Raw genomic sequence first — 57,082 nt, forward strand, 5'->3', positions numbered from 1 at the left:
GCTGGGGCTTGGCCTGGACCGGGGGGGGGGGGTGGGGGGGGGGGGGGGGCGGGGGGGGGGGGGGGGGGGGGGGGGGGGGGGGGGGGGGCGGCGTGGTGGTGGGCGGGGTGCCGCCACCGCAGGCCGCGCCGTTGAGCTGGCATCCGCTCGGCGAGCCGGAGCCGCTGGCTAGGAAGCCGAAGGAGACCGAGGCGCCCGGGGCGATGGTGCCGTTCCAGGACCGGTTGGTGAAGGTGTGCCGCTGGCCAGCGGAGGTGAGCAACGCGTCCCAGTAGCTGCCGAGGGTGGTGCCGGACGGCAGGTCGAAGGCGAGGCTCCAGCCGTTGATGGTCGAGCTGCCGCCGTTGGTGATGGTGTACTTCCCCTCCCAGCCGGAGCCCCAGTCGGCGGTCTTGACGAAGCTGGCGGTCGGTCCGGCGGCGAACGCCGGCAGCGCCACCCCGGCTGCGCCGAGCGTCGCGGCGAGCGCGGTGACCAGGGACAGGATTAGGGATCTGGCAGGCTTCATGCGACCCTCCGCGCCCGGGAACGGGCATCCATGGACGTCAACGTCACCGCTAATTATTAAGACAGTTAACTGTTTCTGTCCAGGGCCTGCGACGGTGGGACCGCCTGGGGTCGGCGCAGCACCGCCTGCTCGGCCGCCGACCACACACTCGTGGTGACCAGGTAGATCACCGCGGCGAGCGGCAGCACCAGCGCCACCAGCACCGTCGTGAACGGCAGCAGGGGCAGCAGCCGCCCGAGCACGGCCGCCCCCGGCCCCTCGGTGGGCGTACCGGCCACCGTCCCGACCGCCGCCGACGCCCGACGGGCCCGCCGCGACGACCACCACGCGACCGCCAGCAGCACCGCCAGCAGGACGGCGAAGAGCGGGCCGGCCGCCCCGCCCAACCCGTCGCTGAGATGGTGACCCAGCGGCACCCCGGCGAGCCGCTCGTCGAGCAGCCCGGTGCCACCCTCGCTCGTGGTGAACAGCCGGTACAGGACCAGCAGGAAGGGAGCCTGGAGCAGCAACGGCAGGCAGCCGGCGATCGGGTTCGCCCCAGCCTCCCGGTACAACGCGAACACCTCGCGCTGAAGGGCCGCCGGGTCGTCCGCGTACCGCTGTTGTAGATCACGCACCTGTGGGGCGAGCGCCGCGCGGCGCCGCTCGCCGCGGACCTGCGCGACGGTGAGCGGCGAGATCAGCAGTCGGACGGCGACGGTGAAGAGCACGATGGCGGCGGCGGTCGCCATCCCGCCGGCCAGTGGTTCGAGCAGGTCGGTGAGCCAGGACAGTGCCGTGCCGGCAGCGCCGACGACGTCGTGCAGTGGTGCGAAGGCAAGCATGGAAAACCCCTCGGTCCGATTCCGGTGGGGCCCTCCCCCGGGCGGTGTCCGCTCGACAGGGGGGACCGGTGACGCGGGATCGGCCGCGCGGCGGCGTGGCGCTACGCGGCCGAGGGGTGCCCGGGAGCGCGGGGACGAGGTCGGCCGGCGGCGTCCGGGTCGATCTGCCGGGGCACCCGTCGACCACGGGAACGGGCCCGCAACCCGGCCCACCGGGGGCCGGCGCCAGGCGTACCCGCGCGGTCGTGCACCCGAGCCGCCAGCACCACGGCGAGCAGCACCAGGGCGGTCAGCGCGGCGCCTGCGAGCAGGTCGGCCGGCCGGCCCGCGAGCAGGGTGAGCTGGGCGAACGCGTACAGCCACGCGAACCCGACGAAACCCAGCGGCACCGGCACGGGCTCAGCATAGGACCCGGTGTCACGCCGTCCGGGCAAATCGCGACCCCCGGGTGCCGGCACGCCGAGGACGACGCGCCACCGCCACGTTTCCGGGCATCGCCACGTTGGGTAACCAGACGACGGACCGACGCGGATGGGCCGCGCTTCGGCAGAAACGGGCGGTGGTGTCGATGACCGGTCAGGTGGCGGAGGCGCTCAGCGAAGAGGCTGCGGCGACCGGATTGCTCACCGTGGGTGTCGAGGAGGAGTTCCTGCTCGTCGACCCGCACACCGGAGCTGCGGTCCCGGCCGTCGATCTGGTCATGGAACAGGTGCCGGCCGAGCTGCGCGGGCAGGTGGAACGGGAGTTCCAGACCAGTCAGATCGAGATCGGCAGCCCGCCCGGCCTGGAGCTCTCGTCGATCCGGCACTCCCTCGGCGTACTGCGTCGGGCGCTCGCCGAAGCCGCCGAGCGGGCCGGCGTGACAGTGCTCGCCATCGGCACCGGCCCGGTGGACGGCCCGGTGCCGCCGGTGGTGGACAAGCCCCGCTTCGACCGGATGATCGAGCGGTTCCGACTGCTCGTCCCCGGCCCCGGCAACAACGGCATGCACGTGCACGTGGGCGTGCCCGACCCGGACACCGGCGTGCAGGTGCTCAACCACGTACGACCGTGGCTGCCGATGCTGCACGCGATCACCACCAACTCCCCGTTCGCCCGCGGCGAGGACACCGGCTACGCCAGCTGGCGATCCGTGGAGTGGGAGCGCTGGCCGTCGGTCGCGCCGACGCCGTTTCTGGAGTCGCACGAGCACTACCAGCGGCTGATCCGCCAGTTGATCTCCAGTGGGGTGATGCTCGACGAGGGGATGCTCTACTGGTATGCCCGGCTGTCGGCGAAGTACCCGACGGTGGAGCTGCGGATCGGCGACGTCTGCCCGTCGGTGGACGACGCGGTGCTGGTCGCCGCGCTGGTCCGGGCCCTGGTGGCCACCGCCATGGCGGATGTCGAGGCCGGCCGCCCGGCGTTGCAGACCGACCACCACCTGCTGGTCGGTGCCCACTGGCGAGCGGCCCACGACGGCCTGGAAGGCGAGGCCGTCGACGTCACCACCGGTGAGCTGCGCCCGGCCTGGGAGCTGTTGGACCGGTTCGTCGAGCGGATGCGACCGGCGCTGGAGCAGCATGGCGACTGGGCCGAGGTGACCGATCTGCTGGGTGGGCTGCGCCGGCACGGCACCGGGGCCGCACGGCAACGCGCGGTGTACGAGCGCACCGGACGACTCACCGACGTGGTGCAGGACGTCGCACGGCAGACCCGTGGCTGAACACCGTCGTGACAGGATGAGCCTGTGGCGCAACGCCTGATTGTCATCGGCGGGGACGCCGCCGGAATGTCGGCGGCGTCCCAGGCCCGACGCCGCCGCGACCGCGGCGACCTGGAGATCGTGGTCTTCGAGCGGGGCCATTTCACCTCCTACTCGGCGTGCGGCATCCCGTACTGGATCAGTGGTCTGGTGCCGGGCCCGGACGCGTTGATCGCCCGGGATCCGCAGACGTTCCGCACCGAGTACGCGATGGACGTCCGGATGCGCCACGAGGTCACGAGCATCGACGTGGAACGCCGCGAGGTGGTGGCCCGGGATCTGGAGGGCGGCGGAGAGGTCCGCGAGCGCTTCGACGACCTGATGTACGCCACCGGCGCGGTGCCGGTCAAGCCGCCGTGGGCGGCCACCGACGCGGGTGGCGTGTTCGGCATGCAGACCCTCGACGACGGGGCGGCACTGCGCGAGTGGTTGGACGCCGAGCCGAAGCCGCGCCGAGCCGTGGTGGTCGGCGGCGGCTACATCGGCGTCGAGATCGCCGAGGCGCTGATCCAGCGCGGCCTCTCGGTGACCCTTGTCGAGGCGGGCGACCAGCCGATGGCGACGGTGGACGCCGACATGGGCGAGTTGGTGGCCGAGGCCATGCGCGGCCTCGGCATCACAATCCGGACCGGCCTGCCGGTGACCGGCCTGGAGCAGCGGGACGGCCGGGTGTCCGCGGTGGTCACGGCCGAGGGGCCGATGCCGACCGACGTCGTGGTCCTGGGCCTCGGCGTACGCCCCAACGCCGCGCTCGCCGAGGCTGCCGGTCTGCCGATCGGGCCGACCGGTGGGGTCCGGGTGGACCGCCGGATGCGCGTGCCGGGGCTGCCTGGGATCTGGGCTGCCGGTGACTGCGTGGAGACCCTGCACCGGGTCAGCGGAATGCCGGTGCACGTGCCGCTGGGCACGCACGCCAACAAGCAGGGCCGGGTGGCGGGGATCAACATCGGCGGCGGGTACGCCACGTTCGCCGGCGTGATCGGCACGGCGGTGACCAAGGTCTGTGACCTGGAGGTGGGTCGGACGGGTCTGCGCGAGGGCGAGGCCAGGACGGCCGGCTTCGACTTCGTCTCGGTGATCGCCGAGTCGACCAACCGGGCCGGCTACTACCCCGGTTCCCGGCCGATGACGGTGAAGCTGCTCGCCGAGCGTCCCAGCGGCCGGTTGCTCGGCGCGCAGATCGTCGGCTGGTCCGAGGCGGCCAAACGGATCGACACGCTGGCCGTGGCACTCTGGAACGGCATGACGGTGGACGATATGACGTCACTGGACCTGGGCTACGCTCCGCCGTACGCGCCGGTGTGGGACCCGGTGCTCATCGCCGCCCGAAAAGCGGTCGATGCGCTCGCCGCGCTCGCCCGCTGACCCGCGTCCGCCGTGGAGGACCACCCCGTGACCCAGACCCCGACCCGGCCGACAGCGCGTCGACGCCCCACGATGGTCGACGTGGCCCGGCGCGCCGACGTCAGCCTGAAGACGGTCTCCCGGGTGGTCAACGACGAGCCGGTGGGGCAGGAACTGGTCAACCGGGTGCTGGCCGCCATCGCCGAGCTGGGCTTCCGGCGCAACGACATCGCCCGCAACCTGCGCTCCCGGCAGCTCAACGCCACCGTCGGGTTGCTCATCGAGGAGATCGCCAACCCGTTCTACGCGACCATCGCCAGCGTCGCCGCCGAGATCGCCGCTGCCCACGGCACCATGCTGATCACCGCCTCGTCGGAGGAGGACCCGGAGCGGGAACGCGCCCTGCTCCAGGACTTCACCCAGCGCCGGGTCGACGGGCTGCTGGTGGTGCCGGCGGGCCTCGACCACTCATTCCTGCGTCGTGAGGTCGAGCTGGGGATGCCGGTGGTGTTCCTGGACCGGCCGCCGCAGGGGCTGCACGCCGACGCCGTGCTGTTGGACAACCGGGGCGGCAGCCATGCCGGGGTGGGCGCGCTGCTCGACGCGGGGCATCGCCGGGTGGGCCTCCTGCTGGGCGCGCCGAGCGTGCCCACGATGCGCGAGCGGCTGGTCGGGGCGCGCGCGGCGCTGGAGGCGGCCGGGGTCGAGCCGGACGAGTCGCTGGTCCGCGAGAGGCTCATCGCTCCCGAGGAGGCCGGCCGGGCGGTCGCCGCGCTGCTCGACCTGGCGGACCCGCCCACCGCGTTCTTCTGCGCCAACAACCGGCTCACCGTCGGCGCGCTCCAGGAGCTGCACCGCCGCGGCAGTGACGCCGCGCTGGTCGGTTTCGACGACTTCGAACTGGCGCACCTGATGCCCCGGCCGCTGACCGTCGTCGGGTACGACACCCGGGAGCTGGCGAGGGTAGCCACCGAGCGACTGTTCCAGCGCATCGCCGGCGACGACTCCGCACCGACGACCACAGTGCTCCCCACGAGGCTCCTACCCCGCGGCCTGACCCGCCCCTGACCCCTCCCCTCCCCCTCCTCGGGGTCGATCATGGAGTTGTGGTGCCGGACGTATGCCGCGAAGTGCGCTCAAACGCCCACCACAAGCCCATGATCGACCGGCAGAGAGGGTTTAGGTCGCGGCCGTCAGGAGGGCGTTGACCTCGGTGCGGCTGGGTGGGTCTGCGCCTCGGCGTCCGCAGGTCAGCGCGGCGACCGTGGCGGCCTGCCGGAGCACCGCAGCCCACTGCGGCGCGGTCACCGCGGTGAGCCGGTCGGCCGGCCGGTCGCCGAGTGCGTCGAGGTCGGCCAGCGCGGCGAGCAGACCGCCGGTGAACGAGTCGCCGGCGCCTACCGTGTCGACCACTGTGGTGCGTACCGCCGGTTGTTCGTGCAGCGTGCCGTCCGGGGCGAGCAGCCAGGCGCCCTCACCGCCCCGGGTCACGACCCCACAGCACACCCCGGCCGCATGCCACTCCGCCATCACGTCGGCCACCGACCGGTCCGGGTAGAGCCAGGCCAGGTCCTCGTCGCTGGCCTTGACCAGGTGCGCGAGGGGCACCTGCCGGCGTACCCGCTCCTGCTCGGCGGCCCGGTCCGTGACGATGCTCGGACGCAGGTTGAGGTCGATCGAGAGGGTGAGCGCGTCCCGGTGACGTTCGGAGGCGAGCAGGTCCTCCAGCACCTGCGCCCCGGGGGCCAGCGCGAGCGCGAGCGACCCGGTGTGCAGGGCGGTCGCCGGGGAACCGGCCAGCTCGGGCAGCTCCTGCGGCGTCCACTGCCAGTCCGCCGCGCCGGCCAGCCGGAACTCGTAACTGGCCTGCCCGCCGGCGTCCAATGTGGCCACCGCCACCGACGTGGGCTCCTCGGCGCGGACCGCCCACCCCAGGTCCACCCGGTTGGCCCGCAGGTGCGCGGCGACCTGCCGGCCGTACTCGTCGGTGCCGAGCCGGGCCAGCAGTCGTACCGGCTGGTCGAGGCGAGCCAGGGTGACCGCCACGTTCGCTGGGGAGCCCCCTGGCACGGCCCGCTGGCCGTCGGCGGTGACCACCAGGTCGATCAGTGCCTCACCCGCGACCACGATCACGCGCCCACCTCGCCCGGTGCGAGCGGGCCGGCGCCGCCGAGCCCGTCGGCCGCGCGGGACAGCAGCACCGCCTGGTACGCGTGGTAGACGTCCGGCCGGCCGTGCCAGACCGTGTCGGAGGGCAGGTTCTGTGCATCCAGCTCGTGCCGCCACCCGGTGCCGTCGATCAGGGTGCGCCGGGCGTACGCCCAGAAGACCCGGTACCAGTCGGCGTAGACCGCGTCCCCGGTGCGCCGGTGCAGGGTGATGGCCGCGCCGACCGCCTCGGCGAGGACCCAGTGCATCCGGGAGCGGACCACCGGTTGGTCGTCCCAGTCGATCGTGTAGACGAAGCCGTCGGCGCCGTCGACCGCCCAGCCCCGCCGCACGGAGGCGGCGAACAGGGCACGGGCGTCGGCGAGCAGCCACCGAGGAGGCTGCGGAAGGACAGCCTCCAGCTCGAGCAGCAGCCGGGCCCATTCCAGCCAGTGGCCGATGGTGGAGCCGTACGGGCGGAACTGGTCCGCAGGCTGGTCCCGGTTGTAGTCGGGCAGCGGCGTCCAGTCGGCGGTGAAGTGCTCGGGCAGCCGCCAGTCGTGCCGGGCGGCCTCGCCGTGCACCAGGTGGGAGGCGATCCGCAGGGCCCGCTCGGCCCAGCTCGCGTCGCCGGTGGCGGCGGTGGCGGCGAGGAACGCCTCGACCATGTGCATGCTGCTGTTGGCGCCGCGGTAGTCCTCGGTGACCGTCCAGTCCCGGTTCCACGATTCGCGGACCGCGCCGGCGTCATCGTCCCAGAACCGGTCCCGCACCACGCTCAGCACGTCGGTGAGCAACCGCTCCGCGCCCGGCCGGCCGGCCCGCGCGGCGCTGGACGCGGCGAGCAGCACGAACGCGTGGTCGTAGCCGGCCTTCCGATCGTCTACGGGTGCCCCCTGCTGGTCCACCGCGCTGAACCAACCGCCGTACCGATCGTCGCGCAGCAGGGTGCTGAGCGCGGCGATCCCGTGGTCGACGAGGGCGGCGGCGTCCGGGTCGCCGTGGCGGTGGGCGAGGGCGGCCACGTGGGTCATCCGGCAGGTGATCCAGGTGAACACCGGCTCTCCGCGGTCCGGGGTGCGGTCGTCGGTGAGCCACCAGAAGCCGCCCTCGGGCCGAACCGACCGGCCGGCCGTGTCGAGCAGTGTGCGGGCCTGATCGGCGAGGAACTCCTCCAGATCGGGCAGGTCGGGTGACCCGGCGGGAGCGGGGGTCTTTGCGGCGTCGGATCGGGGCACGTCGGTCATCTCAGCTGGTCACCGTCGGGTAGGAAAGGGACATACGGCCAGGATCGGCGGGCGGACCGGGTCCGCGCCGGAAAACCGCCAACGGGACGCCCCGAGCTGCGGGTGCGATCGGGAGTGATCATGCGTACGATTCCCCCCCTTTTGCCCGTTGACATCGTTGTCACCTGCCAACCCTGCTCCGGTGATCGGTCGACTGTCAATTCCGGTTGCGTCACACCGCTCCGGGCCGGATCTGGTCAGTAATAGTCGTCGATCGGCTGGCGCGCCTCGTCGAAGAGCGCCGGCCCCTCGTACCGAACCGGAGGCAGCGGCGGCGTGGCGGGCTTGACCTCCTCGAACTGCTCGCTGGACAGCGCGTACACCACGCGTCCGAGGCCGGAGCGGTCGATGGCGGTCGCGCACATCGGGCAGGGCTGGCAACTGGTGAACATGGTGGTGCCGGCAGCCTTCTCGGCGGGAAGCTCCCGAGCCGCCCAGCGGGCCAGCTTCAACTCCGGATGAGCGGTGATGTCCGCCTCGGAGACCACTGTGTTGTGGTCCTCGATCAGGACGACGCCCTCGGCATCGACCAGCAACGAGCCGAACGGCCGTTCGCCGGAAGCCCCCGCATGACTGGCGAGTTCCACGGCGCGGCGGAGAAACTTTTCGTCATCGGGTGTCATCGGCCCTCCTGGGATCTGTGATGTGCGGCCACGGCCGCCAGTGTCCGCCAGGCACGCTCGGGCTGGCGGATCTCGGTCAGGTCGCCGTTGAACGGGTCGAGCACCACCGCCTCGGCGCCGAGCAGTCGGATCTGGTCGATGTCGGCGGTGATCTGGTCGATGGTGCCGACACCGGCGAGCCGGGCCGGGGCGGTGACCGGCTCCCGGGTCTCCTGGAGTGCGATGCGCGGCACCAACGCGGGCACCGGGCGGCCCAGGTCAGCGGCGATGGTCTTCAGTCGTGCGGCGGCCTCGGCCAGCCGTCCGGGCGCCACCCGCAGCGGGTGCCACGCATCACCGAGCAGGACCGCGCGGCGCATGCCGGCTTCGCTGTTGCCACCGACCCAGATCGGGATCGCTCCCGAGTCGTAGTCGTCGGTGTTCTGCCAGGCGTCGCGCATGGCCCGCAGGTGGTCGTCGGTCAGCGAGCCGCGCCGCTGGAACGGCACGCCGAGCGCCTCGAACTCCTGCCGGGCCCAGCCGACGCCGACCCCGAGGACGAGCCGGCCGCCACTGAGCCGGTTGAGGTTCGCCGCCATCCGGGCCATGAGCAGCGGGTGCCGGTACGGGACGATGAGCACAGTGGTGCCCAACCGGACCCGGGAGGTCACCCCGGCCAGCCAGGACAGCGTGGTGAACGGCTCGTAGAACGGCGCCGGGTACTGCTCGGCCACGTCCGGGGTCACCACGATGTGATCGGAGACCATCAGCAGATCGAAGCCGAGACCCTCGACCGTCTGCGCCCACCGACGCAGCACGTCGGGGTCGGTGCCCGGGGCGAAGTTCGGTACGTTCACGCCGATCTGCACGGCCCTACGCTAGCCACTGTGGACCCGGCATGGGAACAGGCCACCAACGCAGCGGTGGACGGCCCAGGATGGTCGGATGGATCTCCCCGAGGGCCTCGACTGGGTCCGTACGACACCGGCGGGCCGGACCTGGCTCGGCACCCTCCCGACGTGGCTGGCGGAGTGCACCGAGCGGTGGTCGCTGCGACTCGGCCCGCCCTTCCGCTACGCCTACGCATCCCTGGCACTGCCCGCGGACCTGCCCGACGGCACGGCGGCGGTGCTCAAGCTCCAGTACCCGGACGAGGACAGCCGGCACGAGGCCGACGCCCTGGCCCAGTGGAACGGCGACGGGGCGATCCGGCTGCTCGCCCATGATCCGGAACGACGCGCCCTGCTGGTGGAACGCTGCCAGCCCGGCACTCCGCTGCACGAGCTTCCGATGGACCGCGCGCTGGACGCGGTGACCGCCCTGCTGCCCCGGCTGTGGCGACCGGCTGGCGAGCCGTTCACCCCGTTGGCCGAGGAGGCCGCCGGCTGGATGGACCGGATGCCTGACAACTGGGAACGGGCCGGCCGGCCGTACGAGCGACGGCTGCTCGACGCGGCACTCGACCTGCTCACCGGGCTGGCGTCGAGTCAGGGCGAGCAGGTGCTGGTCAACCAGGACCTGCACGCCGGCAACGTGCTCGCCGCCGACCGGGAACCATGGCTGGCGATCGACCCGAAGCCGCTGACCGGCGAGCGGGAGTTCTCGGTCGTGCCGATGGTGCGCGGTCGGGAGTTGGGTCACTCGCCAACGGCCGTCCGGCACCGGCTGGACCGGCTCACCGCCGAGCTGGGGCTGGACCGCGAGCGGGCCCGGGGCTGGACGATCGGGCACACGTTGGCCTGGAGCATCGACGGTGCGGTCGTCTTTCCGCACCAGGTCGAGGTGGTCTGCTGGCTGCTCGACGCCGGCTGAGGTCCGGCAGCGCCGCGAGTCGCCCGAAGGGCGGGGCGGTGCATGCGTCGGGGCGGGCGGCTCAGACGGCCTGGCAGGTCCGGCACCAGTACAGGTTGCGGCCGGCCAGCTCGCCGCGGCTGACTTCGGTGCCGCAGACGTGGCAGGGCGCGCCGGGGCGGCATGCCCAGTCGGTAGACGTACACCTCGCCACCGTGCCGGTCCACCCGCGCCGGCCGGCCCATCGCCTCGGGCAGGTGCGCGTCACGCACGGTGTCGATGCGGCCGTGCTCGACCGCGAGTCGCATCAGCCCGACCAGGTCGGCCCAGAGCGCGTCCCAGTTGGCCCGCGTGAGCGCTCGGCCGGGCATCGTCGGCGGCAGGCCAGCCCGGAACAACGCCTCGGTCACGAAGATCAGCCCGGTGCCGGCCACCACCGACTGGTCCAGCAGCAGCGCGGCGAGGGGCGTGGGGCTGCGCGAGATCCGGGCGTACGCCCGCTCCGGGTCGGCGTCGGCGCGCAGCGGGTCCGGTCCGAGGCGGTCCCGCAGTGCGGCCACCTCGGGTGGGGTGATCAGCTCGCAGGCCGTGGGTCCGCGCAGGTCGAGCCAGTGCCGATCGCTGGCGAGTCGCAGCCGCACCTGACCGACCGGCTCCGGCGGCTCCCCCGGGCCGTCGGTGAACTTGCCGTACAGCCCGAGGTGTACGTGCAGGGTCAGCTCGTCGGCGTAGTGGTGCAGCAGGTGCTTGCCGTACGCCTCGGTGCGCTCCAGCACCGTCCCGGTGAGCCGGGCGGCGCCGTCGGCGAAGCGGCCCTGCGGGCTCGCGGCGTGCAGCTTGTCCCCGGCGAACAGCTCGGCGTGCCGAGCCGCCAGGCGATGGATCGTGTGTCCCTCTGGCACGGGTGCCAAGGATAGCCAGCCGCGCTGGCACGGCGATTGACGCGCGTTTCTGAAAACCGGGGTATCGAGGCGCGCAGGACACCGCGACCTCCAGGAAACCGAGCCGATCAAGGGCGGCCGGGGGCGGCATGCCCAGTCGATCAAGGCCGAGGGTCGAGCCCGTACCCAGGATTGGTGTCAGGAAACGCCCAGGTGGGTATTCGAGGGTCGACACCGCGTGGGTGCCACCCTTTTCGTCGGCCACCACGCATTCATCAGGAGGTGTGTAGTGGTCAGGATTCCTTCGCTGTCCCGCCGGTCCGAGCCGGCACCGACGCGGGACGAGAACCTCGACGGTCGCATCGACGACCGGGACACCCCGGTCGCCAGCGGCCGGGACAGCGCAACCCAGACCGACGTGGACCAGCCCGGGGACGGCGAGCGCAGTCGCCCGGTGGTCACCGATCGGGACGCAGATCAGACGACGTACCGCAGCGCCGCCGCAACCGACGGCCAGGCCGGCGACCAGCCCGGCGAGGCCGAGCGGCGGGCCTCCGAGCGGGCCGCGGTCGCCCGCGCCGCCACCGCCCGACCCGCGGAGAGCGCAGCTGCCACCGCCCGTCCGGTGGAGACGGAGCCGCGCAGCGGCGCCGCCAGCCCGGTCGTGACCGAGCCCCGGCCCGGCACCGACCCGACCACGGGGCGCACGGCCGACCGGGACGCCGACCTCGACGGCACGACCCGGCGACCCGACACGACGGACCGGGTCACCACCGACCGCACGGTCGACCCGACCCCGGACACGACCGCGCCCGAGCCGCCGGTGACGCGCGGCCCGAAGCCGCGGGCCAGCCTGCTCGCCACCCTCGGCCTGATCGTCGCCGTGGCCGGTGCGATGTTCGTGCTGACCGGCACCCTGGCCGGGTACGGCATCGGGCTCGGCGCGTTCGGCGCGGTGCTCTCGGTGCTCGGCCTGATGGCCACCCGCCGCCGGCACGTCGCCGGCAAGACCGACGCGCTCTTCGGCGTGCTGATCGGGCTGGCCGCCGTGGTGATCGGGGTGCTGGCGATGACCGGCCAGTTCGACTGGCCGACCACCGACGGCGACTGGGTGCAGCGCTTCCGTGAGTGGCTTGACTCACAGTTTGTCGATCGTTTCTAGCGGGCACTGTTCCGCTCGCCGGTGATGCACCGGCGAAAAGCCGGCGGTTCGCCGGCAGCCCGAACACTCCGGTGGTTCACCGGCCGGGCGACACCCTTTCAGGGGCGGCGGTTCGCCGCCCCTGAAGTGTTTCCGGGGTCAGGCACGCCTGACACAACGAATCGCTCCCGGCAGTCGCTCAGACGCAACGAATGTTCGGTCCGCGCAACTCTCAGTGGTGGATCCTGCCGCTGACGCCGCATACCGTTGAGCAACGGCGCCAGCCCGTGGGCCACGGTGGCCGGGCGCGCCCGACCCCTGGGAGCAGGACAATGACGATGGACGCCACCAGCCAGCGCCTGTTGATGTGCCGGCCGACGTACTTCGCCGTCGATTACGCGATCAACCCCTGGATGGACCCGACCGCGCCGGTCGACGCCGCGCTGGCCGTCCGGCAGTGGGAGCAGCTGCGCCAGACGTACCGCGACCTGGGCCACACCGTCGAGGAGATCACTCCGGTGCCCGGCCTGCCCGACATGGTCTTCGCCGCCAACGGTGGCACCGTGATCGACGGCAAGGCGATGGCCGTGCAGTTCCGCGACCCGCAGCGGGCCGACGAGGCACCGGCGTACCGCGCCTGGTTCGAGGACGCGGGCTTCGAGATGTACGACCCGAAGCACGTCAACGAGGGCGAGGGCGACGTCCTGCTGGCCGGTGACCACCTGCTGGCCGGCACCGGCTTCCGCACGGCGCACGCCTCGCACGCCCAGTTGCAGGAGGTCTTCGGCTATCCGGTGATCACCATGCAGCTGGTCGACCCGCGCTTCTACCACCTGGACACCGCGCTGACCGTGCTCGACGAGCGGACCGTGGCGTACCTGCCCGAGGCGTTCTCCCCCGGCAGCCAGGCCGTGCTGCGCCGGCTCTTCCCCGACGCGGTGCACGCCACCATGGCCGACGCCGAGGTGCTGGGCCTGAACGCGGTGAGCGACGGCCGGCACGTGGTGCTGCCCGCGCAGGCCACCGACCTGGCCGCCAAGCTGCGCGATCGGGGCTACGAAACCATCGGGGTCGACCTGTCCGAGCTACGTAAGGCCGGCGGCGGACCGAAGTGCTGCACGCTGCGACTCCGTCAGGGAAAGGCAAGCAAGTGATCGTGGATGACAAGCTGCGTACGCCGGGCGCGGTCCGGGACGCCGAACGCTGGACGGCGCACAACTACCACCCGCTGCCGGTGGTGATCTCGTCCGCGGAGGGTGCCTGGCTCACCGACGTGGACGGCCGGCGTTACCTGGACTGCCTGGCCGGCTACTCGGCGCTGAACTTCGGCCACCGGCACCCACAGCTGATCGCCGCCGCGCACGCACAACTGGACCGGCTCACGCTGACCAGCCGTGCGTTCATCCACGACCAGTTCGCCGACTTCTGCCGGGAGCTGGCCGAGCTGTGCGGCAAGGACCTGGTGCTGCCGATGAACACCGGCGCCGAGGCGGTCGAGACCGGGATCAAGGTGGCCCGCAAGTGGGGCTACCAGGTCAAGGGCGTGCCCGCCGGGCAGGCCAACATCGTGGTCGCCGAGGGCAACTTCCACGGCCGGACCACCACCATCGTGAGCTTCTCCACCGACGAGGACGCCCGCGCCGACTTCGGGCCGTACACCCCGGGGTTCACTGTCGTGCCCTACGGCGACCTGGACGCGCTGACCGCCGCGATCGACGAGAACACCGTTGCCGTGCTGCTGGAGCCGATCCAGGGCGAGCAGGGCGTGGTCGTGCCGCCGGAGGGCTACCTGCCGGGCGTACGCCAGGTCTGCACCGAGCGCAACGTGCTCTTCATCGCGGACGAGATCCAGTCGGGTCTGGGGCGTACCGGCAAGACCTTCGCCTGTGACCACGAGGGCGTCGTGCCGGACATGTATCTGCTCGGCAAGGCGCTCGGTGGCGGCATCGTGCCGGTCTCCGCGGTGGCCGCGAACGCCGACGTGCTGGGCGTGCTCAAGCCCGGCCAGCACGGCTCCACCTTCGGCGGCAACCCGCTCGCCTGCGCGGTCGCCATCGAGGTGGTGCGGCTGCTCGCCACCGGCGAGTTCCAGCGCCGCTCCGCGGAGCTGGGTGAACGGCTGCGGGCCGGCCTGGAGGGTCTGGTCGGCAAGGGTCTGGTCGGGGTACGCGTCCGCGGTCTGTGGGCAGGTCTGGACATCGACCCGGCGCTGATGACCGGCCGGGAGGCCTGTGAGCGGCTCGCCGCGCGCGGTGTGCTCGCCAAGGACACCCACGGCTCCACCATCCGGCTCGCCCCGCCACTGGTGATCACCGAGGACGAGATCGACCTGGCAGTGGCCCAGCTGGCCGAGGTGCTGGCCAGCTGACCGACCCCCGCTGGTCAAGATCTGCGCAACTACAGGGAAAGTGCTGCCTCGACACCGTCCGAGGCAGCACTTTCCCTGTTCTTGTGCGGATCTTGCCCACCGCCGGGCCCCGCCGCCGCCCCCGGCGGCCGGGGGCGGCGCGGGCGCGGCGCGGCGCGTGTCAGGGACGGGGTAGGCGCATGGCCATCGTCGGAGCCTCGGCCATCACCGACGTGGGGGTGAACGGGGCACCGGTGGGCAGTTCCTCGGCCCGACCGATCTGCACCCCGGGGTACAACTCCACCATGTCGTTCTCGCCCAACACCCGGGACTGCTGAGGTGCCAGGGGGATCCGGTCCGACTCGGCCATCGAACCGGCCGGCCGGATGCCCGAGCCGTTGGTGCTGACGTCGGTCACGATGACCTCACCGACCCGCAGCTCGAAGTGAACGTGACCACGGCTGATCCATCGCCGCGCCTCGTCGTTGAGCCACTGCCCGAGCATGATCCCGCCTTCCTGCTCGGGCGCCCGGCCGGCCACCACCGGCTGGTCCTCGCTGAGCACGAACCGCCGCCGGACCAGGCCGCCGACCCGCACCGCGAGCACCTCCGAACGTGGGCGAGGCCCGCCGTCACCGAGCCGTACGCCGTGTCGGGGGCAGGTTGGTACGCCGTTACGCAGCGCGGGCGGCGGCTGCGCGGCGGGGCTGCGGTCGGCGCCCCCGGCCAGGTCGGCGAACGCGCCGCCCCCACCACCACCGCCGAACAGCGCGCAGCCCGACTCCGGGCAACGCCACTGGCGGGCCAGCAGCTTCACCCCGGTCGGCGAACGCTTGCCGGCAACCGGCGAGTGCCCACCACCGACGTGCGCGATGAACACCGGCCCGCCGGCGCCCGGCACCGGCGCAACCACCCGACCGGGCTGCTCGACCAGCCACGGGAACCGGCCGCGCAGCCCGTCGAAGCGCACCCGGCTGAGCACCGGCAACCCGAGCAGGTCGGCGACCTCCAACATCCGGTCACCCGGGTTGTCGAGCACCTCGACGAGCCCGTCGTCGGCCCAGCGGCGGACGACCATCCGCTCGTTGGAGGTGAGGTCGGCGTCGGAGAGCAACGCCCGGTGCACCACCGCGTAGACCTGGACGCTGTCCTCCTCCAACTCGCGGGAGAGCGCGTCGATGACCATGCCGAGGCGCAGCAGGCTGGCCGGCCGTCCGCCGTCGATGTCCTGATAGCGGATCACCTCGGCCAGGTCGATGACCGCCCGGGCCAGCGACGGGTCGGTGCAGACCCGCCCCTCGATGGCGTCCAGAACTTTGCTGATCTCGAATCTCATGCCGCGCTCCGGACGATGTCGTCGATCCGCCGAGCCAGCTCGATGTCCCGGTGGGTGACCCCACCGGCCGAGTGCGTGACACAGCGGAAGGTCAGGGTCCGCCATCGGATGTCGATGTCGGGATGGTGGTCGAGCTCCTCGGCCACCGTCGCCACCCGGTCCACCACCGCGATGGCCGCCGGGAAACTGCCGAGCTGGGCGGTACGACCGATGCCGGTCGGGTCACCCGACCAGTCGGGCAACCGGCCCAGCTCTTCTCGCACCGCGTCCGCGGTGAGCAGGTCTGCCATGACCAGACCCTACCGGTGGCGCGTACGACGGGCCGTACGCGCCACCGGTGGCCAGCTCAGCTGGCGATCAATCTCTTACAGCCGCAGACGCTCTGCCAGAGCCCCGACATTGGGTGCCACGATGGGGCGGGCATCATCAGATGCCCGCCCCACCGCTCAGTCCTCGCAGCCGCGCAGCGGCCGCTTCCTTCTCAGCCGCGCAGCGGCTGTCCCACCTCGTGCAGGTGACCGAGCGCCTGCCGGTACGACTCGACCAGCCCGGTCTCCGCGTACGGGATGCCCTGCTCCGCGCAGTAGGCGCGGACGATCGGTTGCGCCCGCCGCAGGTTGGCGCGGGGCATGTTCGGGAACAGGTGGTGCTCGATCTGGTAGTTGAGCCCGCCCAACGTGGCGTCCACCAGCCAGCTACCCCGCACGTTGCGGGAGGTCAGCACCTGCTTACGCAGGAAGTCCAGCTCGTCCTCGGCGGTCGGCATCGGCATGCCCTTGTGGTTGGGCGCGAACGAGCAGCCCATGTAGAAACCCCACAGTGCCTGGTGCACGACGGCGAAGAGCAGCGCCTTGACCGGCGACATGACCGCCAACAGCAGTGCCACGTAGGCGGCGGTGTGTGCGACGAGCAGCACGGCCTCGACCGCCCGGCGTCGCATCGGGGTGGTGTACCGGCCGTCCGAGTCACGTCCGACGATCGCCCGGATGCTCGCCACGTGCAGGCTCAGACCCTCCAGCAGGAGCATCGGGAAGAAGAGGTACGCCTGCCGCTTGGCCATCCAGCGGTTGATCCCACGGGTCTCCAGGGCCTGCTCGGGCGTCCACACCAGCGCGCCCGCGCCGACGTCCGGGTCCTCGTCCTCGTGGTTCGGGTTGGCGTGGTGCCGGTTGTGCTTGTCGACCCACCAGCCGTAGCTGATTCCCACCGCCACGTTGCCGGCGAGCAGACCCACCAGGTCGCTGGGACCGCGCCGACGGAACATCTGGCGGTGCCCGGCGTCGTGACCGAGGAACGCGACCTGGGTGGTGGCCACCGCCATCAGGGCCGCGAGGGGCAGCTGCCACCAGGAGTCGCCGAGCAGGAACACGGCCACCCAGCCGGCCACGAAGGCTCCGAGGGTGAGCACGATGCGGGCGACGTACCAGCCGGGGCGCCGCTCCAGCAGGCCCGCCTGGCTGATCCGTCGGGACAACTGTGCGTAGTCACTGCCTCGCCGTTGTACCGGCGGTTCCGCCACCGCTCCGAGCGCCATTGCTGCTCCCGTTCCGCTTACGCCCGTACCGGGGTGGTTCGGGCTTATTGTCAAGTCTCCCGGTCACGGTAGCGGTGAGTAACCCCGACAACCCCCGAATGGGGGGTAGGGCAGGCCCTACCCCCACTGGTTCGACTCAGCCCAGCCGGCCCACCGCGGCGCGCAGTCGAGCCACGTCACGCCGCCGCCGCTCGTAGGTGGCAGCGAGGCCGACCAGCGCCAACCCGCCGACACCGAGGTAGATCCACCGGGGCAGCAGATCCCATCCCCGGGCCAACTCGTTCAGCGCCAGCAGCGTCAGCACACCGCCGCCGAGCAGCACCGGTGCCTGCCATCGGCGGGTCGCCCCGGCCAGCACCGCGCCCAGCGCCGCCGCGCCGAGGAGCAGTCGCCGCACCGGCTGCGGGTCCGGCCCGGTCAGCACCGACACGAGGCTCGGCAGCAGCGCCGCGACCAGCCCCGGGCCGAGGGCCGGCCAGCTGGTCAGCCCCGGCCGGGTCCGCAACGCCAGCAGGCCCGCGCTGAGGGCGAGCGCCGCAGCCGGCAGGGTGTACGCCTCCAGCACCGTCACCCCACCGGCGGCCAGCAACACCCATGCCCCGAGCAGCTCGCCGGCGGCGGCGATGCCGGCGAACGCCCACCGCCGGCCGGCCGGCTCCCCCCGGCGCAGCAGCCGCAGCGCCACGGCGGCACCCCAGAGCACGCAGACCGTGGCGAGGTGTCGCGCCGCCTCGACGGTGAGCACCGCCGCCACCAGTGCCACCGCCTGCGCGGCAGCGTCCAGCACCCGCCCGACCAGACCCCGCGCCGGGGTGGTCGCGGCGGCGACAGCCAGCACCAGCGCGGCCACCGCCAACAGGGGGTACGCGGCGGCCCGCAGCGGCAGCCCTCCCACCAACGAGGCGGTCACCGCCAACGCGGACGCGGCACCCACCGCCGCGAGACAACCGGCGACCCGCACCTCGACGGTGCGCCCCCCGACGGCGACGACCACCGCCACCACCAACAGCACCCCCTCGGCAGCGAGCGAACCGGCTCTGGTGGCGAGCAGCCCCGCCACACCGGAGGCGACCAGCACCACACCCAGCGGTACGGCGATCGGTGCGAGCCCCGGGCGAGGCGCGGCCAGAGCGGCGAGCAGCAACGCGGCCGATCCGGCGAGCAGCACGGCGGCAGGCAGCACCGGCCACGGCGCGCCGACCGCGACGAGCAGCACCGGCAGCGCCGCCGCGGCGTACGGCAGCGCGGGCAGGACCGGTGGGCGGACCCGCCGGCCGGCGACCACGGCGGCCACCGCCAGCACCACCAGTGCCAACCCGACGGGCAGCGCTGCCGGCTCGGCGACGACGGTGGGCACCCCCGACCAGACCTGTCCCGGGTCGTCGTACGGCGACACGAGCGCGGTCAGCACCCTCGGCAGAGCCGCCAGCACGGCGACCACCGCCAGAGCGCCGCCCGCCACCACCACCGGGACCGACAGGTGGGCCTCGTCCTCCTGCCGATCCCAGCGGACGACGATGGCGACCCCCAGCGCCGCCAGCGCGGCGTACAACGCGATCGGCTCGTTCCCCGCCAGGACCAGCGGGGCGAGGCCGGGCACGGTCATGGCGACCAGCGCGCCGGTCACCGCGTACCCGATCAGCTCCACCCGCTGGCGACGCGCCGCGAGCACCGCGACCAGCGGCAGCCCGGCGGCGATCAGCGCGAACCGCGCCTGCCACCAGGGCGGCGCGCCCGCGGCGAACGACGCCACCACCGCGATCCCGGGCAGCGCGAGCTGCGCGACCAGCAGACCGCCGCCGGCCACCTGCCGGTACGGCCCGGCGCCCCGCCGGACGGCCAGTGCCAGCCCGACCACGGCGATGACGCCGAGCGTCACCAGCACACCGGCCGGGGCAGCCAGGGCGACCAACAGCCCGTGCCCGAGCAGGACGGCACCGCCGAGCGCGCGGGTGAGCAGGGAGGCCAGGTGGGTCGCCGGGCGGATCAGGACGGCGAGCAGCAGCGCGACCCCGCCGACCAGGTCGACGGCGAGGACCTGCGGCCAGGTGGCCGACCACCCGGCCGGCAGGGCCAGCAGCACCGCCACCGCGCCGGCCGTGGCGAGCGCCGCTCGGGCCCGCCGGGGCAGCAGCAGCACCGTCGCGCCGACCCCCAACGCCACGGCGGGTGCGAGCTGCCAGCCCCAGTCCAGATCCGGTCCCCTGCCGGCCCCCCGCCACGGCGGCAGCGACCGGCCTGCGGCGGCGACCGCCAGCACGACGGTGACCAGCGCGGCCACCTGGGCCGTGCCCGCCGCGACCAGCAGCGCCCCGGCGCGCGGGCCGGTCCGCCAACCACCGGCGCCCGCCACCTCCGCTCCGGACCTGACCGGCAGGATCCGCACCGCGGCGGCCATCCCGAGCGCCACCGTCGCCGACGCGAGCAGCAGCAGGGACGGCCGCAGCTCGGCCACCGGGCGCAGCAGGGCGGCGGCGAGCACCGGCACCAGCAGCCCGGCGGCCACCGCCCGCAGCGCCCGCCCGCCGACCAGCCAGGCCGCACCGAACCCGGTCAACGCGACCAGCAGCAGCGGCAGCCCGGCCAGCAGTGGCGAACCTGCCGCCCGTCCGAGGATCAGCGGCGTCAGGGCGCAGCCAGCGGCACCGACGAGAGCGGCGACGTGACCGATCCCGGCCGACACCCTGCCGACGAGCAGCGCCACCCCGTCCCGGCCGCGCAACGCGGCCAGCACGGCCAGGTTCACCAGTGCCACCCCGAGCAGGACCAGTGACCAACCGGCGGCACCCGGTTCGGCCCCGACGGCGAGCAGCGGCAGCACCGGCTGGGCGGCCAGCAGCGCGGCGAACCAGGGCCCGGTCAACCCGCTCCACCTGCCGTACGCGGCGGCGGCCGCCGCGCTGGCCCCCCCGACCAGCGCGGCGTACCGGCTGCCCGGCCAACTGGCCACCCCGGCCAGGTCCACCGACCAGGCCGCGTAACCATCCAGCACCACCAGCAGCAGACCCACAGCGGCGAAGGTCTCCGCCGTGCCCCGCAACCCTCGACGGACCGCCAGCAGCGGCACGGCGAGCGCGAGCGCGGTGAGCGCGGCCAGGATCGACGCCCGTCCGCCGACTCCCACCGCCGCCCAGGCCACCGCGGTGAACACGACCGCCGCGGTGCCCAGCAGGAGTCCACCGAGGACGAAGAGCAGACCCTGGACGGTCCGGGTCGAGGTTTCGGCCGCGCCCGGCGCCGCGACCGGGACGAGAGCTGGCACCGGCCCGACGAGAGGCACCGGGCGTGCCCCGGCGGAGGCGGCCAACCCGGCACGGACGACCGCCGCCAGCTCGGCCCGCCGCCGCGACAGGGCCGACAGGCGACCGGCCAGCTCGGTGTACGCGTGACGAGCCCGTTGCACCTGCGGCTCAAGCTGGGCGATCTCGCGGCTCAGCCGAACCACCTCAGCGGCGGTCGGGTCGGGCGCACGGGAACAGCCGGTGCAACCGACGGTCAGGTCGGCCGGAGCACCGCAGGCGGGGCAGGGATAGCGGGTGTCGTCCACCCGGTCATCATCGGGAGCCGACGGGGGTGTGGCACAGAGTGCGCGTACTCAGGGCCGGGTGTGCTCGTGCACCCAGGTGGCGTACGCCGGGTCGCCGCTCTCCACCCTGGACACCAGGATCTCCGGCACCTCGTACGGATGACTGACCCGGATCTGGTCCACCAACGCGGAGAGCCGGTCGGGCGCGGTCTTGAACTGCACCGACCACTCGGTGCTGGTCTCCACACCGGACCTCCACCAGTAGGTGCTGTCCACCTGACCACCCACCTGGGCGCAGGCGGCGAGCCTGCCGGCGACGGCCGCAGCCGCCAGCACGTCGGCGACCGAACGCGCATCCACCACCGTCGTCACCACGCAGATCTGATCCACGACCGCACCCTACGCGGCATTGTCCCGATTAGACGCGATCCAGGCATCGATCCGCGCCCACCAGTCGAAGAGCCAGTCGATGCGTTCCTGCCGCCCGGCCGGCACCTCCTCCGGTGGCACCGACCAGAACCGCATCACGATCCGCTTGTCCATGGGCAGTTCCCGCCAGACGTCGGCGACGGTGAGCATCCGGTCCAACCCGGTGTGGGCGACGAAGATGACCCCGGCGTCCGGGGCGGCGTCCAGCGCGGCGAGCATTCCGCCGGGCTGCGGGGCGAGCACGTGACGCATCCGCTCGGCGCGCAGCGCCATCCGTTCGAACCCGAGGGAACGCAGCCGGGCGATGGCACGCAGTCGTCGCTTGGGGGTGAAGTTGCCGCCCTCAGGGAAGATCACGAACGCGTCGTTGTCGTCCAGGCCGGCGGCCAGGTGCCCGACCTGGCGTACGGTCTCCTCGCCGCGCTCCGGCGTCGGCGCGATGAACCGGTTGGGCAGTCGGTTGAGCAGCACGTCGATCGCCGGGTCCCACTGGAGGGTGTCCTTGAGGACGATCCGTGGCTCCCGGTTGAACCAGTTGACCAGCCCGTGAATCAGGATGAACGAGTCGCCCGGCCCGGCGTGCCGGCAGAGCACCAACTCGGGCCGGCCGGGCAGCGCCGTGTCCGGGTCGGTGCCCACCACGTCGATGCGCAACCGCAGGGCCCAGCGGGCCTGCCAGAACAGCACCCGCAGGAACCAGCCGGCCAGCACGTAGTGTGCGCGCTGGAAGGCCGGAGACCGGGTCCGCCAGCCGAAGCCGGAGACGACCCAGAGCAGGAACAGCGCGAGCAGCGCGGCGGCATCCCAGACCAGGTAGACGCAGCCGATCCAGAGCAGCCGCAGCGGACGCAACCGACCCGGGAACAGCGGGGACACGGCGGCGGCGAGCAGCGCCCAGATCGGCAACGTGGTGACCACGACGAACGCGAGCGCCACCACGGCGGGGGCCAACAGCAACCGACGCAGCCACCTGGGGGGCAGCGGCATCATCGCTCCAGATGGGTGGCGAGGTAACGCCGCGAGGCGGTGTACGCCCGGCTGATCCGCCGCCCCACCGCCGCCATGTCCCGGTACGCCCACGGTGTGTCGTCGCGGGGGTTCAGCCCTCCGGTCGGCAGGACGTGCACCTCCACCCCCTCGGGCAGTGCCGCCATCTCCCGGAAGAAGCGGTGCCGGCGGGAGATCTCGAACGCGACCTGCGCGATCTCCCACGGCCGGCGGGGCGGTGTCAGCTCCCGTTCGATCCGACCCACCTGGAGGACGTAGATCCGGCGGGCGCCCACGGCCACCGCCTCGCCGATGGGGATGGAGTTGACGATGCCCCCGTCCACGTAGTGCGCGCCGTCGATCTCCATGGGTGGGAGCAGACCCGGCACCGACGCTGACGCCAGCACCGCCGGCACCACCGGGCCGCTGTCGAACCAGTGCTCGGCCGCCCGCTCGATGTGCGCGGCGCAGCAGCGGAACGGCACCCGCAGGTCGGCGAAGGTGGTGTCCACGCCCAGCTCGGTCTCCAGCAGCCGGCGCAACGGCCGGCGAGAGTGCAGGTGGGTACGGGCGGCGAAGCGGCGCAACTGCCGGGCGACCGAGTCGCCGTACACCTCGCTGGCCTCCGGCGAGGCCCAGAGCCGGACCAGCCGGTCGGTCACCGCCTCCGTCGGGTCGGCGGCGACCAGCGCGCCGTTCACCGCGCCGATCGAGGTGCCGAGCACCATGTCGGGTGTGATGCCGGCGCGGAACAGCGCCCGCAACATGCCCACCTCGACCGCGCCGAGCACGCCCCCGCCGCCGAGCACGAATGCCACCGGTCCCGCCGCCATGCCTCTCATCCTGGCACGGGCGCGCAGCCGACCTGCCGGCCACCGGCACCGGGCGGTCGGCGCACGGCAGGCACCGCCCGTCGACAGCTGACCGATGACGGCGTTGACAGGCCGGAGACATTCGCGCAACCTGATACCGCTCCCACCCCTGAGGCAGGTGCGATCGGTGAAGGCAGCACTGCATCCGGGCCGGTTACTGGCTCGCAGATACCGACTTCTCGACCAGATCGGCGCCGGCGGCATGTCGGTCATCTGGCGTGCCCGGGACGAGGTGCTGGACCGGCTCGTCGCGCTCAAGGTGCTGGCCCCCTCGCTGGCCGCCGACGCGCGGTTCCGGGGCATGGTGCGCGAGGAGGCCCGGGCCGCCGCCCAGTTGGTGCACCCGCATCTGACCTCGGTGCACGACTACGGTGAGACGGTCGACCCGGACGGCTCGATCACCTCTTTCGTGGTGATGGAGCTGCTCAGCGGCGAGGAGTTGGAGCTGCGGCTCACCGAGGGGCCGCTGCCGTGGGCGGAGGCGATCGAGGTGGGTGCCCAGGTCGCGGAGGCGCTGGCCGCGGCGCACCGGCTCGGCATCGTGCACCGGGACGTCACCCCGGCCAACGTGATGATGACCGCGACGGGCGTCAAGGTGCTCGACTTCGGCATCGCCACCCGGATCGGCGCGCCCGACGAGGACGAGGACGGCGAGACGTTCGGCACGCCGGCGTACGTCGCCCCGGAACGCCTCGACGGCGCGCCGGCCCAGCCGTCCACCGACGTGTACTCGCTCGGCGTGCTGCTGCACGAGGCTCTCACCGGCCGGGTCCCGTACCCGGCGGACACCTGGGAGCAACTCAGCGCCGCGCTGGCCGACGGCCCGCCGCCCACGCTCGCCGACCTGCCGGACCTGCCCCCACCGGTTGCCCGGATCTGCCTGCGCAGCCTCGCCCGCAACCCCGCCGACCGGCCGACCGCACGGCAGGTCGCCGCCGTGCTGCGCGACCAGTTGCTGCCTCCCGATCCCCCGGCCGCGACCCTCCGGGTGCCCACCCAGCCCCTGCCGCCGCAGCCGGCCGCCGTGCCAGCAGCGGCGGGAGGGAGAGCCGCCGGTTCGGTCTGGTCCCGTCGACGGCTGGTGCTGCTGCTCGTCCTGGCCGTCGGTGTGACGCTGGCTGGAGTGACCCTTCTGCCCGAGGATGAGCCGACACGCCGGACGCAGCCCTCGATCGCCCCGGCGACCACCCCGCCGAGTGACCCGCCGGTCCCCGCGTCGTCCCAGCCGAGCGCGTCCCCGCCGCCGACGAAGCCGAGCACCGGCTCGCCCACCTCGAATCCGGGCACCCTCGTCGAGGCCGCCAACCGGGTCGACGGGCTAATCAGCGCCGGCCTGGGCGCCGGGGAGATCCGCGACGACGTGGGTCTCGACCTGCGCAACGAGCTGCGCAACCTGACCGCCGCGGTCAGCTCCGGCCGCGACGACCTGGCGCCACCGGTGGCCCGGCTGCGCGAGAAGGTCGCGGTCCGCCTCGGCGAGGGCGGCATCAGTCCGGCGTACGCGTCTCGGCTCGACGCCGCCATCGTGGAGCTGGGCGGTGCCGAGGTCTGACCGCGCGGACACGCCGGGGTGGGCGGGTCAGCGGGCCGGGACCCGGGCCGATTCGCGGATGTCGTACCGGCCGGTGGCGAAGCGTCGGAAGATCGCCGCGTAGCCGTCCGCCATCCGCTCGACCGAGAAGTTCTCCGCGACGTGCGCCACGCAGTCCTCCGGGTCTAGCCGCTCCGCCGCGAGCACCGCCGCGGCCAACTCCTCCGGCCGTTCACAGACCAGCCCGGTCAGCCCCGGCCGGACCAGCTCCGGCACGGCCCCCCGGTTGAGGGCGACCACCGGTGTGCCGGTCGCCATCGCCTCCAGCATCACCATGCCGAACGGCTCGTCCCACTGGATCGGCATGATCAGGCAACGGGCGTCGACGAGCATCCGCAGCGTCTCCGCGCGGCCGGCGTTGAGCACGACTGTCACGTTCTCGTCGACCAGCGGCGCGACGACCTGCTCGTAGTAGCGGCGCTCGGCCGGCTCGTTGCACTTGCCGGCCAGCAGCAGGGGCACCCCTGCCTCCCGGCACGCCCGGATGGCGACCTCAGGGCCCTTGTCCGGGCTGAAGCGGGCCAGCCACAGCACCGGTCCCGTCCCGGGTCTGGTCTTACGCGGAAAGCCGCGGATGTCCAGCGCGTTGTGCACAGTGCCGGCCCAGGGCAGCTCGGTGTTCAGCCGACGTTGGGTGTGCGAGATCGCCACCAGGGCGACGCCCGAGTCGATGTCGCTGAGCACGTCCCCGTACTCCCCCACGGGGTTGCCGTGCACGGTCGCGACCGTCGGCACCGCCCGGCGGCCGGCGACCAGCGGGCCGATCGTGGTGTGGTCGTGGATGACGTCGAAGTCGGCCGCGGTGATCAGCCGATTCACCCGCGCCAGGTGAGCCAGCTCCGGCAGTGACTCGCCGAGCCGCTCGTACTGGACCTCGGGGACGGTGGAGACGAAGCCGTGGGCGGCCGTGCCGTGGTCGTCACCGGCACCGAACAACGTGACCTCGTGCCCCTGCCGGCAGAGCGCGTCCACAAGGGCGGCGACGACCTGTTCGAGGCCGCCGTAGCCGGGTGGCGGCACGGACAACCAGGGTGGAACCACCATCGCGATGCGCAACGACCGCTCTTCCGGGCGGCCCGCTGGCGAGTGGTTCACGGCCACGAGTCCTCCCCGTTGATCCCCGGTGCGGCGTCACCGCCGGTCCGGACGGTCGGCGGCGATTTCCCAGTGACGTCCCCGGTAAACCGGACAAGGCGGACGCTCACCCGCCCACCAGGATCTGGTCGTGGACTGCCCGCACTCCGGGGGCGGACCAGGCCACCCGCTCGACCTGCTCGCGTTCCCACCAGGATCGGACCACCCCGGCGAGGACGAGCGTGTCGCCGTCCACCTCGACGGTCACCCGCTCCGCACCGAGAGTGCGCATCAACGCCCGCTGCACGTCCCGTCGCAACCTGTCAGCGACAGCTGCTGCCGGAGGTCGTACCTCGATCAGGTTGGTGAGACCCCGTACGCCGTCGAGCCGGCGCAACTCCCCCTCGGCGGCGCGCCGCTGCCAGCCGAACTCGACCTCACCGCGCAGCATCAGCCAGCCGTTGGCCACTGTCACGTCCAGCCGCTCGGCGGGCACGAAGCTGTCCCACTCCAACGCCCGGGACGCGGCGAGGGCAACCTCGGCGTCGGTACGCCCCGGCGTACCGGGCAGCCGCACCTCGACCTCGTCGGCCACCGCTCGGACGCCCCGGACCCGCTGAGCGGACCGGGTAGCGGCCCAACTGCGAGCGGCACCGTCCACGAAACCGGTCAGGGTGACCACTCCCTGGTCGACGCGTACGCCGATCTCGTTCGGTTGCAGCTGGGCGTCCCAAGCCAGCTGCGCCAGGACGTCGCGTTGGATCCGCTGGTCCTCGCGGACATCCACCACCCCGGTCATGGCACCCACCCCCGGTTCCCCCCTCGCCGAGACTCGCCCGCCGAACGTGCCGGAAACCGGGGTGACGGCGGTTCACCCGATCCGGGTGAACCGCCGCCGGGCGGAAAAAGCGGCGGGTGACGGAGCCGACCCCCTCGGCCCCGCCACCCGCCGCTGGAGGGAGGAAGCAGGTTCAGTTGTCCGTCAGGACGTCTCGGCGAGCGTCACGGTTACCGACTTCTCGGTGCCGTTCCGCTTGAACTGCACCTCGACCCGGTCGCCGACCTTGCCGGCCTGCACCGCGCCGACCAGGTCGTCCGAGTCGTTGACCGGCTTGTCGCCGAAGCGGGTGACGACGTCGCCACGCTGGAGGCCGGCCTTCTCGGCCGGGCTGCCCGGGGTGACCGACGCGACGAGCGCGCCGCCGCCCTCGGCCTGGTTGACGCCCACCCCGAGCGACGGGTGGCTGACCTTCTCGCCACGCTGGAGCTTGCCCGCGACGTCCTTGGCCTTGTTGCTGGGGATGGCGAAACCGACGCCGATGTTGCCGGTGCTCTGCCCGGAGGTGGCGATGGCGGTGTTGACGCCGATCACCTCGCCGCGGGTGTTGACCAGCGCGCCGCCGGAGTTGCCCGGGTTGATCGGCGCGTCGGTCTGGAGCAGACCGGAGATCGAGCTGACGGCCTGGCTCTGCTGCTGGCTCGGGTCCTGCGGCTGACCCTCGCCGGCCCGGATGGTGCGGTCCCGGGCGCTGAGGATGCCGGAGGTCACCGAACCCTGGAGGCCGAGCGGGCTGCCCAGGGCGAGCACCTGGTCGCCGACCTGCATGGCGTCGCTGTCGCCGAACTTGGCCGGCTTGAGGTCGCTGACCCCGTTGGCCTTCACCACGGCCAGGTCGGTCTTCGGGTCGGTGCCGATGACCTTCGCGTCGGCCTTCTTGCCGTCGGCGAAGATCACCTGTACGGCGCCACCGGCGGCGTTGGCGACCACGTGGTTGTTGGTCAGCACGTACCCGTCGGCGCTGAGCACCACCCCGGAGCCCTCACCGCTGTCGGTGGTGATCGAGACGACGCTGTCCTGCACGGAAGCGGCGATCTTCGGGAGGTCGGCGCTGTTGATGACCGGCGCCGCCGAGTAGGTGCGGGTGATACCGCCGCCGTCCCCGTCGAGGGCGAGGGCGAGGGCACCGCCGGCGACGCCCGAGCCGAGCATCAGGGCGAACACCGCGACGCCCGCTCCGGCGAACTTGGCGATCCGACTCGGCCGCGGGCCACTGCCGGGCGGCGCGACCTGCGGGCCCCACGGCGGAACCGGCTGGCCCGGCTGCTGCCCAAGGTGCTGGCCGTGCTGGCCGAGGTGCTGGGTGTGCTGCTGGTGCTGCGCGTAGGCGCCCGGCTGGCCCCCGCCCGCCCAGCCGGACTGCTGGCCCGCGTACCAGGGCGCGCCGGCGTGGTGGCCGGCGGTCGGCTGCGGGTAGCCGTGCTGGCCGGGCGCCGGGTAGCCGGAGACCGGGTACGGCGGCGCGGACGGGGTGGCGGCCGGCGGCTCGTACCCGGTCAGCTGGGGGGTGGCCGGCTGAGCGGCGGGCGCGGCGGAAGTGACGGCCGTGGCGTCCGTGGCGTCACCGGCGGTCGGGACGACCTGGACGGGGGTGGTCGGGGAGTCGGACTGCGCGCGCTCGTCACGCGGCAGCTCGGCGGTGGGGTGCGACGGCTCGGCGTCGGTGGGGGCCGGCCGGCGCTGCGGGTCGGACTCGAACTCGGTCATGGAACTACCTTCTCCCTCCGCACTGCGATCAACCTGGAACCGTCCTGGAAGTTGGCTGAAAGTCACTCGTCCGCCGCGTCGATCTGTGCCAGCAGCGGGATCCGGACCCGGAAGGTGGCGCCACCACCGGGCGTCTCGGCCACCGAGACCGAGCCGTGGTGGGCGGCGACGAGCGCCGCCACGATGGCCAGGCCGAGCCCGGTGCCGGTGTTGCCGTCGGCTCGCCGCGTCCGTGCCGCGTCGGCCCGGTAGAACCGTTCGAAGACCCGTTCGGCCTGCTCCGGGGAGAGGCCCGGGCCGGTGTCGGCGACCTCCACCACGGCGAAACCGCCCGGTTCGCTGTGCAACCGCACGCGGATCTCGGCGTCCGGCGGGGTGTGGGTCAGCGCGTTGGTGACCAGGTTGCCGATCACCTGGCGCAGCCGCGCGTCGTCGGCGGACACGACGAGCGGGCCCGAGTCCGGCTCGATCTCCAGATCGATCCGCCGATCAGGGGCCATGGCCCGGGCGGCGTGCACGGCGTCGGAGGCGAGCACCGGCAGCTCCACCGGGGTCAGCGACAGCGGCCGCTCCCGATCCAAGCGGGCCAGCAGCAGCAGGTCCTCCACCAGCAGCCCCATCCGGGCCGCCTCGTCCTCGATCCGGCGCAGCAGGCCGGCGGTCTGCTCCGGTGCCCGCGCCGCACCCTGCCGGTACAGCTCGGCGAAGCCGCGAATGGTGGTCAACGGGGTCCGCAGCTCGTGCGAGGCGTCCGCGACGAACTGCCGCATCCGCTCCTCGGAGCGCCGGGCCCGCGCCTCCGACGCCTGGGCGGAGGCGGCGGCGTCCCGGGCGGCGCTCTCGGCCCAGCGGGCCGACGTCTCCGAGGCGGCTCGGGCGGTGAACGCCGCCTCGATCTGGGTGAGCATCGCGTTCAACGCGCGCGACAGCCGACCCAGTTCGGAGGTGGGATGCTCCTGGCCCTGCTCCGGGTCGGGCACCCGGCGGGTCAGATCACCCCCGGCGATCGCGGCGGCGGTGCGCTCGATCTCCACCAGCGGCTTGAGGCTGGTCCGGACGATCGCCGCGCCGACCGACGCCAACATGATCAGCACCGCGCCGCCGACCAGCAGGTCGATCCAGGCCAGCCGCTTGACGGCGGAGTCGACGTCGGTCAGGTGCTCGCCGATGGCCGCCATCTGGCCGTTGGGCAGCTCGGTGTAGAGCATCCGCCAGCGCACCGAACTGTCCCGCGCGTGGACGGTGCGCGGCTTGCCGTCCTGCTCCCGCTCTTGCGCCGCGAACCCGGCCGCGTCGTCCGGCCACGGCGGCAGATCGACCGTCTGGAAGCGGGACGTGTCGTACCGGAAGGCCTGCACCTTGCCTGTCGACGGGCTGGTCAGCACGATCACGTAGTCGCTGGGCAGCGAGACGACGTTCGACGTGAGCGTGAGGGACTGGATGCGGCCCGCCGAGTCGCGTAGCTCCAGGTCGATCTGGTCGACCAGGTAGTTGTGCAGGAAGTACGCGGTCGAGACGCTGATCACCACCAGGGCGCCGGAGACCAGGGCGAGCACCGAGGCGACCAGCTTGACCCGCAGCGGGACGCTGCGGACCCGCCCTTTCGCCTGCTGGACCCGGTTCACGCCGCCGGCTTGCGCAACACGTACCCGACGCCGCGAAGGGTGTGGATCAGCCGGGGCTGGGTGGTGTCGACCTTGCGTCGCAGGTAGGAGATGTAGGACTCGACGATGTTGTCGTCACCACGGAAGTCGTAGTTCCAGACGTGGTCGAGGATCTGCGCCTTGGACAGCACCCGGTTGGCGTTGAGCATCAGGTAGCGCAGCAGCTTGAACTCCGTCGGCGAGAGCTGGACGCGCTGGCCGGCCCGGTGCACCTCGTGGGTCTCCTCGTCCAACTCCAGGTCGGCGAAGGTGAGCCGGGACGGGGCCTGCTCGCCGGTAGTGGTGCGGCGCAGCACGGCGCGGATCCGGGCGGTCAGCTCCTCCAGGCTGAACGGCTTCGTGACGTAGTCGTCGCCGCCCAGGGTCAACCCACGGATCTTGTCGTCGGTGGCGTCCCGGGCGGTCAGGAAGACCACAGGCGTACGCGTGCCGCCCTCGCGGAGCATCCGGATGACCTCGAAACCGTCGAGATCCGGAAGCATCACGTCGAGCACCACCAGGTCGGGCCGGTGGTCCTTGGCGGCGTTGAGCGCCGCGCTCCCACTGGTCGCGGTGGCCACGTCGAAGCCCGCGAACCGCAGGCTCGCGGAGAGCAGTTCGAGGATGTTGGGGTCGTCCTCGACGACGAGGAGTCGCGCCTCGGTCTGGGTAGCGGGCATGGGCCCATCATCGGTGACGTCACTGCGCCGCCGCTGGATGGTTCCTGGAAAATGCCTGTGAGTCGTGGCCGGACCCTTGACCCTGCTCAGCGCAGCAGGCGGCGCAGCCCGTCCAGGGCGCCGTCGAGCAGCCGGATCGCGGTGCTCAGCTGGGTTTCGCTGAACTGTCGGGCACGCACGAGCCGGCCCACCTCGGCGGTGAACGCGGCCAGCCGCTGGTCGAGTTCGTCGAGCAGCGCGGCCTGCGGCCCGGCGGTCGGCGTCGGCCGGGGCGGCGCCGCGGGGGCCTCCCACCGGTTACGCCGGGTCTGCCGGGTGGCCTCGCTCAGCTCCCGTTTGAGGTCGCGTACCGACCCGCGCACCTCGCTGCGGATCTCGCCGGCCAGGCTGGAGAGGTCGGCCACCGAGGCCGCGATGTCCGATTCCAGCTCGGTCAGCTCACCGGCGCGCTGGTGCAGCTCGGCACGGCCGGCGTCGGTGATGTCGTACGTCTTGCGGCCGCCGGCAGCGGTGTGGCTGACCAGCCCCTCGGCCTCCAGCCGTTGCAGGCGGGGATAGATGGTGCCGGCGCTGGGCGCGTAGAGCCCGAGGAACCGGTCCTCCAGAAGGCGGATCAGTTCGTACCCGTGCTTCGGGCCGTCGTCGAGGAGCTTGAGGAGATAGAGCCGGAGCCGTCCGTGGCTGAACACGGCGGTCACGGCAGCTCCTCGGAATCGTTGTCGACCGCTCGGGCGAGCAGGGCGATGCTGCCCGAGGTCGCGGAAGCCCAGAGCTTACCTTCGCCGGCACCGAGCACTCCCTCGCTGCTGCGCAGTGGGAACGTCGAGGTGCGAACCTGCGGAAAGCCGCTGGTGATCCGGCCGGAGGCGGTGTGCATCTGGACGGCGAGGTCGCTGTCCTCGCGGACCCGGACGGTGATGCTGCCCGAGATGGTGGTCAACCGGATCTCGCTGCGTCGGGGGTTGTCCAGGTCGCAGGTGATCGCCCCGGAGACGGTCTGCGCACGCACCCGCTCGGCGGCGCTGTCGGCGAGGATCACCTCCCCGGAGACCGTCTCCAGAGTGAGGTCGCCCCGGACGCCGAGCGCCTCCACCGGCCCGGAGGTGATCGTCGCGGAGGTGTTGCCGCGCAGGCCCATCAGGGTGATCTGACCGGCGGTGACATGCACAGTGGTCTGCCGGCGCAGACCGGAGGCGACCACCGAGCCCGCGACCAGCCCCAGGTCGGCGAGGACGTCGGCGGGCACGGCGAGCGAGACGTCCACCCGGGGGTAGCGGTGGATCATCCGGAACCAGCGCAGGACGTCCGTCCAGCCGTGGCCGCGCTCCTGACGGACGGTGAGCCGGCCGTCGGAGTGGTCGATCAGGACCGGCCGCCGACCGACCTGGGTGACGTCGATCCGGGCCGGGCCGTCGGTGGCGACCACGTTGAGCCGGCCGCTCACCAGGCGGACGTCCAGCCGGGTGACCGGGCCGTCCACGGTGAGCCGCTGCGGGCTCTCGACCGTCCATCCGGCCATGGGTTTCCTCCCCTCGACGACGCGCGGACACGCGCCTGACAGAGAGGACAGTAACGCGATACATCGCGATAGCACAAGACAGGTCGCGTGTTGGTCGCCCCTGCACCCGGCGGGGTCGCCGACCGGCGACCCCGCTCCCCTCAGGCCGCCAGGTCCAGCTCCCGGCCGGACGTCTGCACCGGCACGGACACGGCGACCGCCGGGGTCACCGTGGGCACCGGACGCAGCCGGGTCCGCGCCACGCCGCCTGCCGGCAGCAGGTGTACGGCCGACTCGGCCGCCCGGGCCAGCAATCGCCGGTCGGCAGCACGGGCCGGGTGCAGCGCGGCGGCGATCGTCACCGACACCACGATGTCCCGCGCCGCGACCACCCGGGCCACCGAGCGCAGCAGGGTGTCCGCACCGAGAAAGGCCGTTGCCGTGGTGGTGGAGCCGATGGCCTCGCAGCGGTAGGCGAGCCGCAGCGGCACCACCGGGCTGCCCGCGTCTATTGCCGCCTGGAACATCGCCGGCCGGAAGCCGCCGCCCGGGCGGCAGTCGGCAGCGCCGTCACCAGCGCACCAGGTCGTACCCTCCGGAAAGACCGCCACCGACCGGCCGGCGCGCAGCGTCTCGGCGACCCGCCCGACGCTCGTCGGCAGTGCCCGCGGCCGGGCCCGGTCCACGAAGACCGTGCCCGCCGCCGCGGCCAGCAGCCCGACCACCGGCCAGGAGCGGATCTCCCGCTTCGCGACCATCCGGGTGGGCGCGACCGCCAGCACCGCGAGGATGTCCAGCCAGGAGACGTGGTTGGCGACCAGCAGCGCCCGCCGCCGGGGCAACCGACCCCGGATCACCAGCCGGACGCCGAACGCCCGCGTGGTCGCCCGGGCCCAGCCGCGTGCCGCCGCCTGCCGCTCCCGGGTCGGAAGCACGGGCAGCAGCAGCACCAGGCCGACCCCGGCGACCAGCATTCCGGTCGCGGCGACCAACCGCAGCACCCGGCGGGCCACCGGCACCGTGGGCACCTCGCCGGCCGCCGGCAGGCAGTCGTCGTCACAGCCCGAGGAGGGCCGCCACAGATCGTGCGCCCCGGTGGTCACCGCTGCTCCCCGCCCAGGAAGTGGCGCAGGTAGCGCGGGTTCATCCGGTCCAGGGAAAAGAGCACGTAGAAGTCCGCGCACCCGAAGTCGGGGTCGTACGCCGGCTCGCCGCAGATCCACGCGCCGAGCCGGAGGTAGCCCCGCAGCAGCGGTGGCACCACGACGCGCCCCGCCGGTCCGACAGCCGCCACCGGCGCGGCGGCGGCCGGGCCGGGAGCCGTGGCCGACTCGGCGAACCAGGGTCGCCGTGGGCGGACCCGCAACGGCGGCGGCGACAGGTGCCGGGCCTGGGCCTGGCTCCACACCTCGGCGACCGTGCGCCCACCGTCGCCCACCGGCACCGAGGCACAGCCACCGAGCCAGCGGGAGCCACGCAGGTGCAGGTACCGGGTGATGCCGGCCCACATCAGATTGATCACCGCGCCCGAGCGGTGGTCCGGGTGCACGCACGACCGACCCGCCTCGACGAGGTCGTCGCGGAGCGGGTCGAGCGCGGAGAGGTCGAACTCCTCCTCGGCGTACCGCTGGTCGGTGCGTCCGGGCGGTAGCAGCCGGTAGGTGCCGACCACCTCGCCGGTGCTGTCCTCGCGGACGATCAGGTGGTCGCAGTACGCGTCGAAGGGGTCCACGTCCAATCCGGCCTCGCCGGGAAGGAGGGTGGCGCCGAGTTCGGTGGCGAACACCTCGTGGCGCAGGCGTTGCGCGGCCGCGACCTGGGTGGGGTCGTCGGCGATCAGCAGGGTGTATCCGCTGGTCTTCAGGGATGTGCCAGCGGCATGCAGAACGGCCATGGGATCTGTGTAGGTGCCCGGGTTGCCATCCACGGGGACCACCGGTGTCGATCGGGTGAACGCCGGCAGGCGAGACCGCTGGCGGCACCCCGCGAAGACCGTGCGAGGCTGCCCGGGCAGGCCGGCGAAGGCGCCGGCACGCCCACCGGAGGTCGACGATGCGCATCGAGTCGCGCTACAACGGGCCCCCCGGTTCCGGCAACGGCGGCTGGAGCGCGGGAGTGTTCGCCACCGAGGCCGGCGGCAGCGATCCGGTCGAGGTGACGCTGCGCCGGCCACCACCGCTGGAGACCGAGTTGACGCTGGTCGACGGTGCGGTCCGTGACCCGTCCGGCGAGCTGGTGGCCGAGGTGCGCCCGGCCGGGGTCGTCGATGCCGTCGTACCCCCGGTGGACCTGGCCACGGCGGTGGCTGCGGCGGCCCACTTCCCCGGCCTGGTCGAGCATCCCTTCCCCGGCTGTTACGTCTGTGGGCCGCAGCGGGCGGACGGGTTGCGGATCTTTCCTGGCCGGCTGCCCGATGGGCGGACCGCGGCGCCGTTCCGGGCACCCGAGCAGGTCAGCGAGGCCACGGTCTGGGCGGCGCTGGACTGCCCCGGCGGTTGGGCGGTGCTCGCGCCCGGTCGCCCGTACCTGTTGGGCCGGATCGCCGCCGTGGTCACGGCGCTACCCGGACCGGGCGACGAGTGCGTGGTGACCGGGGCGTTGCTGCGCGTCGATGGGCGCAAGGCGCTCGTGCACACCAGTCTGTACGGCCCGGACGGGTCGTTGCTCGGCGCGGCACAGGCAACCTGGATCGCCCGCTGAAGCCGGGCCGTAGTCCGCAGGGATGAGTCGCCTCCACCCCGCGACGGAGGCGAACGTACCGACCGCGCCTGATTGACCTTGTTGCCACGGGCCGTCACGCTGTGCCACGGCGTACCTCGACGCCACACACGGGAGGAGAACGATGACTGACGGGCAGAGAAGCCCCACCAGCGACGGTCAGATCGTGGTGTCCGGTCTGACGAAGCAGTACAAGAGCGTCCGGGCGGTGAACAACCTGTCCTTCACCGTGGCGCCGGGGCGGGTGACCGGCTTCCTCGGCCCGAACGGCGCCGGCAAGACCACCACGCTGCGCATGCTGCTGAACCTGGTCACCCCCACCGCCGGCACGGCCACCATCAGCGGCCACCGGTACGCCGACCTCGCCGACCCGCTGCGGCACGTCGGCGCGGTGCTGGAGGCCTCCAGCGCGCACAAGGGCCGTACCGGCATCAACCACCTGCGGGTGATCTGCGCGGCGGCCGGGCTGCCGAAGCAGCGGGCCGACGAGGTGTTGGCCCTGGTCGGGCTGAGCCCGGCGGCGAAGCGCAAGTTCAAGGGTTACTCGCTGGGCATGAAGCAGCGGCTCGGCATCGCCGCGGCGATGCTCGGTGACCCCCGGGTGCTGATCCTGGACGAGCCGGCCAACGGGCTCGACCCGGAGGGCATCCGATGGATGCGCGGGTTCCTCAAGAACCTCGCCCACGAGGGCCGCACCGTGCTGGTCTCCAGCCACCTGCTGTCGGAGATGCAGCTCCTCGCCGACGACGTGGTGATCATCGCGGCCGGTCAGCTCGTCCGGCAGGGGCCGGTCGACCAGGTGCTCGGGTCGATGGCGCAGGGCGCCCTGGTCCGGGTCCGCACCCCGCAGGCCGAGGCGCTGACCGCCGCGCTGAAGGCGCAGTCGGCGACCGTCGACACCGACGAGCACGGCACCCTGCTGGTCGCCGGGGTCGACGCACCCACTGTCGGCCGGGCCGCGCTGGCCGCCGGGGTGGAACTGCACGAACTGTCCACCGAACGGCCCGACCTGGAACGGGTCTTCCTGGAGCTGACGGCCGGAAAGGCGGGCATCCGATGAACCTGGTCCGATCCGAGCTACTCAAGATCCGTACCACCAGCACCTGGTGGTGGCTGGCTCTCGGCGCGTTCCTCTCGATCGCACTGGCCTTCGCTGTCAACGCGTGGTTGGCGGTCACGGCGCTCGGCGGCGACGCCGAGGAGATCGGCGTCAGCGCCGAGCAGGCGACAGCGCCGGCGCAGGCGGCGAACCTCTACACCTCGGGCCAGTACCTCGGGCTGATGTTCGTGATGCTCATCGGCATCCTGATGGTCACCAACGAGTTCTTCCACCAGACCGCGACCACGACGTTCCTGACGACTCCCCGGCGAACGTCGGTCATCGTCAGCAAGCTCGTCGCCGCCAGCCTGCTCGGATTCATGTTCTGGCTGGCCACCACGCTGATCGACCTGGCCGCCGGCGCGATCTTCCTGTCCGCCAACGACTACGGCACTCAGCTCGGTGAGTGGCCGGTGCAGCGGGCACTGCTATTCAACCTGCTGGCCTACGCCATCTGGACGATCCTCGGTGTGGGCATCGGCACGCTGATCACCAACCAGCTCGGTGCGGTGATCACGGCGGCGGTGCTCTATCTGATCGGCACCCAGGTGGTGGGTCTGCTCTTCCTGCTCCTGTCGAACCTCCTCGACAGCGAGGCGGTTCTCAAGTGGCAGGTCGTCTGGCCCGCTGTGGCGTCCCAGGTCATGATCACTGAAGGCACCTCGGAGTTCACACCGTCCTGGTGGGTCGGTGCCCTCGTGCTGATCGGCTACGCGCTGGTCAGCGGAATTGCCGGAGTTCTGCTCACCCGGCGGCGCGACATCGCCTGATGGCGTCTGCGACCCCGGGGCGGCAACGACAGGCTGGCCGCTCCGGGGTCGGGCGTCACCCTCGGCGACCGGCCGCGCGAGGGCCGGGTGTTACCAGTTCGACACGGTGCGCGCAGGCGTTGCTGAACTTCTGGCATCTTCTGTGAAACCGGCCACGGGACCGAGGCGGAAATGCCTGCGGGATCGGTACGGCGTAGCCTGGGAGCCGTACCCTCCGTGCCCCTGACCGGGCGGGAGGAACACACCGCGTGCCACACAAACCCGCGTGAAAGAGGCGATTACCGGCCGTGTCGACCCAGCAGACTTCGCAGGAGAACCCACTAGCGGGTTTCGGCCCGAATGAGTGGATCGTCGAGGAGATGTACCAGCGTTACCTCGCCGACCCAACGAGCGTCGATTCGGCCTGGCACGACTTCTTCGCCGACTACCGTCCGGCGCCCGGAGCGGCCACCCCGCGCGGCGCCGAGTCGTCGAACAAGCCAGCCGCCGCTCCCGAGCCCGACGGCCAGCCGGAGGCTGCCGCCGAGGTCAACCAGCCGAGCGCCAAGGCGAAGCCGGCGACTGCCACGAAGCCGGCCGCCGCGCAGTCGGCACCGGCCAAGCCCGCCGCCGCTCCGGCCACGGCCAAGGCCGCATCGGAGAAGGCCGCGCCGGCCAAGCCGGCCGCCAAGGCCGCTGCGCCGGCCGCTGACGGTCCGCAGACCACGCCGCTGCGTGGCGTCGCTGCGAAGATCGTCCAGAACATGGACGCCTCGCTGAGCGTGCCCACCGCGACCAGCGTCCGCGCGGTCCCGGCCAAGCTGCTGGTCGACAACCGCATCGTGATCAACAACCACCTCGCCCGGGGGCGCGGTGGCAAGGTCAGCTTCACCCACCTGGTCGGTTACGCGCTGGTCCGGGCGCTCGTCCAGCACCCGGAGATGAACAACTCCTTCGCCGAGGCCAACGGCAAGCCCGCCGTGCTCCGGCCGGCGCACGTCAACCTCGGCATCGCGATCGACCTGGCCAAGCCGGACGGCAGCCGCAACCTGGTGGTCCCCTCCATCAAGGGCTGCGAGACGATGGACTTCCGGCAGTTCTGGCAGGCGTACGAGGACGTGGTCCGACGGGCGCGGCGCAACGAGCTGACCATGGAGGACTACTCCGGCACCACGATCTCGCTGACCAACCCGGGCGGCATCGGCACCGTGCACTCGATGCCGCGGCTGATGCAGGGCCAGAGCGCGATCATCGGCGTCGGCGCGATGGAATACCCGGCCCCCTACCAGGGCATGTCCGAGACCACCCTGGCCGAGCTGGCCGTCAGCAAGATCATCACGCTGACCAGCACGTACGACCACCGGATCATCCAGGGCGCGCAGTCCGGCGAGTTCCTCAAGGTGATGCACGAGCTGATCCTGGGTGAGCACGGTTTCTACGACCAGGTCTTCACCTCGCTGCGCATCCCGTACGAGCCGGTGCGCTGGGTGCGCGACGTCGCCGTCAACTCCGAGGGTCAGATCAACAAGACCGCCCGGGTGCACGAGCTGATCCACGCGTACCGGGTGCGCGGTCACCTGATGGCCGACACCGACCCGCTGGAATTCAAGATCCGCAAGCACCCCGACCTGGACGTCCTCCAGCACGGGCTCACCCTGTGGGACCTTGACCGCGAGTTCCCGGTCAACGGCTTCGCCGGCCGGCAGCGGATGAAGCTGCGCGAGATCCTCGGCGTGCTGCGCGACTCATACTGCCGCCGGGTCGGCATCGAGTACATGCACATCCAGGACCCGGAGGAGCGTCGCTGGGTCCAGGAGCGGATCGAGCGCAAGTACGAGAAGCCGGCCGCCGACGAGCAGAAGCACGTGCTCAACCGGCTGAACGCCGCCGAGGCGTTCGAGACCTTCCTGCAGACCAAGTACGTCGGCCAGAAGCGCTTCTCCCTGGAGGGCGGCGAGTCGCTCATCCCGCTGCTCGGTGAGGTGCTGGAGTCCTCGGCCGAGAACGGCCTGGACGAGGTCGTCATCGGCATGGCCCACCGGGGTCGGCTCAACGTGCTGGCGAACATCGTCGGCAAGCCGTACGAGAAGATCTTCTCGGAGTTCGAGGGCCACCTGGACCCGCGCTCGACGCAGGGCTCCGGCGACGTGAAATACCACCTGGGTCAGAACGGCAAGTTCACCACCCCCGACGGCGAGCACTCGGTCAAGGTGTCGGTGGTGGCCAACCCGTCGCACCTGGAGGCCGTGGACCCGGTGCTGGAGGGCATCGTCCGGGCCAAGCAGGACCGGATCGACCTCAAGCTCGAGGGTTACACAGTGCTGCCGCTGGCGGTGCACGGTGACGCCGCGTTCGCCGGGCAGGGCGTGGTCGCCGAGACGCTCAACCTGTCGCAGCTGCGCGGCTACCGCACCGGCGGCACGGTGCACGTGGTGGTCAACAACCAGGTCGGCTTCACCACCGCCCCGGAATACAGCCGGTCCAGCCTCTACAGCACCGACGTGGCCCGGATGATCCAGGCGCCGATCTTCCACGTCAACGGCGACGACCCGGAGGCCGTGGTCCGGGTGGCCCGGCTGGCCTTCGAATACCGGCAGACGTTCAACAAGGACGTCGTGATCGACATGGTCTGCTACCGGCGGCGCGGGCACAACGAGGGCGACGACCCGTCGATGTCCAACCCCCAGATGTACAAGATCATTGACTCGAAGCGCTCGGTCCGCAAGCTCTACACCGAGGAGCTGATCGGCCGCGGTGACATCACCGTGGAGGACGCGGAAGAGCTGCTGCGCGACTACCAGGCACAGCTGGAGAAGGTCTTCAAGGCCACCCGGGACGCCGCGGCGGCACCGCGCCAGCTCAACCGGCCGCGCCGCGAGGAGGAGCCGGAGCCGCAGGTCGACACCGCCACCGACGCGTCAGTGGTCAAGGCGGTCGGCGAGGCGCACATCAACCTGCCGGAGGGCTTCACCCCGCACAAGCGGATCCAGCAACTGCTGGACCGGCGGGCGAAGATGTCCGTCGAGGGCAACATCGACTGGGGCTTCGGCGAGATCATCGCGCTCGGTGCGCTGCTGCACGACGGGGTAACGGTCCGGCTGGCCGGCCAGGACTCGCGTCGCGGCACGTTCGTCCAGCGGCACGCTTCGGTGGTCGACTCCCGCACCGGCGAGGACTATCTGCCACTCAAGTCGCTCACCGGCGACGGCGAGCGCTCCCGGTTCTTCGTGCACGACTCGCTGCTCAGCGAGTACGCGGCGATGGGCTTCGAGTACGGCTACTCGGTGGAGAACATCAACGCGCTGGTCGCCTGGGAGGCCCAGTTCGGTGACTTCGTCAACGGTGCCCAGTCGGTGATCGACGAGTTCATCTCGTCCGGCGAGGTGAAGTGGGGCCAGCGCTCCGCCGTCACCCTGCTGCTGCCGCACGGCCACGAGGGCCAGGGCCCGGACCACACCTCCGGCCGGCCGGAGCGGTTCCTGCAGATGTGCGCCGAGGACAACATGCGGGTGTCCATCCCGACGACCCCGGCGAACTACTTCCACCTGCTGCGCCGCCAGGCACTGTCGCCCAAGCGCAAGCCGCTGGTGGTGTTCACGCCGAAGTCGCTGCTGCGGCACAAGCTCTGCGTCTCGTCGGTGGAGGACTTCACCACCGGCACCTTCCAGCCGGTGCTGCGCGACACGGCCGCCCCGGCACCGGAGGCGGTGAAGCGGGTGCTGCTCTGCTCGGGCAAGGTCTACTACGACCTGTTCCAGGCCCGGCAGGAGCGCGGCGTCACCGACACCGCGATCCTCCGGATCGAGCAGCTCTACCCGCTGCCGGTGGAGGAGATCCGGGCCGCCCTCGCGCAGTTCCCGAACGCGGAGGACTTCGCCTGGGTGCAGGAGGAGCCGGCCAACCAGGGTGCCTGGTCGTTCGTCGCGCTCAACCTGCTGGAGCACCTCACGGACGTCCGGCTGCGGCGGATCTCCCGCCCGGCCGCGGCCGCCCCGGCGGTCGGCTCGGCCAAGACCCACGAGGTCGAGCAGAACGCGCTGATCGAGGCGGCTCTCCCCCGCCCGTGACCTGACCGCACCGCGAGAGCCGGGGCAGGGCCGTTCACCACGGTCCTGCCCCGGCTCCGTCGGTCCACTTGACCACCCGCCCGGCCCTGCCGGGCCGAGTAAGAGGACGTACCCATGTACTTCACCGACCGTGGCATCGAGGAGCTGGTCGAGCGCCGGGGCGATGAGCAGGTGACCCTGGAGTGGCTGGGTGAACGCCTGCGCGACTTCGTCGACCTCAACCCCGACTTCGAGACGCCGATCGAGCGGTTCGCCACCTGGCTGGCACGGCTCGACGACATCGACGAGGACTGAGCCACCCGGTGCCGGGAAGCGCCGCCCGGCTGGGCATCTGACGGGCGGCTGACGGCTGGCCGCTGGCAACTGGCCGCTGGCCGGCGCCTGCCGGTCAGCCGGTACGGGAGGCGACGGGTTCCAGGCCGGTGCGTCGCAGTTTCTGCCAGCCCAGCCGGCCGCCGGTCAGCGCGGTGACCACGGCCTGGATCATCACCAGGTACATCAACTGCCGGTAGACGAACTGCTGGAGCGGCAACACCCACAGCACGCCCAGCTTCTCCCGGTCCAGCCGGAACGCCACCACCGCGGTGACCAGCTGCACGCCGAGCATGACCAGCCAGGCCACCGCCGTGGCGGTCCGGTCGAGGAAGAAGAGGCCGTACAGGGCCAGCAGGTCGATCACCGGCGCGAGCAGCGGCAACAGCACGCCGAAGAGGCTGAGGAAGAACAGGCAACGCCGGGTGAACCGGCCCGACGCACCCCTGTCGAACACGGAGCGGCGATGCTTCCACATCGCCTGCATGGTGCCGTAGCTCCACCGGTAGCGCTGTTTCCAGAGCTGGCCGATGCTCGTCGGCGCCTCGGTCCAGGCACGGGCCGTCTCCTCGTAGACGACCTTCCAGCCGGCCCGGCCGAGCGCCATGGTGACGTCGGTGTCCTCGGCCAGGGTGTCATCGGTCATTCCCCCGGCGTACCGCAGCGCCTGCCGCCGGAAGCCGCCGATCGCCCCGGGCACCGTCGGCATGCAGCGCAGCGTCTCGTAGAGGCGCCGGTCCAGGTTGAATCCGATCACGTACTCGATGTGCTGCCACTTGGCGATCAGACTGCGCCGGTTGCCGACCTTCACGTTGCCTGCCACCGCGCCCACCTGCGGGTCGGCGAAGGGCTGCACGAGCCGACGGACGGCGTCGGGTTCGAAGACGGTGTCCCCGTCGACCATGACGATCAGGTCGTGCCGGGCCAGCGCCACGCCGGTGTTCAACGCGCTGGGTTTGCCACCGTTGGGCTTGCGCACCACCCGGACATTGGGCAGGCGGAGGGCGTCGACGATGTCCGCGGTCCCGTCGGTGGAGCCGTCGTCGACGACGACCACCTCGATTCCGCCGGGATGGTCGCCGCCGGCGAGTGAACGGACCGCCGCGGCGATCCCCTCCTTCTCGTTGTACGCCGGGACGATCACCGACACCGGCGCGGTGACCGGCGGCCCCCACGTCCAGTCCCCGGCCCGACGGCGCCGGGCGTGTCGCCCGGCGAGCAGGAACAGCACGGCGGTACGCGCCAGCGTGAGCACCCCGACGAGCACGAAGAGGATCCCGAACACGCTCAGCACGTGGTCGGCGCCCCGTACCGCCCAGACCAGCATCCGGCCGCGCCAGCGGTCCCCCGCGGTGGCTGCGGCACCGGATTCCGCCCGGTGGTCGACACCGGCGGCGGCGAAGGCGAGGTTCAGTCCCTCGGTCGCGGTGACGAAGCGGTATCCCCTTTCCTTCATCATGGGGATGAAGCGGTCGAGGGCGGCGACGGTCTGTGCGCGGTCACCGCCGGCGTCGTGCCAGAGGGTGATCGCGCCCGAGGCACCGTCCGGGGTGGCGTTCTCGACGATCCTGTCGACGCCGGGCAGCGCCCAGTCCTGGCTGTCGGTGTCGTTGAGCACGGTCAGATACCCGAGGTCACCGGCGGCGATCAGCACCGGCCAGTCCTGGTTGTCGATCGCGTCGGCATGCGAGGAGTACGGAAACCGGACCAGTGAGGTGCGCACGCCGGTGACGGCGGCGAGGGCGAGCTGGGTCTGGGCGTACTCCAGGTCTCGCCGCCATCCGGACAGCTCGCTGAGGTCGGGGTGGGTGAACGTGTGCACGCCGAGCTCGTGGCTGCCCTCGACCAGGTTGCGGGCCATGTCGGGGTGCCGGGCGACCTGCGAACCCAGCACGAAGAACGTGCCCTTGACCTGGTGGGCGTCCAGGACGCGCAGAACCTCGGGGGTCCAGACCGGGTCGGGGCCGTCGTCGAAGGTGAGCGCGATGGTCCGTTCGGGCAGGCGGTAGGAGCGGACCTGCTCGCTGTTGGCGCTGATGATCGGCCCCCCGTTCACCACCGAGGTGGGGACCTCGCGTTGCCCCTGGTTGCTGTGCTGGTGGTCCGGGGTGAAGGAGGCGTTGGTGTACGCGTTGACCAGGAGCACGCCGGTCAGGACCGCCAGAAGCATGCCGAGCAGGACCCAGCGCGGTGGCGGTACGGCCCGGCGGCGGCGGGCCGTGATCGCCGGCTCAGCCATCCGCGGGGAGTCCGTCGGTGGGGGAACCGCCGGGCTCGATGTCGATGGTTTCCTCGGGCGGGGGCGGCGGGTCCTCGGTCGAGGGTGAGTCTGCGGGTGTCGGAGCCGCCGAGGTGGTCCGCCCTGGGCTGGGCGAGGTCGGCACGCCGGCGGGGTCACCGCTCGCCGGGCGGGTGGCGCTCGGTGACCGTGTGGGGGCAGGCGAACGGGGAGCCGGGGCGACGGTGGGTGCCACCGTGGCCGCCGACGTACGGGGGACGGCTGTCGAGGGCTCGGGGATGGCGGTGATCGCCTCGGCCTGCGGCGACTGGGGCCGTTCGGACTGCTCGACCTCGTCCAGGAAGGGGAGCACCGTGTGCGGCTCCACCATGCCGCCGGCGAAGCTGACGGCCACCAGCCCGGTATAGGTCAGGCCCAGCAGACCGACGACGTACGCGAGCCAGCGCAGGCGGGAGCGGCGTCGGCCGCTGGGGTCGACGAAGACCGGAGGCGGTTGGGGCACGGCGGCGATCAGCGCGGTGGGGCCGTCGGAGCGGTTGACCACCATGGTGGGCTCGTCGAGCGGTGCCGCCGGGCGGGCCCGGGAAACTCCGTCCATGCCTGCCGGCGTCAGCTTCCCGGTCGGCGTATCGTCGCTGCTCAAGCCCCGGGTGGTCATGGGGTGGGAGTCTAAGCGTGAATTTTTCTCAGCTCTGACGATGGCTCACTGAATGAGACGCCGACCGCACCGTCGGGCCGCGCCGGGTCACCGCCACCACCCTGCCGGCAGCCGGACGGGTCAGCGTCAGCCGCCAATGAAGGCGTTGATCAGCTTGTGGGGTGTGCCGTCGCCCAGCATGTCCTCAAGGTCAGGGCCCTCGGCGTTCGCCCCGACGCTACGCACGAACATTGCCTGCTCGTATTCGGCGAGCGCCGTCTCCACGTCGTCGGGGTGCGCGGCGATGGCCTCGCCCAGTTCTGCGCCGTCCAACAGGGCCAGGTTGGCACCTTCGCCGTTGGGGGCCGCCAGGTGTGCGGCGTCGCCGAGCAGGGTCACCCCGGGCGTCCGGTCCCACCGGTGCTCGGCGGGCAGGGTGAAGATGTGGCGCAGGACCGGTGGGGTCTCGCCGTCGGTGACCAGAGCGGTGAGCTCAGGCGCCCAGCCGTCGAACTCCTGCACGATCCGAGCGGTGGCGACGTCGGGGTCGGTGAAGTCGATGGTGGCGAACCAGTCCTGCGGCCTGGCGAGCATCACCCAGGTATGCAGGTTCCCGTCGCGCTCCCGGTGGGCCAGGATTCCCCTGCCCGGCTCCAGCACCATCATCGCTCCGCCGCCGACGGTTTCCGCGCTGGTCGGGTGCCGGGCATCCCCGTCGAACAGGTGGGTCTCGATGAACGAGAAGCCGGTGTATTCGGGTGTCGCGTCGGAGAGCAACGGTCGGACCCGGGACCAGGCGCCGTCCGCGCCGACCAGCACGTTCGTGACGACGGCAGTGCCGTCGGCGAAGGACACCTCGTGGCGGCCCTCGCCGAGGGTGCGGACGCCACTGACCTTGTGGCCCCAGCGGACGGTGCCGGCGGGAAGTGAGTCGAGCAGCATCTGCCGCAGTTCACCGCGCTGCACCTCGGGGCTGCCACCCGTGCCGTCGTCGGGCACGTCGAGCAGGAGGGTCCTGCGCCGGTCCAGGATCCGCATCGCCTGACGTCCCTCCAGGATGAGTTTGCGGAACTCCCCGGTCAGGCCCGCCATCTCCAGCGCCGGCTGGCCGTTGTAGTCGCGGATGTCCAGCAGGCCGCCCTGGGCGCGCGTCGCCGGGGACGTCTCCGCCTCGTAGACCGTGCACGGGACGCCGCGCACGTGCAGCACGCGGGCCAGCACCAGGCCGCCCAGACCTGCTCCGATGATCGTGACCGGTGTCGTCATGGTGGTCCTCCAGATCTGATGGGCGGCCCTTTTGGATCGCCGCTCCAAAACGACGTTAACACGCGATTGGAGCGGCGATCCAACGGGTGCGACACTAGGGGCATGGCAAAGAGAACGGCGAACGGATCCGCGCAGTCCCGGCGGCGCACGGACAGCCTGTCCAGGGAGCTGATCATCCAGACCGCGATCGAGATCCTGGACAGCGACGGCGAGAGCGCGCTGACGCTGCGTGCGCTCACCGTTCGCCTGAAGACCGGCTACGGCGCGATCTACCACCACGTCGCGGACAAGGGCGACCTGCTCGCGGCGGCCACCGATGACGTCATCACCCGCGTCCTGTCCGGCACGGCCACCGCCGCAGGCCCGCGCGACACCCTGCGCCTCCTCGCCCAGGGCCTGTTCGACGCGATCCACACCCACCCCTGGGTCGGTGCGGAACTCTCCCGGCAACCGTGGCGGCCCGCGCTACTGGACTTCTACGAGAGCATCGGCAGGCTGCTGGACGCGCTCGCCGTCCCCGAGGAGGCGCGCTTCGACGCGGCCGGGACGCTCGTGAACTACGTCCTCGGCGTCGCCGTGCAGAACGCCGCGAACGCCCGGCACCTCACTGGTAGCGACGCGGACCGGCAGGCGTTCCTCAACACCACCGCCGCGCAGTGGGCGCAACTGGACCCCGCCAGGTACCCGTTCGTGCACGCGACGGTGACGCAGCTACGCGAACATGACGACCGTGAGCAGTTCCTGGCCGGCATCGACATCTTCCTGGCCGGCATCGCAGCCCTGCGCCAGAAATGACCACCTGTCGGATCAGGCGGTGGACGGGGGCCATTGGGCCTGGGTGGCGGATCTCGCGATCTTCTAGGGTGGGTACGTGGCTCGCAGCGTGTATCTGACCAGCGTCGGTTCGGGCGGGGGCAAGTCGACCATCGCCCTCGGGCTGGCGGAGCTGTTGTCCCGACAGGTCGGGCGGATCGGCGTGTTCCGGCCGCTGGTCTCCGGCACCGGCCCCGACCCGATCCTTGCCCTGTTGCACGACCGCTACCGGGTCGACCTGCCCGAGGCCGACCTGACCGGCATGACATACGCCGAGGCGGCGGCGCTCGTCGCCGACGGGCGCCGGGAGGAGCTGATCTCCCGGGTCGTCGAGCGGTACCGGGCGGTCGAGCGGCAGTGCCCGGCGGTGGTCGTGGTGGGCAGCGACTTCGACGACCCGGGTGACCCGGCCCATCCCCGGGAGCTGGCCTTCAACGCCCGGCTGGCCACCGAGTTCGGCAGTGTGGTGGTGCCGGTGGTGGACGGTTTCGAGCAGGAGCCGGCGGCCGTCGCGGCGGCCATGCGGGGCGCGTACCACGATCTGGCCGACCTGGGAGCGACAGTGCTCGCGGTGATGGCCAACCGGGTGGCCGGGCCGATGACGCTGCCCGACCTGCCGGTCCCCGCGTACGCCATCCCGGAGGTGCCGACGGTGTCGGCGCCGACGGTGGCCGAGGTGGCGGCGGCGCTCGACGCCACCCTGCTGGCCGGGGACGACGCCGCGCTCAGCCGGGACGTGCTCGACTTCGTGGTCGGCGCGGCACACGTGCCGACCCTGCTGGACCACCTCACCGAGGGCGCCCTGGTGATCACCCCCGGGGACCGGGCCGACCTGCTCGTCGCCGCGAGCGCCGCGCACGTGGCCGGGCAGGTGTCGGTGGCCGGGCTGGTGCTCACGCTCGGCGAGCAGCCCGACCCCCGGGCCATGCGGCTGGTGGAGGGGCTGAACACCGGGCTCGCGGTGCTGTCCGTGCGCAGCGACAGCTACGACACGGTGGCCGCGTCCAGCCGGATCGAGGGCCGGCCCAGCGCGGCCAACCCGCGCAAGGTGGAGGCCGCGCTGGGCGCTTTCGAGCGCTGCGTGGACACCGACGACCTGGCCCGCCGGTTGCGGGTCAGCCGGTCGACCCGGGTCACCCCGCTGATGTTCGAGAACGAGCTGATCGACCGGGCCCGCTCGCAACGCCGGCACCTGGTGCTGCCGGAGGGCGCCGACGACCGGATCCTGCGCGCGGCGGAGATCCTGCTCCGCCGTGGGGTGGCCGAGCTGACGCTGCTGGGCCGACCGGACGACATCACCCGGCGCACCCGCGAGCTGGGCATCGACCTCGGCGACGCGAACGTGGTCGACCCGGTCACCAGCGACTGGCGGGACGACTTCGCTGCCGAGTACGCGCGGCTGCGCGCCCATCGGGGCATGACCGCCGAGCTGGCGCACGACATCGTGGCCCAGCCCAACTACTTCGGAACCCTGATGGTGGCGACCGGACGAGCCGACGGCATGGTCTCCGGCGCCACGCACACCACCGCCGCGACCATCCGACCGGCGTTCGAGATCATCCGTACCGTGCCGGAGGTCTCGGTCGCATCCAGCGTCTTCTTCATGCTGCTGGCGGACCGGGTGCTGGTCTATGGAGACTGCGCGGTCAACCGCGACCCGGACGCCGCCCAGCTCGCCGACATCGCGATCTCGTCGGCCGACACCGCCGCCCGGTTCGGCATCGAACCCCGGGTGGCCATGCTGTCGTACTCCACCGGCAGCTCCGGTGCCGGCGCGGACGTGGAGAAGGTCGCCGCGGCCACCGCGCTGGTCCGCGAACGCCGGCCCGACCTGCTGGTCGAGGGGCCAATCCAGTACGACGCGGCGATCGACCCGGCGGTGGCGGCCACGAAGCTGCCGGGAAGCCCGGTTGCCGGGCACGCCACAGTCTTCATCTTCCCGGACCTGAACACGGGCAACAACACCTACAAGGCGGTGCAGCGCTCGGCCGGGGCGGTCGCCGTCGGCCCGGTAATGCAGGGCCTGCGGCGGCCGGTCAACGACCTGTCCCGCGGCGCCATGGTGCCGGACATCGTCAACACCGTGGCGATCACCGCCATCCAGGCGGCCACCGAGGAGGCGTCGTGAGTCGGGTGCTGGTGCTCAACTGTGGGTCGTCGTCGGTGAAGTGGCGCCGCTACGACGGTGAGCAGGTGCTCGACCACGGCACCGTCGAGCGGGTCGGTGAGCCCGGTGGCGGCCCGGCGGACCACGCCAGCGCCGTCCGGCAGATCCTGGACGGGCTGGACCTGACCGGCCTGACGGCGGTCGGGCACCGGGTGGTGCACGGCGGCCGGAAGTTCAGCGCACCGGTGCTGGTCGACGACGCGGTCCTGGCCGCCATCAAGGACCTGGTGCCGCTCGCCCCGCTACACAACCCGGCCAACCTGGCCGGCATCGAGGTGGCCCGCGCGGCGCTGCCGGACATCCCGCAGGTCGCCGTCTTCGACACCGCGTTCCACCACACCCTGCCGGAGGCCGCCGCGACGTACGCGATCGACCGCGAGGTCGCCGAGCGGTACGGCATCCGCCGGTACGGCTTCCACGGCACCTCGCACGCGTACGTGTCCCGCCGCACCGCACAGCTGCTGGGGCGCCCGTACGAGCAGCTCAACACGATCACCCTGCACCTGGGCAACGGGGCGAGCGCCTGCGCGGTGGCGAACGGTCGCAGCGTCGCCACCTCGATGGGCATGTCCCCGTTGCAGGGGCTGGTGATGGGCACCCGCAGCGGTGACCTCGACCCCACGGTGATCTTCCACCTGCGCCGGGAGGGCGGGCTGTCGGTCGACGAGATCGACGACCTGCTCAACCACCGCAGCGGTCTGCTCGGGTTGACCGGCGTCAACGACATGCGCGAGGTGCTCCAGCGCCGGGCGGCCGGTGACCGGGCGGCGGAGCTGGCCTTCGACGTGTACTGCCGGCGCATCACCGGCTACGTCGGGGCGTACTACGCGCTGCTCGGCCACGTCGACGCGATCACCTTCACCGCCGGGGTCGGCGAACACGCGGCGCCGGTCCGGGCTGCCGCGCTGGCCGGCCTGGACCGGCTCGGCATCGCCGTCGACGATGTCCGCAACGGCGGCGAGGGCGACCGGGTGATCTCACCCGACGGCGCCGAGGTGAGTGTCTGTGTCATCCGCACCGACGAGGAACGGGAGATCGCCCGGCAGACCCGGGACGTGGTCGCGCGGGGCTGACGACGCGTCAGCGGCGGGCGTTGCGCCGACGCCGGGCACTGACGGTACGGCGGACCCGGTCCCGGCCAGGCCCACGTCTGGCCCGCGTCGGGCCGGAAGCCCGGCCCGGCAGGGTGGCCGACCAGACCATGCTCCCACCGATCGCGGCGAAGGCCAGACCGAAGGGAATGCCGCCCCAGGCGTTGAGGACGAACACCGAATCATCGGTGTTGCCGTTCTCGGCGAGGAACTCCTCGGGGTGCACCGGGTCGACCCACACCCGCAGCACCGCCGGCGGTTCCTCCATGCAGCCGCCGGCCGAACCACAGAGGATCCGCTCGGAGTACCGGACACCCTCGTAGTCGTATCCGACCTGGATGGTGTCGGTGCCGCCGCCACGTCCGGTGGTGTCCCGGCGGTCGCTCACGTCAGCCAGAACCGGCACGCCCTCGGCCCGTAACCGCTCAGCCTTGGTGTGCAGGTGCCACTTGTAACCGGCGACGCTTGTCGCGTACGCGAGGCTGGTGAGCAGGAGCAGGACGCCCATGACGGCCGGACCGCGGCGGATGCTCCGGAGCCTGGTCAGCAGGGACGCCGACGGGTCGTCCGCCGGCCGTTGGCTGGGCGCGTCGGCCCGGTCCGGCACGCTCAGCTCGTCGCGAGCCAGGCGACGAGGGCGACCAGCACGACCACGACGACCGCCGCGCCGATGATCAGCGGCAGGCGGGACGGCGACTCCGTTGGCGCGGCGGCCTCCGGCGTCTGGCTGAACGCGCGGAACGCCTCGGTGTTGCCACTGGGGTCGGTGTAGTTCTCAGGCATGCCGGTGACCCTAGCGAAGCCGGTCCAGACGCACCGCCCCCGCCCGCACCGCCCGCTCGGGTCGACCCGCCCGGCGGAGCGGACCCGACCGGGTGGCGGGCACAGCCGGTCCGGTCGGCGGGGTCGTTGCGCACACTCGGGCACCTACCGTGGAACCATGGGGGCGCGACGGCTGGTCGCCGTACTGGTGACGGCGCTGCTGGCTGGTTGCGCGCCGGCCACCGCCACGATCGACGAGGCCACCGGACCGGTGTCGGCGCGTCGGGCGCCCGAGGGGTCGTACGCCGTCGGCGTGCGTACGCTCACCCTCGATCCGCGCTCGGCGCGCCCACTGCCGGTGACGATCTGGTTCCCGGCGTCGGCGGACAGGGTGGCGGCCGGGCGGTTCCCGGTGGTGGTCTACAGCCACGGGCTGGGCAGCCGCCCCGATCTGCACGCCGGCCTGACCACCCGCTGGGCGGCGGCGGGGTTCGTGGTGGCCGCTCCCGCGTACCCGCACACCCGGCAGGGCGCCGCCCATTTCACCCGGGCCGACGTCCGCAACCAGCCGGCCGACGCGTGGCGGCTGGTCCGGCACCTCGGGCGGCTCGACCGCAACCGCGAGGATCCGCTCGCCGGTCACCTGGACCTGACGTCGGTCGGCGCCGCAGGGCACTCGGCGGGCGGTTTCACCACCTCCGGCATGTTCAGCGAGGGGCACCCGGCCCGGTTACGCGCCGGGATCGTGATCGCCGGGGGCGGGTTGCCCGGCAGCTTCGCGGGGCCGGTCGCGCCGGTGCTCTTCGTGCACGGCACAGCCGACGCCGTGGTGCCGCTGACGGTCGGACGGGCGGCCTACGGGCGTACCCCCGGCCCGGCCGCGTTCCTCAGCCTGCTCGGCCAGGACCACGGCGCGTACCTCACGCCGGGCCATCCGGGTTTCGCCCCGGTCCTCGCCACCACCACCGACTTCCTGCGCTGGACGCTGTACGGAGACAAGGCGGCGGGAGCCCGTCTCCCGGCCGACGCCCGCACTCCCCTGACCCGCTACGAGTTCCGTCCCGCTCACTGATGCCCGGGCGCGTCACTCCTGACGGTTCTGGTCGAGCAGATCCTCGTACACCCCGACCTTGAAGGTGATCAGGTCCAGGCACTGGGCGAGCCGGCCGAGCTGGTCGGTGACGCGCCCGTGGTGCTCGCGCAGGAGCGCGAGTCGTTCCTCCTCGTTGCCCTCGCCCTCGCGAACGAGGTCGGCATAGCGGCGGAGCGCGGGCAGCGGCATGCCGGAGGCGCGGAGGATGATGCAGATGCCCAGCCAGTCGACGTCGTCCTGGCTGTAGACGCGACGCCCGGCGGCCCCGCGGCGTACGGGGCTGACGAAGACACCCTGCTGCTCGTAGAAGCGGAGCGCGTGCACGCTCAAGCCGGTGCGTTCGGCGACCTGTCCGATGCTCAGACTCGCGGTGACCTCAGCCATGCCGAGCAGGGTAGCGAGGGTTGACCTAGAGCCGACTCTAGCTCCTACGGTGCCAGGTGATCACCACTGAATCACCTAGGAGCATCGGCATGCGCTATCGCACCCTCGGCGGCACCGGCATCGAGGTGAGCACCCACTGCCTCGGGACCATGATGTTCGGTGCCGTCGGAAACCCCGACCACGACGACTGCGTCCGCATCGTCCACTCCGCCCTCGACCAGGGCATCAACGTCGTCGACACCGCCGACATGTACGGCCGCGGCGAGTCCGAACAGATCGTGGGCAAGGCGCTGCGCGGGCGCCGCGACGACGTCGTGCTCGCCACCAAGGTGCACTTCCCGATGGGCGAGGGCCCCAACCAGGGTGGCAACTCGCGGCGCTGGATCCTCAAGGCGGTCGAGGGGAGCCTCCGGCGCTTGGACACCGACTGGATCGACCTCTACCAGGTGCACCGTCCCGACCCCTCGACCGACATCGAGGAGACACTCTCGGTGCTCACCGACCTCGTCCGCGAGGGCAAGATCCGCGCCTTCGGCTGCTCGACGTTTCCCGCCGAGGAGATCGTCGAGGCACACCAGGTCTCCGAGCGCCGCGGCCTCGGACGCCTGCGCACCGAGCAGCCGCCGTACTCGATCCTGGCTCGCGGCGTCGAGGCCTCGACCCTGCCGGTCTGCCGGCGCTACGGCATGGGGGTGCTGGTCTGGAGCCCGCTCGCCTTCGGGTTTCTCAGCGGGAAGTACCGCAGGGACCAGCCCGTCGACCTGTCGGCCGGGCGTGCCGCCCTGCGGCCGGCGCAGTTCGATCCCACGATCGCCGAGAACGCCGCCAAGCTCGACGCCGTCGAGCAGCTCGTCGACCTCGCGGCCAGCATCGGGTGCACGCTTCCACAGCTCGCCATCGCCTTCACCGTGGCCCATCCGGCCGTCACCTCGGCGATCATCGGACCGCGGACCATGCCGCAACTGGAGGACCTGCTCAAGGGCGCCGCGCTCACCCTGGACGACGCCACACTCGACCGGATCGACGAGATAGTGCCGCCCGGCACCAACCTGTACAACCCGAACGCCGCCTTCCGGCCGCGTGCCCTGACCGACACGGCGCTGCGGCGACGCCCCCTCGCCGACCGTGCCGCGGCCTGAGTGAACCTGACGCCGGGACGCAGCGGTCGGTGATCGGGTGGGCACAGCGCGCCGAAGCCCGCCAGGCGGGTCCGCCGGGCAGGGCACAATTGGATTCATGTCGCGTCGCGTCACTCCCGCACTGATGGCCAGCACCGTGCTGATGGCCGGTCTGGTCGGCTGCTCAGCGGACACCCGCCCGAGTCAGAGCGGGCAGGCACCGCCGGTCGAGCCAAAGGCCGCCGCCACGCCGACACCGCAGGTCCCCGCCGGAAAGGCCCCGCAGCGCGCCTTCGCGGTCGGCGTACGCCAACTGAAGCTGGACCGGGACGGCCGCGCGCTGCCGACGACGCTCTGGTACCCGGCGGCCGGGCAGTCCGGCGGCGCTGCCAAGCGGTCGGCGGCGGCGGCGGAGGGCCGGTTCCCCGTGGTGATGTTCAGTCACGGTCTGGGTGGGCGGCCGGACGACTACGCCACGCTGCTGACCCGCTGGGCGGCGGCGGGTTTCGTGGTGGCCGCGCCGACGTTCCCGCACACCTCCCGGGGCGCGGACAACAACGTCCTCGACGTGCTCAACCAACCGGCTGACGTGTCGTACGCGTTGGATCAGGTGCTGGCGTTGGACGGCAAGGCCGGCGACGCGTTGCGCGGCCGGTTGGACGGCGAGCGGGTGGCCGCGGCCGGGCACTCGGCGGGCGGGGTGACCACCATCGGTCTGTTCACCGCGAGCAGAGACGAGCGGCTGGACGCGGGTGTGGTGTTCGCCGGCACGGCGCTCGGTGTGGGCACCGCGTTCGCCGGCGCGGCAGCACCGCAACTGTTCGTGCACGGCGAGTTGGACGAGGTGGTCGAGTACGCGGCGGGCAAGGCCGCGTACGACAAGGTGCCCTGGCCGAAGGCGATGCTGAGCCTGCCCAAGGGCGACCACGGGCGGGCGCTGCTCAGCGACGGCGCCACGCTGCGGGTCGTCTCGGACACGTCGGTCGAGTTCCTGCGCTGGTCGCTCTACGGCGACCCGGCGGCCAGGAAGCGCATCCCCACCGACGCAACACGCGGCGACATAGCCACCTTCGACGATCACCTCTGACCCGACCAGGCCGAAAACGGCGAAGATCCGCGCAACATCAGTGATGTTGCTGCCTCAGCGCGCCCCGAGGCAGCAGTTTCCCCGATGTTGCGCGGATCATGACGGCAGCGTCAGGCCGTGTGGTCGATGACGATCTTGCCGAAGGCGTCGCCGGAGTGCAGCCGGGCGAAGGCGTCCTCGACGCGGCTGAACGGCACCACGCTGTCCACCACCGGGCGCACCTCGTTCTCGGAACAGAACGCCAGCAGCTCGTACAGCTCCCCCGGCGTGCCCATCGACGTGCCCAGGATCTCCAGCTGCATCGCGAAGAGCCGGCGCAGGTTGACCGCCGGCTGGTGCCCGGCGGTCGCCCCGGAGACCACGATCCGGGCCATCGGCGCGGCCGACTTCAGCGAGTGGTCGAAGGTGGCCGCACCGACCGTCTCGATCACCACGTCGACCCGTTCCGGCAGCCGGGCACCGGGTTCCACGGCGGTGGCGCCGAGGGCGGAGATCCGTTCCCGCTTGGCGGCGTCGCGGCTGGTCGCGTACACCCGCTTGCCCATCGCGACAGCGAGCGCGACGGCCGCGGTGGCGACGCCACCTCCCGCCCCCTGCACCAGCACGCTGTCGGCGTCCGCGACACGGCCCTTGGTGGTCAGCATCCGCCACGCGGTCAGCCAGGCCGTGGGCAGGCACGCCGCGTCGGTCGCCGACATGCCGTCGGGCAGCGGGATCAGGTTCGACCGGGGTACGGCGACCCGCTCGGCGAGCGTCCCGGCGAAGTGCTCGGAGAGGATGGAGACGCCGCGCGGGTCACCGGGGGTGACGACCACCGGGTACACGACCACCGGGCGTCCCTCCGGGTCCAGCCCGACCGCGTCGCAGCCGAGGATCATCGGCAGCTGGGCCTCGGTGAGACCCACCCCGCGCAATGACCAGAGGTCGTGGTGGTTGAGCGAGGTGGCTCGCAACTGCACGGTCACCCAGTCGTCGGCCGGGCGGGTCGGCTCGGGCTGCTCACCGACAGTGAGCGCGGTGAGCGGGTCGGCGTCGTTGAAGCGGGAGGCGAAGGCAGCACGCATGATCGGCACGGTAACAAGCTGAGCGCCCGTTAAGAAGCCGTGCGCACAGGCCGGCGGCGCATGCTGCGCCGGAGCGCCCCCGGCCCATGCGTGCGCACACACCGGCGGCGCAAGCCGCGCCGAAGCGCCCCCGGCCCATGCGTGCGCACACACCGGCGGCGCATGCTGTGCTCCCCCGGCCCGTGCGTCCTCAGCGGCGGGCGACGCCGTCGCGGCGGGCTGCCTCGGCGACCGCCTCGGCCACGGCCGGCGCGACGCGCGGGTCGAGCGGAGACGGGACGATCGCGTCCACGGTCAGCGACTCGGCCACCACGCCGGCGATGGCGTCCGCGGCGGCGACCTTCATCGCCTCGGTGATCCGGGTGGCACCGGCGTCGAGCGCGCCGCGGAACACCCCGGGGAAGGCCAGCACGTTGTTGATCTGGTTGGGGTAGTCACTGCGCCCGGTGGCGACCACCGCGACGTGCCGGGCCGCCACCTCGGGGTGCACCTCCGGGGTCGGGTTGGCCAGTGCGAACACGATCCCGTCGGGTGCCATGCCGGCCACCGCGCTCTCGGGGATCTGCCCACCGGAGACCCCGATCAGCACGTCCGCGCCGCGCAGCGCCTCGGTGATGTCGCCCTGGCGACCGTCGGCGTTGGTGCTCGCCGCCAGCTCGGCCTTGGTGCCGGTCAGCTCGGTGCGGTGCCGGCCGATGATCCCCTTGGAATCGCAGACCACCACCTGGTCGGGGTTGACACCCCCGGCGATCAGCATCTTCGTCACGGCCACCCCGGCCGCGCCCGCACCGCTCACCGCGACCCGCAGGTCACCCAGCTTGCGGTTGAGCAGAGTGGCCGCGTTGCGCAGCGCGGCGAGCACCACGATCGCCGTGCCGTGCTGGTCGTCGTGGAAGACCGGGATGTCCAGCGCCTCGTCGAGCCGGCGCTCCACCTCGAAGCAGCGCGGCGCACTGATGTCCTCCAGGTTGATCCCGCCGAACGACGGGGCCAGCGCCCGCACCACGGCGACGATCTCGTCCACGTCCTGGGTGTCCAGACAGATCGGCACCGCGTCCACCCCGCCGAACTGCTTGAACAGCACCGCCTTGCCCTCCATCACCGGCAGCGCCGCGCGCGGGCCGATGTTGCCGAGCCCGAGCACCGCCGAGCCGTCGGTGACCACCGCGACGGCGTGCGCCGCCCAGGTGTAGTCGTCGGCCAGGTCGGGGTCTGCGGCGATCGCCTCACACACCCGGGCCACCCCCGGGGTGTACGCCAGGGAGAGGTCTTCCCGGCTGGTGAGCGGCACGGTCGAGGCGACGGCCATCTTGCCGCCCCGGTGCAGCAGGAAGACGGGATCAGCGGGGTCCACGGTGGACGAAGACATGGTGGTGACTCCAGTATCTGTCGAGCAGACGGGGCGGCCGGCCCTGCCGCGAGGTGGGCGGCGAGCGGTGGCACGCTGTGCGGGGGGTCACCCGGGCACTTTCCGAGCATAGTGTCGGCACTGCCCGTCGGATGTGAGCAGGGTCATATCCGCCGACGAGGAACCCTCCCCGGACGCGGCCAGTAACGGGCCACCACCCGCCCCCGCACGTCGGCCACCCCGTACGCCCGGGAGTCGTCGGTGATCAGGTCGTTGTCCCCGTGCAGCCACCAGCCGCCGTCCTGCGGCCGGACCGCGCGCTTCACCACCAGCAGCTCGGGACGGGTCCGGAAGACCGCGACCACCACGTCCCCGGGTCGGATCGGGCGGCCACCGGGGCGTACCAGCACCGCGTCGCCGTGGCGCAGCGTCGGTGCCATGGACGGTCCGGTCACCAGAACGGCGGTGAGCGGTCTCCGCAAGCGGGCCGCCTCACCCGGGTGATCGGTGCCCACTGGTTTCACCTCCACCCGGTTCGGGGAGCATTCCCAGGAGTAATGTCGCCTTTGATCATCGCAAACTTCCCATGGAGGATCCCGATGCGACTTCCGCGCATCCTTGCGCCCCGCGTCACCGCGAGCGCTCACTGCGACCTGCCGTGCGGTGTCTACGATCCGGCTCAGGCTCGGATCGAGGCCGAATCGGTCAAAATGATCTGCGAGAAGTACCAGGCGAAC

At 72.3% G+C, this 57,082-nt stretch carries 52 protein-coding genes and 1 pseudogene (1 of these 53 cut by a window edge); 20 read left to right on the forward strand and 33 right to left on the reverse strand.

Features of this window, described 5'->3' with window-relative positions; all coding sequences use genetic code 11:
• The 3 genes from KBX46_RS25785 to KBX46_RS25795 form a co-directional block, all read right to left on the reverse strand.
• On the reverse strand, positions 1-508 hold a 508-nt coding region (locus KBX46_RS25785; RefSeq protein WP_210794391.1), incomplete at its 3' end, for a cellulose binding domain-containing protein.
• A gap of 65 nt (positions 509-573) precedes the next feature.
• Entirely contained in the window at positions 574-1,332 is a 759-nt protein-coding gene (locus KBX46_RS25790) for a YidC/Oxa1 family membrane protein insertase (RefSeq protein ID WP_210794392.1), read from the reverse strand.
• 101 nt (positions 1,333-1,433) lie between these two features.
• Entirely contained in the window at positions 1,434-1,727 is a 294-nt protein-coding gene (locus tag KBX46_RS25795; RefSeq protein ID WP_231927131.1) for a DUF6412 domain-containing protein, read from the reverse strand.
• A 173-nt stretch (positions 1,728-1,900) separates the two neighbouring features.
• Between KBX46_RS25795 and KBX46_RS25800 the strand changes: the two genes are divergently transcribed.
• Genes KBX46_RS25800 through KBX46_RS25810 form a run of 3 tightly spaced genes read left to right on the forward strand, consistent with a single transcriptional unit; the run spans position 1,901 to position 5,488 of the window.
• A complete protein-coding gene (locus KBX46_RS25800; RefSeq protein WP_210794393.1) occupies positions 1,901-3,037 on the forward strand; it encodes a glutamate--cysteine ligase in 1,137 nt (378 codons plus the stop codon).
• A gap of 24 nt (positions 3,038-3,061) precedes the next feature.
• Entirely contained in the window at positions 3,062-4,441 is a 1,380-nt protein-coding gene (locus KBX46_RS25805) for an FAD-dependent oxidoreductase (protein WP_210794394.1), read from the forward strand.
• A 27-nt stretch (positions 4,442-4,468) separates the two neighbouring features.
• Positions 4,469-5,488 carry a LacI family DNA-binding transcriptional regulator gene (locus KBX46_RS25810; protein WP_370453044.1) on the forward strand — a complete coding sequence of 340 codons (1,020 nt, stop codon included), beginning with the start codon at positions 4,469-4,471 and terminating at the stop codon, positions 5,486-5,488.
• 111 nt (positions 5,489-5,599) lie between these two features.
• Here the strand turns inward: KBX46_RS25810 and KBX46_RS25815 are convergent, their stop codons facing one another.
• The 4 genes from KBX46_RS25815 to KBX46_RS25830 form a co-directional block, all read right to left on the reverse strand.
• The gene (locus KBX46_RS25815) at positions 5,600-6,553 is read right to left on the reverse strand and encodes a carbohydrate kinase (protein WP_210794395.1); all 954 of its coding nucleotides are present in this window, start codon (positions 6,551-6,553) and stop codon (positions 5,600-5,602) included.
• Positions 6,550-7,815, reverse strand: a complete 1,266-nt coding sequence (locus KBX46_RS25820; protein ID WP_210794396.1) for an AGE family epimerase/isomerase — start codon at positions 7,813-7,815, stop codon at positions 6,550-6,552. Before KBX46_RS25820 ends, KBX46_RS25815 begins: the two co-directional genes overlap by 4 nt.
• 236 nt (positions 7,816-8,051) lie before the next feature.
• Positions 8,052-8,477 (reverse strand): nucleoside deaminase, encoded by a 426-nt coding sequence (locus KBX46_RS25825; protein ID WP_210794397.1) that lies wholly within the window; start codon positions 8,475-8,477, stop codon positions 8,052-8,054.
• Positions 8,474-9,325, reverse strand: a complete 852-nt coding sequence (locus KBX46_RS25830) for a TIGR03619 family F420-dependent LLM class oxidoreductase (protein WP_210794398.1) — start codon at positions 9,323-9,325, stop codon at positions 8,474-8,476. The genes KBX46_RS25825 and KBX46_RS25830 overlap by 4 nt, the downstream gene beginning before the upstream one ends.
• A gap of 76 nt (positions 9,326-9,401) precedes the next feature.
• Between KBX46_RS25830 and KBX46_RS25835 the strand changes: the two genes are divergently transcribed.
• Positions 9,402-10,268, forward strand: a complete 867-nt coding sequence (locus tag KBX46_RS25835; protein ID WP_210794399.1) for an aminoglycoside phosphotransferase family protein — start codon at positions 9,402-9,404, stop codon at positions 10,266-10,268.
• Positions 10,269-10,329: 61 nt separating this feature from the next.
• Here KBX46_RS25835 and KBX46_RS25840 read toward each other — a convergent pair.
• Positions 10,330-11,149: pseudogene (locus tag KBX46_RS25840) on the reverse strand (Fpg/Nei family DNA glycosylase).
• Between the two features lie 268 nt (positions 11,150-11,417).
• On the opposite strand from KBX46_RS25840, the gene KBX46_RS25845 reads away from it, so the two are divergent.
• The 3 genes from KBX46_RS25845 (at position 11,418) to rocD (ending at position 14,637) form a co-directional block, all read left to right on the forward strand.
• Positions 11,418-12,290 carry a thrombospondin gene (locus tag KBX46_RS25845; RefSeq protein WP_308159694.1) on the forward strand — a complete coding sequence of 291 codons (873 nt, stop codon included), beginning with the start codon at positions 11,418-11,420 and terminating at the stop codon, positions 12,288-12,290.
• 317 nt (positions 12,291-12,607) lie between these two features.
• Positions 12,608-13,423: a dimethylargininase gene (gene ddaH, locus KBX46_RS25850; protein WP_172862232.1), complete on the forward strand. Its 816-nt coding sequence runs from the start codon at positions 12,608-12,610 to the stop codon at positions 13,421-13,423.
• Positions 13,423-14,637 (forward strand): ornithine--oxo-acid transaminase, encoded by a 1,215-nt coding sequence (gene rocD, locus KBX46_RS25855; RefSeq protein ID WP_210794516.1) that lies wholly within the window; start codon positions 13,423-13,425, stop codon positions 14,635-14,637. Before ddaH ends, rocD begins: the two co-directional genes overlap by 1 nt.
• Before the next feature lie 160 nt (positions 14,638-14,797).
• On the opposite strand, the gene KBX46_RS25860 is transcribed toward rocD, so the two are convergent.
• From KBX46_RS25860 to KBX46_RS25890, 7 genes are all read right to left on the reverse strand, one after another.
• Positions 14,798-15,952: an FHA domain-containing protein gene (locus tag KBX46_RS25860; RefSeq protein WP_088949971.1), complete on the reverse strand. Its 1,155-nt coding sequence runs from the start codon at positions 15,950-15,952 to the stop codon at positions 14,798-14,800.
• Positions 15,949-16,242 carry a 4a-hydroxytetrahydrobiopterin dehydratase gene (locus KBX46_RS25865; RefSeq protein ID WP_099848292.1) on the reverse strand — a complete coding sequence of 98 codons (294 nt, stop codon included), beginning with the start codon at positions 16,240-16,242 and terminating at the stop codon, positions 15,949-15,951. The genes KBX46_RS25860 and KBX46_RS25865 overlap by 4 nt, the downstream gene beginning before the upstream one ends.
• A gap of 191 nt (positions 16,243-16,433) precedes the next feature.
• The gene (locus tag KBX46_RS25870) at positions 16,434-17,486 is read right to left on the reverse strand and encodes an acyl-CoA desaturase (RefSeq protein WP_210794400.1); all 1,053 of its coding nucleotides are present in this window, start codon (positions 17,484-17,486) and stop codon (positions 16,434-16,436) included.
• Positions 17,487-17,622: 136 nt separating this feature from the next.
• Positions 17,623-21,033, reverse strand: a complete 3,411-nt coding sequence (locus tag KBX46_RS25875; RefSeq protein WP_210794401.1) for an SCO7613 C-terminal domain-containing membrane protein — start codon at positions 21,031-21,033, stop codon at positions 17,623-17,625.
• A 48-nt stretch (positions 21,034-21,081) separates the two neighbouring features.
• A complete protein-coding gene (gene cutA, locus KBX46_RS25880; RefSeq protein WP_179780796.1) occupies positions 21,082-21,402 on the reverse strand; it encodes a divalent-cation tolerance protein CutA in 321 nt (106 codons plus the stop codon).
• Between the two features lie 9 nt (positions 21,403-21,411).
• Positions 21,412-22,428, reverse strand: coding sequence for a 1-acyl-sn-glycerol-3-phosphate acyltransferase (locus KBX46_RS25885; RefSeq protein ID WP_210794402.1), 1,017 nt, complete (start codon positions 22,426-22,428; stop codon positions 21,412-21,414).
• Positions 22,428-23,261, reverse strand: a complete 834-nt coding sequence (locus KBX46_RS25890) for a patatin-like phospholipase family protein (RefSeq protein WP_088949977.1) — start codon at positions 23,259-23,261, stop codon at positions 22,428-22,430. The genes KBX46_RS25885 and KBX46_RS25890 overlap by 1 nt, the downstream gene beginning before the upstream one ends.
• A gap of 166 nt (positions 23,262-23,427) precedes the next feature.
• Here KBX46_RS25890 and KBX46_RS25895 point away from each other — a divergent pair, with 166 nt between their 5' ends.
• Positions 23,428-24,852 carry a serine/threonine-protein kinase gene (locus tag KBX46_RS25895; RefSeq protein ID WP_308159695.1) on the forward strand — a complete coding sequence of 475 codons (1,425 nt, stop codon included), beginning with the start codon at positions 23,428-23,430 and terminating at the stop codon, positions 24,850-24,852.
• A 27-nt stretch (positions 24,853-24,879) separates the two neighbouring features.
• Here the strand turns inward: KBX46_RS25895 and KBX46_RS25900 are convergent, their stop codons facing one another.
• The 9 genes from KBX46_RS25900 to KBX46_RS25940 all read right to left on the reverse strand — a co-directional run bounded on the left by KBX46_RS25900 (position 24,880) and on the right by KBX46_RS25940 (position 34,225).
• The gene (locus KBX46_RS25900) at positions 24,880-25,935 is read right to left on the reverse strand and encodes a glycosyltransferase family 4 protein (protein WP_247668203.1); all 1,056 of its coding nucleotides are present in this window, start codon (positions 25,933-25,935) and stop codon (positions 24,880-24,882) included.
• 157 nt (positions 25,936-26,092) lie between these two features.
• Complete coding sequence (locus KBX46_RS25905) at positions 26,093-26,764, reverse strand: BON domain-containing protein (protein ID WP_210794405.1); 672 nt, start codon at positions 26,762-26,764, stop codon at positions 26,093-26,095.
• A gap of 183 nt (positions 26,765-26,947) precedes the next feature.
• Complete coding sequence (locus KBX46_RS25910; protein WP_210794406.1) at positions 26,948-28,510, reverse strand: trypsin-like peptidase domain-containing protein; 1,563 nt, start codon at positions 28,508-28,510, stop codon at positions 26,948-26,950.
• A gap of 62 nt (positions 28,511-28,572) precedes the next feature.
• The gene (locus KBX46_RS25915; RefSeq protein ID WP_210794407.1) at positions 28,573-30,135 is read right to left on the reverse strand and encodes a HAMP domain-containing sensor histidine kinase; all 1,563 of its coding nucleotides are present in this window, start codon (positions 30,133-30,135) and stop codon (positions 28,573-28,575) included.
• Positions 30,132-30,833, reverse strand: coding sequence for a response regulator transcription factor (locus KBX46_RS25920; RefSeq protein WP_030336721.1), 702 nt, complete (start codon positions 30,831-30,833; stop codon positions 30,132-30,134). Before KBX46_RS25920 ends, KBX46_RS25915 begins: the two co-directional genes overlap by 4 nt.
• 86 nt (positions 30,834-30,919) lie before the next feature.
• On the reverse strand, positions 30,920-31,531 hold the full coding sequence (locus KBX46_RS25925; protein WP_088949982.1) for a PadR family transcriptional regulator: 612 nt from the start codon (positions 31,529-31,531) through the stop codon (positions 30,920-30,922).
• Positions 31,528-32,352, reverse strand: coding sequence for a DUF4097 family beta strand repeat-containing protein (locus tag KBX46_RS25930; protein ID WP_210794408.1), 825 nt, complete (start codon positions 32,350-32,352; stop codon positions 31,528-31,530). The genes KBX46_RS25925 and KBX46_RS25930 overlap by 4 nt, the downstream gene beginning before the upstream one ends.
• 140 nt (positions 32,353-32,492) lie before the next feature.
• Positions 32,493-33,434, reverse strand: a complete 942-nt coding sequence (locus KBX46_RS25935) for a 1-acyl-sn-glycerol-3-phosphate acyltransferase (RefSeq protein ID WP_210794409.1) — start codon at positions 33,432-33,434, stop codon at positions 32,493-32,495.
• Positions 33,431-34,225 carry a GNAT family N-acetyltransferase gene (locus KBX46_RS25940; RefSeq protein WP_210794410.1) on the reverse strand — a complete coding sequence of 265 codons (795 nt, stop codon included), beginning with the start codon at positions 34,223-34,225 and terminating at the stop codon, positions 33,431-33,433. Before KBX46_RS25940 ends, KBX46_RS25935 begins: the two co-directional genes overlap by 4 nt.
• 158 nt (positions 34,226-34,383) lie before the next feature.
• On the opposite strand from KBX46_RS25940, the gene KBX46_RS25945 reads away from it, so the two are divergent.
• From KBX46_RS25945 to KBX46_RS25965, 5 genes are all read left to right on the forward strand, one after another.
• Positions 34,384-35,031, forward strand: a complete 648-nt coding sequence (locus KBX46_RS25945; RefSeq protein ID WP_210794411.1) for a hypothetical protein — start codon at positions 34,384-34,386, stop codon at positions 35,029-35,031.
• A 142-nt stretch (positions 35,032-35,173) separates the two neighbouring features.
• Entirely contained in the window at positions 35,174-36,109 is a 936-nt protein-coding gene (locus tag KBX46_RS25950; RefSeq protein ID WP_210794420.1) for an ABC transporter ATP-binding protein, read from the forward strand.
• On the forward strand, positions 36,106-36,918 hold the full coding sequence (locus tag KBX46_RS25955; RefSeq protein WP_099848316.1) for an ABC transporter permease: 813 nt from the start codon (positions 36,106-36,108) through the stop codon (positions 36,916-36,918). Before KBX46_RS25950 ends, KBX46_RS25955 begins: the two co-directional genes overlap by 4 nt.
• A gap of 287 nt (positions 36,919-37,205) precedes the next feature.
• Positions 37,206-40,964, forward strand: coding sequence for a multifunctional oxoglutarate decarboxylase/oxoglutarate dehydrogenase thiamine pyrophosphate-binding subunit/dihydrolipoyllysine-residue succinyltransferase subunit (locus tag KBX46_RS25960; RefSeq protein WP_210794422.1), 3,759 nt, complete (start codon positions 37,206-37,208; stop codon positions 40,962-40,964).
• Positions 40,965-41,078: 114 nt separating this feature from the next.
• The gene (locus tag KBX46_RS25965) at positions 41,079-41,258 is read left to right on the forward strand and encodes a DUF6104 family protein (protein ID WP_088949992.1); all 180 of its coding nucleotides are present in this window, start codon (positions 41,079-41,081) and stop codon (positions 41,256-41,258) included.
• A 94-nt stretch (positions 41,259-41,352) separates the two neighbouring features.
• Here KBX46_RS25965 and KBX46_RS25970 read toward each other — a convergent pair whose 3' ends face one another.
• From KBX46_RS25970 to KBX46_RS25980, 3 genes are all read right to left on the reverse strand, one after another.
• On the reverse strand, positions 41,353-43,515 hold the full coding sequence (locus tag KBX46_RS25970; RefSeq protein ID WP_210794424.1) for a bifunctional polysaccharide deacetylase/glycosyltransferase family 2 protein: 2,163 nt from the start codon (positions 43,513-43,515) through the stop codon (positions 41,353-41,355).
• Positions 43,508-44,173: a hypothetical protein gene (locus tag KBX46_RS25975; protein ID WP_210794426.1), complete on the reverse strand. Its 666-nt coding sequence runs from the start codon at positions 44,171-44,173 to the stop codon at positions 43,508-43,510. The genes KBX46_RS25970 and KBX46_RS25975 overlap by 8 nt, the downstream gene beginning before the upstream one ends.
• A 126-nt stretch (positions 44,174-44,299) precedes the next feature.
• Positions 44,300-45,418 carry an NAD(P)/FAD-dependent oxidoreductase gene (locus KBX46_RS25980; RefSeq protein WP_210794428.1) on the reverse strand — a complete coding sequence of 373 codons (1,119 nt, stop codon included), beginning with the start codon at positions 45,416-45,418 and terminating at the stop codon, positions 44,300-44,302.
• Positions 45,419-45,520: 102 nt separating this feature from the next.
• On the opposite strand from KBX46_RS25980, the gene KBX46_RS25985 reads away from it, so the two are divergent.
• The 3 genes from KBX46_RS25985 (at position 45,521) to KBX46_RS25995 (ending at position 49,471) form a co-directional block, all read left to right on the forward strand.
• Positions 45,521-46,213 carry a TetR/AcrR family transcriptional regulator gene (locus tag KBX46_RS25985; protein ID WP_099848328.1) on the forward strand — a complete coding sequence of 231 codons (693 nt, stop codon included), beginning with the start codon at positions 45,521-45,523 and terminating at the stop codon, positions 46,211-46,213.
• Between the two features lie 76 nt (positions 46,214-46,289).
• On the forward strand, positions 46,290-48,359 hold the full coding sequence (gene pta, locus KBX46_RS25990) for a phosphate acetyltransferase (RefSeq protein ID WP_088949997.1): 2,070 nt from the start codon (positions 46,290-46,292) through the stop codon (positions 48,357-48,359).
• On the forward strand, positions 48,356-49,471 hold the full coding sequence (locus tag KBX46_RS25995; RefSeq protein WP_099848331.1) for an acetate/propionate family kinase: 1,116 nt from the start codon (positions 48,356-48,358) through the stop codon (positions 49,469-49,471). Before pta ends, KBX46_RS25995 begins: the two co-directional genes overlap by 4 nt.
• A 7-nt stretch (positions 49,472-49,478) precedes the next feature.
• Here KBX46_RS25995 and KBX46_RS26000 read toward each other — a convergent pair whose 3' ends face one another.
• Together KBX46_RS26000 and KBX46_RS26005 are read right to left on the reverse strand one after the other, a co-directional pair.
• Entirely contained in the window at positions 49,479-50,096 is a 618-nt protein-coding gene (locus tag KBX46_RS26000) for a hypothetical protein (protein WP_210794430.1), read from the reverse strand.
• Positions 50,097-50,098: 2 nt separating this feature from the next.
• Positions 50,099-50,272 (reverse strand): hypothetical protein, encoded by a 174-nt coding sequence (locus KBX46_RS26005; RefSeq protein WP_210794432.1) that lies wholly within the window; start codon positions 50,270-50,272, stop codon positions 50,099-50,101.
• A gap of 157 nt (positions 50,273-50,429) precedes the next feature.
• On the opposite strand from KBX46_RS26005, the gene KBX46_RS26010 reads away from it, so the two are divergent.
• On the forward strand, positions 50,430-51,323 hold the full coding sequence (locus KBX46_RS26010; RefSeq protein WP_210794434.1) for an alpha/beta hydrolase: 894 nt from the start codon (positions 50,430-50,432) through the stop codon (positions 51,321-51,323).
• Positions 51,324-51,335: 12 nt separating this feature from the next.
• Here the strand turns inward: KBX46_RS26010 and KBX46_RS26015 are convergent, their stop codons facing one another.
• The gene (locus KBX46_RS26015; protein ID WP_210794436.1) at positions 51,336-51,728 is read right to left on the reverse strand and encodes a MerR family transcriptional regulator; all 393 of its coding nucleotides are present in this window, start codon (positions 51,726-51,728) and stop codon (positions 51,336-51,338) included.
• 89 nt (positions 51,729-51,817) lie between these two features.
• Here KBX46_RS26015 and KBX46_RS26020 point away from each other — a divergent pair, with 89 nt between their 5' ends.
• On the forward strand, positions 51,818-52,867 hold the full coding sequence (locus tag KBX46_RS26020) for an aldo/keto reductase (RefSeq protein ID WP_210794438.1): 1,050 nt from the start codon (positions 51,818-51,820) through the stop codon (positions 52,865-52,867).
• Between the two features lie 97 nt (positions 52,868-52,964).
• Positions 52,965-53,933: a dienelactone hydrolase family protein gene (locus tag KBX46_RS26025; protein WP_210794440.1), complete on the forward strand. Its 969-nt coding sequence runs from the start codon at positions 52,965-52,967 to the stop codon at positions 53,931-53,933.
• A gap of 110 nt (positions 53,934-54,043) precedes the next feature.
• On the opposite strand, the gene KBX46_RS26030 is transcribed toward KBX46_RS26025, so the two are convergent.
• The 3 genes from KBX46_RS26030 to KBX46_RS26040 form a co-directional block, all read right to left on the reverse strand.
• Entirely contained in the window at positions 54,044-55,006 is a 963-nt protein-coding gene (locus KBX46_RS26030; RefSeq protein ID WP_210794443.1) for a zinc-binding dehydrogenase, read from the reverse strand.
• A 181-nt stretch (positions 55,007-55,187) separates the two neighbouring features.
• Entirely contained in the window at positions 55,188-56,366 is a 1,179-nt protein-coding gene (locus KBX46_RS26035; RefSeq protein ID WP_210794445.1) for an NADP-dependent malic enzyme, read from the reverse strand.
• 143 nt (positions 56,367-56,509) lie between these two features.
• Positions 56,510-56,875 carry a S24/S26 family peptidase gene (locus KBX46_RS26040; protein ID WP_172862103.1) on the reverse strand — a complete coding sequence of 122 codons (366 nt, stop codon included), beginning with the start codon at positions 56,873-56,875 and terminating at the stop codon, positions 56,510-56,512.
• A 69-nt stretch (positions 56,876-56,944) separates the two neighbouring features.
• On the opposite strand from KBX46_RS26040, the gene sodN reads away from it, so the two are divergent.
• A protein-coding gene (gene sodN, locus KBX46_RS26045; protein WP_099848348.1) for a superoxide dismutase, Ni crosses the window boundary here: on the forward strand, positions 56,945-57,082 show its start. The gene runs 267 nt beyond the window's last position; 138 of the gene's 405 nt are visible here — the first part of the coding sequence; it begins with the start codon at positions 56,945-56,947; its stop codon lies off the right edge, out of view.

Source organism: Micromonospora sp. C81 (assembly GCF_018070425.1).
In the GTDB taxonomy this organism is placed as follows: Bacteria; Actinomycetota; Actinomycetes; order Mycobacteriales; family Micromonosporaceae; genus Micromonospora; species Micromonospora zamorensis.

Excerpts from the sequence above, each read along its gene's own strand:
- ddaH (WP_172862232.1), top strand. The coding sequence starts at position 12,608 with ATGGACGCCACCAGCCAGCGCCTGTTGATGTGCCGGCCGACGTACTTC.
- KBX46_RS26015 (WP_210794436.1), bottom strand. The coding sequence starts at position 51,728 with ATGGCTGAGGTCACCGCGAGTCTGAGCATCGGACAGGTCGCCGAACGC.
- KBX46_RS25870 (WP_210794400.1), bottom strand. The coding sequence starts at position 17,486 with ATGGCGCTCGGAGCGGTGGCGGAACCGCCGGTACAACGGCGAGGCAGT.
- KBX46_RS26025 (WP_210794440.1), top strand. The coding sequence starts at position 52,965 with ATGTCGCGTCGCGTCACTCCCGCACTGATGGCCAGCACCGTGCTGATG.
- KBX46_RS25835 (WP_210794399.1), top strand. The coding sequence starts at position 9,402 with ATGGATCTCCCCGAGGGCCTCGACTGGGTCCGTACGACACCGGCGGGC.
- KBX46_RS25800 (WP_210794393.1), top strand. The coding sequence starts at position 1,901 with ATGACCGGTCAGGTGGCGGAGGCGCTCAGCGAAGAGGCTGCGGCGACC.
- KBX46_RS25865 (WP_099848292.1), bottom strand. The coding sequence starts at position 16,242 with ATGGCAGACCTGCTCACCGCGGACGCGGTGCGAGAAGAGCTGGGCCGG.
- KBX46_RS25885 (WP_210794402.1), bottom strand. The coding sequence starts at position 22,428 with ATGCCGCTGCCCCCCAGGTGGCTGCGTCGGTTGCTGTTGGCCCCCGCC.
- KBX46_RS25790 (WP_210794392.1), bottom strand. The coding sequence starts at position 1,332 with ATGCTTGCCTTCGCACCACTGCACGACGTCGTCGGCGCTGCCGGCACG.
- KBX46_RS25820 (WP_210794396.1), bottom strand. The coding sequence starts at position 7,815 with ATGACCGACGTGCCCCGATCCGACGCCGCAAAGACCCCCGCTCCCGCC.
- KBX46_RS25905 (WP_210794405.1), bottom strand. The coding sequence starts at position 26,764 with ATGACCGGGGTGGTGGATGTCCGCGAGGACCAGCGGATCCAACGCGAC.
- KBX46_RS26010 (WP_210794434.1), top strand. The coding sequence starts at position 50,430 with ATGGGGGCGCGACGGCTGGTCGCCGTACTGGTGACGGCGCTGCTGGCT.
- KBX46_RS25860 (WP_088949971.1), bottom strand. The coding sequence starts at position 15,952 with ATGAGATTCGAGATCAGCAAAGTTCTGGACGCCATCGAGGGGCGGGTC.
- KBX46_RS26020 (WP_210794438.1), top strand. The coding sequence starts at position 51,818 with ATGCGCTATCGCACCCTCGGCGGCACCGGCATCGAGGTGAGCACCCAC.
- KBX46_RS25965 (WP_088949992.1), top strand. The coding sequence starts at position 41,079 with ATGTACTTCACCGACCGTGGCATCGAGGAGCTGGTCGAGCGCCGGGGC.
- KBX46_RS25950 (WP_210794420.1), top strand. The coding sequence starts at position 35,174 with ATGACTGACGGGCAGAGAAGCCCCACCAGCGACGGTCAGATCGTGGTG.
- KBX46_RS25930 (WP_210794408.1), bottom strand. The coding sequence starts at position 32,352 with ATGGCCGGATGGACGGTCGAGAGCCCGCAGCGGCTCACCGTGGACGGC.
- KBX46_RS25940 (WP_210794410.1), bottom strand. The coding sequence starts at position 34,225 with ATGGCCGTTCTGCATGCCGCTGGCACATCCCTGAAGACCAGCGGATAC.
- KBX46_RS26005 (WP_210794432.1), bottom strand. The coding sequence starts at position 50,272 with ATGCCTGAGAACTACACCGACCCCAGTGGCAACACCGAGGCGTTCCGC.
- KBX46_RS25955 (WP_099848316.1), top strand. The coding sequence starts at position 36,106 with ATGAACCTGGTCCGATCCGAGCTACTCAAGATCCGTACCACCAGCACC.
- KBX46_RS26035 (WP_210794445.1), bottom strand. The coding sequence starts at position 56,366 with ATGTCTTCGTCCACCGTGGACCCCGCTGATCCCGTCTTCCTGCTGCAC.
- KBX46_RS25980 (WP_210794428.1), bottom strand. The coding sequence starts at position 45,418 with ATGACGACACCGGTCACGATCATCGGAGCAGGTCTGGGCGGCCTGGTG.
- KBX46_RS25890 (WP_088949977.1), bottom strand. The coding sequence starts at position 23,261 with ATGGCGGCGGGACCGGTGGCATTCGTGCTCGGCGGCGGGGGCGTGCTC.
- KBX46_RS25900 (WP_247668203.1), bottom strand. The coding sequence starts at position 25,935 with ATGGTGGTTCCACCCTGGTTGTCCGTGCCGCCACCCGGCTACGGCGGC.
- KBX46_RS25985 (WP_099848328.1), top strand. The coding sequence starts at position 45,521 with ATGGCAAAGAGAACGGCGAACGGATCCGCGCAGTCCCGGCGGCGCACG.
- KBX46_RS25970 (WP_210794424.1), bottom strand. The coding sequence starts at position 43,515 with ATGGCTGAGCCGGCGATCACGGCCCGCCGCCGCCGGGCCGTACCGCCA.
- KBX46_RS25945 (WP_210794411.1), top strand. The coding sequence starts at position 34,384 with ATGCGCATCGAGTCGCGCTACAACGGGCCCCCCGGTTCCGGCAACGGC.
- KBX46_RS25975 (WP_210794426.1), bottom strand. The coding sequence starts at position 44,173 with ATGACCACCCGGGGCTTGAGCAGCGACGATACGCCGACCGGGAAGCTG.
- KBX46_RS25920 (WP_030336721.1), bottom strand. The coding sequence starts at position 30,833 with ATGCCCGCTACCCAGACCGAGGCGCGACTCCTCGTCGTCGAGGACGAC.
- KBX46_RS25825 (WP_210794397.1), bottom strand. The coding sequence starts at position 8,477 with ATGACACCCGATGACGAAAAGTTTCTCCGCCGCGCCGTGGAACTCGCC.
- KBX46_RS25910 (WP_210794406.1), bottom strand. The coding sequence starts at position 28,510 with ATGACCGAGTTCGAGTCCGACCCGCAGCGCCGGCCGGCCCCCACCGAC.